Source organism: Actinoplanes sp. NPDC004185 (assembly GCF_053603475.1).
In genome coordinates this window covers 1-54,794 of the sequence record NZ_JBSGFR010000006.1, presented here as the reverse complement: position 1 = coordinate 54,794, position 54,794 = coordinate 1, and the positions used below count along the sequence as shown (strand labels likewise).

56 protein-coding genes, 1 tRNA gene and 2 pseudogenes (1 of these 59 running past the window's edge) are annotated in these 54,794 nt (G+C 71.1%); 36 read left to right on the top strand and 23 right to left on the bottom strand.

All coding sequences use genetic code 11. From position 1 onward, the window contains the following. Both ACWEOZ_RS08120 and ACWEOZ_RS08115 read left to right on the top strand, forming a co-directional pair. Positions 1-364, top strand: the end of a protein-coding gene (locus ACWEOZ_RS08120; RefSeq protein WP_451910015.1) for a chitinase. The gene continues 899 nt to the left of window position 1, outside the view; 364 of the gene's 1,263 nt are visible here — the last part of the coding sequence; its start codon lies beyond the left edge, outside the window; it ends in the stop codon at positions 362-364. Positions 365-399: 35 nt separating this feature from the next. Beyond that, entirely contained in the window at positions 400-1,599 is a 1,200-nt protein-coding gene (locus tag ACWEOZ_RS08115; RefSeq protein ID WP_451910014.1) for a carbohydrate-binding protein, read from the top strand. Positions 1,600-1,638: 39 nt separating this feature from the next. Here the strand turns inward: ACWEOZ_RS08115 and ACWEOZ_RS08110 are convergent, their stop codons facing one another. Continuing rightward, positions 1,639-2,304 (bottom strand): DedA family protein, encoded by a 666-nt coding sequence (locus ACWEOZ_RS08110; protein ID WP_451910013.1) that lies wholly within the window; start codon positions 2,302-2,304, stop codon positions 1,639-1,641. 94 nt (positions 2,305-2,398) lie between these two features. On the opposite strand from ACWEOZ_RS08110, the gene ACWEOZ_RS08105 reads away from it, so the two are divergent. The 9 genes from ACWEOZ_RS08105 to ACWEOZ_RS08065 all read left to right on the top strand — a co-directional run bounded on the left by ACWEOZ_RS08105 (position 2,399) and on the right by ACWEOZ_RS08065 (position 10,655). Further along, positions 2,399-2,743, top strand: coding sequence for a PadR family transcriptional regulator (locus tag ACWEOZ_RS08105; RefSeq protein ID WP_451910012.1), 345 nt, complete (start codon positions 2,399-2,401; stop codon positions 2,741-2,743). Further along, complete coding sequence (locus ACWEOZ_RS08100; RefSeq protein ID WP_451910011.1) at positions 2,740-3,756, top strand: hypothetical protein; 1,017 nt, start codon at positions 2,740-2,742, stop codon at positions 3,754-3,756. The genes ACWEOZ_RS08105 and ACWEOZ_RS08100 overlap by 4 nt, the downstream gene beginning before the upstream one ends. Then, positions 3,753-4,832 carry a hypothetical protein gene (locus ACWEOZ_RS08095; protein WP_451910010.1) on the top strand — a complete coding sequence of 360 codons (1,080 nt, stop codon included), beginning with the start codon at positions 3,753-3,755 and terminating at the stop codon, positions 4,830-4,832. Before ACWEOZ_RS08100 ends, ACWEOZ_RS08095 begins: the two co-directional genes overlap by 4 nt. Before the next feature lie 64 nt (positions 4,833-4,896). Further along, a complete protein-coding gene (locus tag ACWEOZ_RS08090) occupies positions 4,897-5,334 on the top strand; it encodes a hypothetical protein (protein ID WP_451910009.1) in 438 nt (145 codons plus the stop codon). Continuing rightward, a complete protein-coding gene (locus ACWEOZ_RS08085; protein WP_451910008.1) occupies positions 5,331-6,203 on the top strand; it encodes an MFS transporter permease in 873 nt (290 codons plus the stop codon). The genes ACWEOZ_RS08090 and ACWEOZ_RS08085 overlap by 4 nt, the downstream gene beginning before the upstream one ends. Further along, complete coding sequence (locus ACWEOZ_RS08080) at positions 6,184-7,830, top strand: alpha-amylase family protein (protein ID WP_451910007.1); 1,647 nt, start codon at positions 6,184-6,186, stop codon at positions 7,828-7,830. The genes ACWEOZ_RS08085 and ACWEOZ_RS08080 overlap by 20 nt, the downstream gene beginning before the upstream one ends. 109 nt (positions 7,831-7,939) lie before the next feature. Continuing rightward, entirely contained in the window at positions 7,940-8,698 is a 759-nt protein-coding gene (gene fabG, locus ACWEOZ_RS08075) for a 3-oxoacyl-ACP reductase FabG (protein ID WP_451910006.1), read from the top strand. Between the two features lie 85 nt (positions 8,699-8,783). Beyond that, positions 8,784-9,188: a hypothetical protein gene (locus tag ACWEOZ_RS08070; RefSeq protein WP_451910005.1), complete on the top strand. Its 405-nt coding sequence runs from the start codon at positions 8,784-8,786 to the stop codon at positions 9,186-9,188. A gap of 3 nt (positions 9,189-9,191) precedes the next feature. Beyond that, positions 9,192-10,655 carry a glutathionylspermidine synthase family protein gene (locus ACWEOZ_RS08065; RefSeq protein WP_451910004.1) on the top strand — a complete coding sequence of 488 codons (1,464 nt, stop codon included), beginning with the start codon at positions 9,192-9,194 and terminating at the stop codon, positions 10,653-10,655. Between the two features lie 17 nt (positions 10,656-10,672). Here ACWEOZ_RS08065 and ACWEOZ_RS08060 read toward each other — a convergent pair whose 3' ends face one another. Both ACWEOZ_RS08060 and ACWEOZ_RS08055 read right to left on the bottom strand, forming a co-directional pair. Next, entirely contained in the window at positions 10,673-11,104 is a 432-nt protein-coding gene (locus ACWEOZ_RS08060; protein WP_451910003.1) for a hypothetical protein, read from the bottom strand. Continuing rightward, entirely contained in the window at positions 11,097-11,462 is a 366-nt protein-coding gene (locus ACWEOZ_RS08055) for a hypothetical protein (protein WP_451910174.1), read from the bottom strand. The genes ACWEOZ_RS08060 and ACWEOZ_RS08055 overlap by 8 nt, the downstream gene beginning before the upstream one ends. A gap of 79 nt (positions 11,463-11,541) precedes the next feature. Between ACWEOZ_RS08055 and ACWEOZ_RS08050 the strand changes: the two genes are divergently transcribed. Further along, a complete protein-coding gene (locus tag ACWEOZ_RS08050; protein WP_451910002.1) occupies positions 11,542-12,444 on the top strand; it encodes a Gfo/Idh/MocA family protein in 903 nt (300 codons plus the stop codon). Here the strand turns inward: ACWEOZ_RS08050 and ACWEOZ_RS08045 are convergent. Both ACWEOZ_RS08045 and ACWEOZ_RS08040 read right to left on the bottom strand, forming a co-directional pair. Beyond that, on the bottom strand, positions 12,441-13,664 hold the full coding sequence (locus ACWEOZ_RS08045; protein ID WP_451910001.1) for a hypothetical protein: 1,224 nt from the start codon (positions 13,662-13,664) through the stop codon (positions 12,441-12,443). The genes ACWEOZ_RS08050 and ACWEOZ_RS08045 overlap by 4 nt on opposite strands. Further along, positions 13,661-14,173 carry a SigE family RNA polymerase sigma factor gene (locus tag ACWEOZ_RS08040; protein WP_451910000.1) on the bottom strand — a complete coding sequence of 171 codons (513 nt, stop codon included), beginning with the start codon at positions 14,171-14,173 and terminating at the stop codon, positions 13,661-13,663. Before ACWEOZ_RS08040 ends, ACWEOZ_RS08045 begins: the two co-directional genes overlap by 4 nt. Before the next feature lie 152 nt (positions 14,174-14,325). On the opposite strand from ACWEOZ_RS08040, the gene ACWEOZ_RS08035 reads away from it, so the two are divergent. The 5 genes from ACWEOZ_RS08035 (at position 14,326) to ACWEOZ_RS08015 (ending at position 18,464) form a co-directional block, all read left to right on the top strand. Continuing rightward, a complete protein-coding gene (locus ACWEOZ_RS08035; protein WP_451909999.1) occupies positions 14,326-14,946 on the top strand; it encodes a sigma-70 family RNA polymerase sigma factor in 621 nt (206 codons plus the stop codon). Next, on the top strand, positions 14,943-15,710 hold the full coding sequence (locus ACWEOZ_RS08030) for an anti-sigma factor (RefSeq protein ID WP_451909998.1): 768 nt from the start codon (positions 14,943-14,945) through the stop codon (positions 15,708-15,710). Before ACWEOZ_RS08035 ends, ACWEOZ_RS08030 begins: the two co-directional genes overlap by 4 nt. Positions 15,711-15,778: 68 nt before the next feature. Further along, entirely contained in the window at positions 15,779-16,153 is a 375-nt protein-coding gene (locus tag ACWEOZ_RS08025) for a DUF4383 domain-containing protein (protein ID WP_451909997.1), read from the top strand. A 101-nt stretch (positions 16,154-16,254) separates the two neighbouring features. Beyond that, the gene (locus ACWEOZ_RS08020; protein ID WP_451909996.1) at positions 16,255-16,887 is read left to right on the top strand and encodes a fasciclin domain-containing protein; all 633 of its coding nucleotides are present in this window, start codon (positions 16,255-16,257) and stop codon (positions 16,885-16,887) included. A 68-nt stretch (positions 16,888-16,955) separates the two neighbouring features. Next, positions 16,956-18,464, top strand: coding sequence for a molybdopterin-dependent oxidoreductase (locus tag ACWEOZ_RS08015; protein WP_451909995.1), 1,509 nt, complete (start codon positions 16,956-16,958; stop codon positions 18,462-18,464). A gap of 3 nt (positions 18,465-18,467) precedes the next feature. Here ACWEOZ_RS08015 and ACWEOZ_RS08010 read toward each other — a convergent pair whose 3' ends face one another. Further along, positions 18,468-18,758, bottom strand: coding sequence for a hypothetical protein (locus tag ACWEOZ_RS08010; protein ID WP_451909994.1), 291 nt, complete (start codon positions 18,756-18,758; stop codon positions 18,468-18,470). A 317-nt stretch (positions 18,759-19,075) separates the two neighbouring features. Here ACWEOZ_RS08010 and ACWEOZ_RS08005 point away from each other — a divergent pair, with 317 nt between their 5' ends. Both ACWEOZ_RS08005 and ACWEOZ_RS08000 read left to right on the top strand, forming a co-directional pair. After that, positions 19,076-19,414 carry a hypothetical protein gene (locus ACWEOZ_RS08005; protein ID WP_451909993.1) on the top strand — a complete coding sequence of 113 codons (339 nt, stop codon included), beginning with the start codon at positions 19,076-19,078 and terminating at the stop codon, positions 19,412-19,414. A 373-nt stretch (positions 19,415-19,787) separates the two neighbouring features. Next, a complete protein-coding gene (locus ACWEOZ_RS08000) occupies positions 19,788-20,144 on the top strand; it encodes an STAS domain-containing protein (protein ID WP_360813770.1) in 357 nt (118 codons plus the stop codon). 75 nt (positions 20,145-20,219) lie between these two features. On the opposite strand, the gene ACWEOZ_RS07995 is transcribed toward ACWEOZ_RS08000, so the two are convergent. Next, positions 20,220-21,125, bottom strand: a complete 906-nt coding sequence (locus tag ACWEOZ_RS07995) for a LysR family transcriptional regulator (RefSeq protein WP_451909992.1) — start codon at positions 21,123-21,125, stop codon at positions 20,220-20,222. A gap of 72 nt (positions 21,126-21,197) precedes the next feature. Here ACWEOZ_RS07995 and ACWEOZ_RS07990 point away from each other — a divergent pair, with 72 nt between their 5' ends. Both ACWEOZ_RS07990 and ACWEOZ_RS07985 read left to right on the top strand, forming a co-directional pair. Then, the gene (locus ACWEOZ_RS07990; protein ID WP_451909991.1) at positions 21,198-22,049 is read left to right on the top strand and encodes an oxidoreductase; all 852 of its coding nucleotides are present in this window, start codon (positions 21,198-21,200) and stop codon (positions 22,047-22,049) included. A gap of 6 nt (positions 22,050-22,055) precedes the next feature. After that, positions 22,056-22,517: a VanZ family protein gene (locus tag ACWEOZ_RS07985; RefSeq protein WP_451909990.1), complete on the top strand. Its 462-nt coding sequence runs from the start codon at positions 22,056-22,058 to the stop codon at positions 22,515-22,517. Here ACWEOZ_RS07985 and ACWEOZ_RS07980 read toward each other — a convergent pair. Further along, positions 22,432-23,334, bottom strand: a complete 903-nt coding sequence (locus ACWEOZ_RS07980; RefSeq protein WP_451909989.1) for an alpha/beta hydrolase — start codon at positions 23,332-23,334, stop codon at positions 22,432-22,434. The genes ACWEOZ_RS07985 and ACWEOZ_RS07980 overlap by 86 nt on opposite strands. 77 nt (positions 23,335-23,411) lie before the next feature. Here ACWEOZ_RS07980 and ACWEOZ_RS07975 point away from each other — a divergent pair, with 77 nt between their 5' ends. Continuing rightward, complete coding sequence (locus ACWEOZ_RS07975) at positions 23,412-23,783, top strand: winged helix-turn-helix transcriptional regulator (protein ID WP_360813780.1); 372 nt, start codon at positions 23,412-23,414, stop codon at positions 23,781-23,783. Here ACWEOZ_RS07975 and ACWEOZ_RS07970 read toward each other — a convergent pair. The 4 genes and pseudogenes from ACWEOZ_RS07970 to ACWEOZ_RS07955 all read right to left on the bottom strand — a co-directional run. Beyond that, on the bottom strand, positions 23,729-24,355 hold the full coding sequence (locus ACWEOZ_RS07970) for an NADPH-dependent F420 reductase (protein WP_451909988.1): 627 nt from the start codon (positions 24,353-24,355) through the stop codon (positions 23,729-23,731). The genes ACWEOZ_RS07975 and ACWEOZ_RS07970 overlap by 55 nt on opposite strands. 107 nt (positions 24,356-24,462) lie before the next feature. Next, complete coding sequence (locus tag ACWEOZ_RS07965; RefSeq protein WP_451909987.1) at positions 24,463-25,245, bottom strand: VOC family protein; 783 nt, start codon at positions 25,243-25,245, stop codon at positions 24,463-24,465. 585 nt (positions 25,246-25,830) lie between these two features. After that, a complete protein-coding gene (locus tag ACWEOZ_RS07960; protein WP_451909986.1) occupies positions 25,831-26,127 on the bottom strand; it encodes a DUF3817 domain-containing protein in 297 nt (98 codons plus the stop codon). A gap of 2 nt (positions 26,128-26,129) precedes the next feature. Beyond that, positions 26,130-26,321: pseudogene (locus ACWEOZ_RS07955) on the bottom strand (hypothetical protein); the annotation flags it as partial. 650 nt (positions 26,322-26,971) lie between these two features. On the opposite strand from ACWEOZ_RS07955, the gene ACWEOZ_RS07950 reads away from it, so the two are divergent. Continuing rightward, positions 26,972-27,919: a GlxA family transcriptional regulator gene (locus ACWEOZ_RS07950; RefSeq protein WP_451909985.1), complete on the top strand. Its 948-nt coding sequence runs from the start codon at positions 26,972-26,974 to the stop codon at positions 27,917-27,919. Between the two features lie 10 nt (positions 27,920-27,929). Here ACWEOZ_RS07950 and ACWEOZ_RS07945 read toward each other — a convergent pair whose 3' ends face one another. Further along, complete coding sequence (locus tag ACWEOZ_RS07945) at positions 27,930-28,397, bottom strand: hypothetical protein (RefSeq protein WP_451909984.1); 468 nt, start codon at positions 28,395-28,397, stop codon at positions 27,930-27,932. Next, positions 28,394-28,783, bottom strand: coding sequence for a winged helix-turn-helix transcriptional regulator (locus ACWEOZ_RS07940; RefSeq protein ID WP_451909983.1), 390 nt, complete (start codon positions 28,781-28,783; stop codon positions 28,394-28,396). The genes ACWEOZ_RS07945 and ACWEOZ_RS07940 overlap by 4 nt, the downstream gene beginning before the upstream one ends. A gap of 74 nt (positions 28,784-28,857) precedes the next feature. Here ACWEOZ_RS07940 and ACWEOZ_RS07935 point away from each other — a divergent pair, with 74 nt between their 5' ends. From ACWEOZ_RS07935 to ACWEOZ_RS07920, 4 genes are all read left to right on the top strand, one after another. After that, positions 28,858-29,853 (top strand): zinc-binding alcohol dehydrogenase family protein, encoded by a 996-nt coding sequence (locus ACWEOZ_RS07935; protein ID WP_451909982.1) that lies wholly within the window; start codon positions 28,858-28,860, stop codon positions 29,851-29,853. A 33-nt stretch (positions 29,854-29,886) separates the two neighbouring features. Further along, the gene (locus ACWEOZ_RS07930; RefSeq protein WP_451909981.1) at positions 29,887-31,053 is read left to right on the top strand and encodes a serine hydrolase domain-containing protein; all 1,167 of its coding nucleotides are present in this window, start codon (positions 29,887-29,889) and stop codon (positions 31,051-31,053) included. 60 nt (positions 31,054-31,113) lie between these two features. Next, on the top strand, positions 31,114-31,482 hold the full coding sequence (locus tag ACWEOZ_RS07925; protein ID WP_451909980.1) for a nuclear transport factor 2 family protein: 369 nt from the start codon (positions 31,114-31,116) through the stop codon (positions 31,480-31,482). Positions 31,483-31,645: 163 nt separating this feature from the next. Next, a complete protein-coding gene (locus ACWEOZ_RS07920) occupies positions 31,646-33,085 on the top strand; it encodes a serine/threonine-protein kinase (protein WP_451909979.1) in 1,440 nt (479 codons plus the stop codon). A gap of 18 nt (positions 33,086-33,103) precedes the next feature. Here ACWEOZ_RS07920 and ACWEOZ_RS07915 read toward each other — a convergent pair whose 3' ends face one another. Beyond that, positions 33,104-33,886 (bottom strand): helix-turn-helix domain-containing protein, encoded by a 783-nt coding sequence (locus ACWEOZ_RS07915; protein ID WP_451909978.1) that lies wholly within the window; start codon positions 33,884-33,886, stop codon positions 33,104-33,106. Positions 33,887-33,949: 63 nt separating this feature from the next. Between ACWEOZ_RS07915 and ACWEOZ_RS07910 the strand changes: the two genes are divergently transcribed. Together ACWEOZ_RS07910 and ACWEOZ_RS07905 are read left to right on the top strand one after the other, a co-directional pair. Beyond that, positions 33,950-34,756: an SDR family NAD(P)-dependent oxidoreductase gene (locus ACWEOZ_RS07910; RefSeq protein WP_451909977.1), complete on the top strand. Its 807-nt coding sequence runs from the start codon at positions 33,950-33,952 to the stop codon at positions 34,754-34,756. Between the two features lie 203 nt (positions 34,757-34,959). Further along, a complete protein-coding gene (locus ACWEOZ_RS07905; RefSeq protein ID WP_451909976.1) occupies positions 34,960-38,334 on the top strand; it encodes a CARDB domain-containing protein in 3,375 nt (1,124 codons plus the stop codon). 50 nt (positions 38,335-38,384) lie between these two features. On the opposite strand, the gene ACWEOZ_RS07900 is transcribed toward ACWEOZ_RS07905, so the two are convergent. Genes ACWEOZ_RS07900 through ACWEOZ_RS07885 form a run of 4 tightly spaced genes read right to left on the bottom strand, consistent with a single transcriptional unit; the run spans position 38,385 to position 40,940 of the window. Next, complete coding sequence (locus ACWEOZ_RS07900; RefSeq protein WP_451909975.1) at positions 38,385-39,038, bottom strand: nucleotidyltransferase domain-containing protein; 654 nt, start codon at positions 39,036-39,038, stop codon at positions 38,385-38,387. Further along, on the bottom strand, positions 39,039-39,998 hold the full coding sequence (locus ACWEOZ_RS07895) for a hypothetical protein (protein WP_451909974.1): 960 nt from the start codon (positions 39,996-39,998) through the stop codon (positions 39,039-39,041). It lies immediately after the preceding gene. A 31-nt stretch (positions 39,999-40,029) separates the two neighbouring features. After that, positions 40,030-40,623 (bottom strand): TetR/AcrR family transcriptional regulator, encoded by a 594-nt coding sequence (locus ACWEOZ_RS07890; protein ID WP_451909973.1) that lies wholly within the window; start codon positions 40,621-40,623, stop codon positions 40,030-40,032. A 23-nt stretch (positions 40,624-40,646) separates the two neighbouring features. Continuing rightward, positions 40,647-40,940: a putative quinol monooxygenase gene (locus tag ACWEOZ_RS07885; protein ID WP_451909972.1), complete on the bottom strand. Its 294-nt coding sequence runs from the start codon at positions 40,938-40,940 to the stop codon at positions 40,647-40,649. A gap of 93 nt (positions 40,941-41,033) precedes the next feature. Between ACWEOZ_RS07885 and ACWEOZ_RS07880 the strand changes: the two genes are divergently transcribed. Next, positions 41,034-41,645 (top strand): NAD(P)-dependent oxidoreductase, encoded by a 612-nt coding sequence (locus ACWEOZ_RS07880; RefSeq protein WP_451909971.1) that lies wholly within the window; start codon positions 41,034-41,036, stop codon positions 41,643-41,645. A 62-nt stretch (positions 41,646-41,707) separates the two neighbouring features. Here the strand turns inward: ACWEOZ_RS07880 and ACWEOZ_RS07875 are convergent. The 3 genes from ACWEOZ_RS07875 to ACWEOZ_RS07865 all read right to left on the bottom strand — a co-directional run bounded on the left by ACWEOZ_RS07875 (position 41,708) and on the right by ACWEOZ_RS07865 (position 43,308). Beyond that, a tRNA-Arg gene (locus ACWEOZ_RS07875) sits at positions 41,708-41,779 on the bottom strand. 66 nt (positions 41,780-41,845) lie between these two features. Further along, complete coding sequence (locus ACWEOZ_RS07870) at positions 41,846-42,514, bottom strand: DUF305 domain-containing protein (RefSeq protein ID WP_451909970.1); 669 nt, start codon at positions 42,512-42,514, stop codon at positions 41,846-41,848. Next, positions 42,514-43,308, bottom strand: coding sequence for a DUF3105 domain-containing protein (locus ACWEOZ_RS07865; RefSeq protein ID WP_451909969.1), 795 nt, complete (start codon positions 43,306-43,308; stop codon positions 42,514-42,516). Before ACWEOZ_RS07865 ends, ACWEOZ_RS07870 begins: the two co-directional genes overlap by 1 nt. Before the next feature lie 96 nt (positions 43,309-43,404). On the opposite strand from ACWEOZ_RS07865, the gene argS reads away from it, so the two are divergent. From argS to thrC, 4 genes are all read left to right on the top strand, one after another. After that, a complete protein-coding gene (gene argS, locus ACWEOZ_RS07860; RefSeq protein ID WP_451909968.1) occupies positions 43,405-45,075 on the top strand; it encodes an arginine--tRNA ligase in 1,671 nt (556 codons plus the stop codon). Between the two features lie 2 nt (positions 45,076-45,077). Then, positions 45,078-46,463, top strand: a complete 1,386-nt coding sequence (gene lysA / locus ACWEOZ_RS07855; protein WP_360550317.1) for a diaminopimelate decarboxylase — start codon at positions 45,078-45,080, stop codon at positions 46,461-46,463. Continuing rightward, positions 46,460-47,770 carry a homoserine dehydrogenase gene (locus ACWEOZ_RS07850; RefSeq protein WP_451909967.1) on the top strand — a complete coding sequence of 437 codons (1,311 nt, stop codon included), beginning with the start codon at positions 46,460-46,462 and terminating at the stop codon, positions 47,768-47,770. Before lysA ends, ACWEOZ_RS07850 begins: the two co-directional genes overlap by 4 nt. Positions 47,771-47,849: 79 nt before the next feature. Next, on the top strand, positions 47,850-48,899 hold the full coding sequence (thrC, locus tag ACWEOZ_RS07845) for a threonine synthase (RefSeq protein WP_451909966.1): 1,050 nt from the start codon (positions 47,850-47,852) through the stop codon (positions 48,897-48,899). 87 nt (positions 48,900-48,986) lie between these two features. Here the strand turns inward: thrC and ACWEOZ_RS07840 are convergent, their stop codons facing one another. Beyond that, positions 48,987-49,484 (bottom strand): MarR family winged helix-turn-helix transcriptional regulator, encoded by a 498-nt coding sequence (locus tag ACWEOZ_RS07840; RefSeq protein WP_451909965.1) that lies wholly within the window; start codon positions 49,482-49,484, stop codon positions 48,987-48,989. Positions 49,485-49,620: 136 nt separating this feature from the next. On the opposite strand from ACWEOZ_RS07840, the gene ACWEOZ_RS07835 reads away from it, so the two are divergent. After that, on the top strand, positions 49,621-52,962 hold the full coding sequence (locus tag ACWEOZ_RS07835) for an efflux RND transporter permease subunit (protein ID WP_451909964.1): 3,342 nt from the start codon (positions 49,621-49,623) through the stop codon (positions 52,960-52,962). A gap of 73 nt (positions 52,963-53,035) precedes the next feature. Then, positions 53,036-54,265: pseudogene (locus ACWEOZ_RS07830) on the top strand (MFS transporter); the annotation flags it as partial. Positions 54,266-54,794 lie beyond the last annotated feature (529 nt).

Below are 54,794 nucleotides of genomic sequence, written 5' to 3'. Positions count from 1 at the left end.
CCACACCCAGTACTACAACTCCGGCGCGATGCTCGGCTGCGACCAGAACGCCGCGTACGGCCAGGGCACGGTCAACTTCCTGGTCGCGCTGGCCTGCATCCAGCTCGAGTCCGGACTGCGCCCCGACCAGGTGTCGCTCGGCCTGCCCGCGACCACCAGCGCGGCCGGCGGCGGCTACGTCTCGCCGTCCGTGGTCAACCAGGCCCTCGACTGCCTGGCCCGCGGCACCAACTGCGGCTCGTTCCGCCCGCCGCGCACCTATCCCGGCATCCGCGGCGCGATGACCTGGTCGATCAACTGGGACGTCACCGCCGGCAACGGCTGGGCCAACACCATCAAGCCCCACCTGTCCACCCTGCCCTGATCCAGCCTCCCCTTCCCCCACTGGAGAGATCCCCCATGAAATTGCAGAAGAAGTACGCCGTCGCCCTCGCGATGGTGCTGGCCGCGGCCGGAGCCGGCACCACGGTCGTGCTCGCGCCCGGCGCGTCGGCGGCGGTCGCCTGTGCCCCGGCGTGGAGCTCCTCGGCGGTCTACGTCAAGGACAACACCGTCTCGTACCAGTCGAAGAACTACACCGCCAAGTGGTGGACTCAGAACGAGGTTCCGACCGCCAGCGGGCAGTGGGGCGTCTGGGCCGACAAGGGCGCCTGCGGTGGCGTGGTCGACCCCACGACCCCGCCGACCACGCCCCCGACCGGGCCGACCACCCCGCCGGCGACCGGTACCAAGATGGCGTCCGCGCCGTACATCTACCCCGGCTGGGGCAACCCGCCGGCGCCGTCGACGGTCATGAACGCCACCGGTATCAAGGCCTTCACCATCGCCTTCGTGCTGGCCAACGGCTGTAACCCGGTCTGGGACGGCGAGGGCGGCCTGACCGGCGGCTCGCACGAGAGCACCATCAACGCGATCAAGGCGGCCGGCGGCAGCGTCGTCCCGTCGATCGGCGGCTGGAGCGGCAACAAGCTCGGCCCGAACTGCGCCACCCCGGAGGCGCTGGCCGGCGCGTACCAGAAGGTGATCGACACCTTCGGCCTGAAGGCGATCGACATCGACATCGAGAACAGCGACGAGTTCGAGAACACCGCGGTGCAGGACCGCATCCTCGGCGCCCTGAAGATCGTCAAGCAGAAGAACCCCTCGGTGAAGACGATCCTCACCTTCGGCACCTCGCCGACCGGCCCGAACTACTTCGGCACCCGGCTGGTCCAGCAGGCCAAGGCGCTCGGCGCGAACATCGACATCTTCACCCAGATGCCGTTCGACTTCGGCGGCGGCGCGGACATGTACGGCGCCACGGTCGGCGCCTCGGAGGGCCTGAAGAACCTGCTCAAGACCACCTTCGGCTGGAGCGACGCGCAGGCGTACTCGCACATGGGCATCTCCGGCATGAACGGCCTGTCCGACCAGCAGGAGCTGACCAGCACCGACACCTGGACCCGGATCCGCGACTACGCGAAGAACAACAACCTCGCGCGGTTCACTTTCTGGGCGGTCAACCGCGACCGCGGCTGCGCCGGTGGCGGTGTGGTCTCCGACTGCAGTGGCATCGCGCAGTCCGACTGGGCCTTCACCAAGATCAGCGCGGGCTTCTGAGCACCGTTTCTCCCCTTCACCGGCGCGCGGCCGTGGATCTCACCGATCCGCGGTCGCGCGCCGCCGTTTGCGGACCTTCTTGAGCACCCAGCCGGCGATCGCCACCGCGAAGAACGCCATGATCGCGTAGTCGAACCAGCTGCTGTACTTCTCCAGCTGCTGCCACCGAGAGCCCAGGGCGTAGCCACCGCCGATGAACAGGCAGTTCCACAGTCCGCTGCCGAGGGTGGTGAGCAGCGTGAACATGCCGAGCTTCATGTGGTTGGCGCCGGCCGGGATGGACACCAGGCTGCGGACCACCGGAGCCATCCGGCCGAAGAAGACCGCGCCCTTCTCGTGCCGTTCGAACCAGCGGTCGGCCAGGTTGAGGTCGTCGGCGTCGACCAGCGGGATGCGGTCCAGCCAGCGGCGCAGCCGCTCCTCGCCGAGCGCGTAGCCGAGCCAGTAGAGCGCCAGGGCGCCCAGCACCGAGCCCGCGGTGGCGGCGATGCCCACCAGCACCAGATCGACCCGGCCGGAGCTGGCCAGATAGCCGGCCATGGACAGCACGATCTCGCTGGGGATGGGCGGGATCAGGTTTTCCAGGGCCACGAGCAGGCCCACGCCCAGCTCACCGAGCGACTCGATGACCGATGCCACCCAGCCGGTCAGGCCACCCAGCTGACTGGGCTCGGTCTCCGCGGCCAGGTAGTACGGCACGCTCATCCGGCGCTCCTTCGTGTCGGTCCCCGAGGCTTACCCGGCCTCCAGAGTACGAACCGCTTGCCGTATATACTTGTCATCGGTATATGCTGTCGCCATGACCGACACACCCATGCGCGAGCCGACCTTCCTGGTGCTCACCGCGCTGGCCTCCGGCCCCCAGCACGGTTATGCCGTGATCGAGGACGTGGCCCGGATGACCGACGGCCGGGTCCAGCTGCGTGCGGGCACTCTCTACGCCGCGCTCGACCGGCTGCGCACCGACGGCCTCATAGAGGTCGACCGCGAGGAGGTCGTGCAGTCCCGGCTGCGCCGCTACTACCGGCTCACGGGGGTCGGGGAGAAGCGGCTGGCCGCCGAGAGCAGCCGCCTGCGCCAGCAGGCCACTCTGGCCGAGGGCCGGCTGCGCGCCCGGCACGACCTGGGAGGGGCACCCGCGTGACCGCACCGCTCGAGATCCGGTACCGCCGCCTGCTGGCGGTCTATCCGCCGGCACACCGCCACGCCTACGAGGAGGAGATGGTGACAGTGCTGATGGAGGGGGCCGCACCCGGGCAGCGCAGACCCGCCCTGGGCGAGGCCGTCGACCTGCTCCGGGCCGGCCTCCTCGCGCGGCTCGGCCGCGGCGCGCAGGCTCTGCGCACCTCGGCCTGGCGCGATGCCGCCGCGGTGGCCGGCCTGATCGGCGCGGTGCTGCTCACGGCGATCGCCTGCCGCCGGCTGATCGGCGGCCTGCTGTACGCCCGGGAGTCCGGCGACCCGATGCGCGCCTTCGGTGTGGACGGTGGCCTGCTCATCGACGTGGCCGCGCGTTCGGTGGCGTGGCTCGCGGTCGTGGTCGCCGTGCTGCTCGCCGCCCGTCGCACCGCGGTGGCGCTGGCCGGGGTGGCGGTGCTGGTCGAGATCGGCGCCATCGCGGTGTGGCAGGCGAGCCAGGAGTTCCGCGCGGTCCGGATGTCCTGGGCCCTGGTCGCGGCGCTGCTGACGGTGGCGTTGCTGGTGCTGTCCCGCCAGGGCCGCCCGGCCGCCGTGATCCTGGGCCGGCGTGGTGGCGCCACGCTCGCCGCCGGTCTGGTCCTGGCCGCGGCAGGTGCGTTCTCCCTCCCGTGGTGGCCGATGCCGCCGCAGATCCTGGGGCTGGTCACCGTGCCGGACGCCCTGCTCCTCACGGCCGGTGCGATGCTGCTGGCAGGTCTGCACCGGATCCCCGCCGGCATCCGGCGCCGCATCCTGGTGCTGCTCGCGCCCCTGCTCGCGGTACCGGTGGCGCAGCACCAGCTGGAGCAAGCGATCGACATCAGCCTGGCGCGGTCCGTGACGCCCGGCATCGTCGTGGTCGACGTCCTGCTGATGGCCGGCGTCCCGCTGCTGGCCTTCACCCTCGCGGCTGTCGCATTGCACGTGCGGGAAGGCATCACGGTGACGATCACCCGGACCCCGGAGCAGGCCGCATGACGTCCGAGGCGATCTTGGAGCGCCGTTACCGGCAGGTGCTGCGGCTCTATCCGCGGGAGCATCGCCACGAATACGAGGAGGAGATGATCGGGGTCCTGCTCGCCGGAGCCGCACCCGGCCGGCGTGGTCCCGGTCTGCGCGAGGTGCTCGATCTGGCGGTCGCGGCGCTGACCGTGCGGTGGTCGCGCGGCGCGGAGGCCCTTCGGGACGGCAGCTGGCATCGGGCCGCGAGGGCGGTGCAGCTGTTCGGGGCGATCGTGCTGCTGGCCGTGAGTCTGCGCCGGGTGGTCATGGGCGAAGTCGCCGTGTTGCGCTACGGCGACTTCGCGCCGCACCCCACGGTTCAGGAGCTCGTGCGGCCGGGAGCCTGGGCGCTTGTGCTGCTGCTGGTGCTGGCGGGATATCGCGCGGCCGCTGGGCCGGCGGCGCTGAGCGGGTCTCCCGGCGCGGCCGCGCGGGCGGTTCCGGCCGGGTGCCGCTGGGCCGTCGTGCCGGCGGCGCTGGGCGGGTTGGTGGCGGAGGTGCCGCCGGTCGCGGTCTACCGGGAGACTCCCGCCCGCATGCTCGACGTCTACTGGATCCTCGTCGCGGCCGCGGTGGTGACGGCGGCGAGCCTGCTGACCGCCACGGCCGGTCGGGCAGAGCCTGCCGGAGACCGCAGGCTGCCCCGCGGGACGATGGTCGTGGCATCCGGCGGTTCGCTGGTCGTCGCCGGTGGGGCGGGCACCGTCCTCGTCGGCGGCCCTGGCCTGCTGCTGGGCGGGCTCCCGGTGCCCTACCTGGTGCTGGCCCTGTATGCGGCAGCCGGGCTGTTGGTCGCGCTCGGAGTGCTCCGCCTCCCACCGCCGGTCGTCCGCCGGGTCGTGGTGACCGCGGTGCCGGTGGTCGTCACCTGGCCGTTGGTCCGGGTGGGCTTCGGTGACCTCATCGAGAGCAACATGCGCTCCCCGGAGCCGGCTCTGCTGGGGCCGGTGCAGTGGACTGCCCTCGCGGTGGTGCCGCTCGCCGCCGCCTGGGTGGCCGCTCGCCTGAATCGCCGGTTCGAGCAGAGTCCGCCGGGGTCGCCGTCCGTGTGAACCGGGCCGCCGCGTCGCGCCGGGATGGTCCGGGGTGGCGCGGCGGCGGTAGTGTCCCGGCGCGATGGAAACGTTGAGTACGCGCGGGCGGACGACCCGGGTCGCGGTGACCCTGGCCGGGGTGGTGCTGCTGCTCCTGGGCACCTTCTGGGGGCAGGACGACGACTTCCCGTTCGGGCCGTTCCGGATGTATTCCACCGCGCCCGATCCGAACGCCGACGCGCCGGACACCCGGGTCGAGGGCGTCGACACCGCCGGGCGCACGGTGGTGCTGACCGAGGCCAACAGCGGGCTGCGCCGGGCCGAGATCGAGGGCCAGCAGCAGGCCTACATCGACGACCCGGCCCGGCTGCGGCAGCTCGCCACGGCGTACGAGGAGAAGAGTCCCGGCGCCGCGCCGCTGCGCACGGTACGGATCGTCATCCGCTGGGAGGGCATCGAGGATTCCCGGCCCACCGGCACCAGCCGGGACGAGATCATCGCCACCTGGAGCGCCCCGTGAGCAGGCTCACCCGCTGGCTGACCGAGCCGGTCCCGCTGGGCCGGGTCGCCGCGTTCCGCACGCTGATCTACCTCTTCGTCGCGGCCGACCTGGTGATCTTCACGCCCTGGGTCCGCCACCACGCCAGCACCCCCGGCGATCTGTACAAGCCGTTGCTGGTCGGCCGGCTGCTGCACCTGCCCACCCCGACCCCGCTGCTGGTGCACGGCATCTTCTGGGTGCTGCTCGTGGTCTCCCTGGCCGCAGCCTTCGGGCGGGCTCCCCGGCTGCTCGGCTGGACCGTCTTCGCGCTCTACTTCGAGTGGATGGTCGTCGCGATGAGCTACGGCAAGGTCGACCACGACCGGGTCGGTCTGCTGGTCGCGCTGGCCGTGCTGCCGACCGTGGGGCGGGCCCGGCACGGCGATCCCCGCAGCACCGAAGCCGGCGGCTGGGCGTTGCGGGTCACCCAGATCGCGGTGGTGTGCACGTACTTCCTGGCGGCCTGGGCCAAGCTGCGCTTCGGCGGCATCGACTGGGTGACGAGCTCGGTGCTGGCCCGGGCCATCATCCGCCGCGGCACGGAACTGGCCGACCTGATCGCCGGCGTGCCGTACCTGCTGATCCTCGCGCAGTTCGGGATCGTGGCGTTCGAGCTGGGCAGCCCGGCGATCTTCTTCCTCCGGCCGCGGTGGCGCAACTACGCCGTGGCGTCCTTCTACTCGTTCCATCTGGTCACGTTCGCCACCATCACCATCTCGTTCGCCCCGCACCTGGCCGCGATCACCAGCTTCCTGGCGCTGGAGAAGGTCCGGCCCCTGACGTGGGCCCGAAGTTTCCTGAAGCGGAGCCGGGGACAAGTAAGGGGGCATGAGCGACCGGTGGTATGAGAAGGCCGTCATTTACTGCGCCGACATCGACACGTTCGCCGACTCCAACGGCGACGGCGTCGGCGACATCAAGGGCATGATCGGGCGGCTGGACTATCTGGCCCGCCTCGGCATCACCTGTCTGTGGCTCAACCCGGTGCACCCGACGCCGAACCGCGACGACGGCTACGACGTGGCCGACTTCTACAACGTCGACCCCCGCCTGGGCACCCTGGGCGACTTCGCCGAGCTGGTGCACCAGGCCCGGGACCGGGGCATCCGGGTCATCATCGACCTGGTCGTGAACCACACCTCCGACCAGCACCCGTGGTTCCAGTCGGCGCGGTCGTCGCCGGACTCGCCGTACCGGGACTGGTACGTCTGGTCCGAGACCCAGCCCGCGGACCGGCACCAGGGCATGGTGTTCCCCGGTGAGCAGGCCGAGACGTGGACCTACGACCGCACCGCGAAGCTCTGGTACTACCACCGGTTCTACAAGTTCCAGCCCGACCTCAACATCAAGAACCCCGAGGTCCGCGAGGAGATCAAGAAGATCTGCGCGTTCTGGCTGCAGCTGGGCGTCTCCGGGTTCCGGATGGACGCGGTGCCGTTCATCATCGAGGAGACCGAGCCGGGCAACCCGAACTCGCCCAAGGACATGGCGTTCCTCAGCGAGCTGCGCCAGCACGTGCAGTGGCGCCAGGGCGACGCCGTGCTGCTGGCCGAGGCCAATGTCGAGCCCGAGCAGCTCAAGGACTTCTTCGGCGACGGCGGCGGCTCGGCCAACCGGATCCACATGCTGTTCGACTTCATGCTCAACGGCCGGCTGATGCTCTCGCTGGCCCGGCGCAACCCGGAAGCGATCATCGACGCGCTGCGCGACACGCCGCAGCTGCCGGTCGGCGGTCAGTGGGCCACCTTCCTGCGCAACCACGACGAGGTCGACCTGTCAAGGCTGACCGCTGAGCAACGCAGCGAGGTGTTCGCCCAGTTCGGCCCGGACGAGAGCATGCAGCTCTACGGCCGGGGCATCCGCCGCCGGCTGGCCTCGATGCTGGGCGGCGACCGTCGGCGCATCGAACTGGCCTACGCGCTGCAGTTCAGCTTGCGGGGCACGCCGGTGCTGCGGTACGGCGAGGAGCTGGGCATGGGTGACGACCTGTCCCAGAAGGGGCGCGACGCGATCCGTACCCCGATGCAGTGGAACATGGGGGCCAACGGCGGCTTCTCCAGCGCCCCGGCCGGCCGGCTCGTGCGCCCGGTGATCACCGGCGGCGAGTACGGCTACGAGAAGGTCAACGCCACCCTGCAGCGGCACGACCCGAAGTCGCTGCTGTCCTGGTTCGAGCGGATGATCCGGACCCTGCGGGAGGCGCCGGAGGTGGGCAGCGGGAGCTGCACCCACGTGGACGTGCCCGCCCCGGCCGGACTGCTCGTGCACCGTGCGGACGACTCCACCGGCACGATGCTGTTCCTGCACAACCTGGCCGAGGAGGACGGCGTGGTGGACCTCAGCAGCCTCTATCCGGAGGCCGACTTCCCCAACGACGTGCTCGCCGACCAGGAGTATCCGGACCCCGGCAAGTTCGACCAGCTCAAGGTCGCCGGCTACGGCTACCGCTGGATCCGGCTGTGCCGGAAGCCGTGACCACAAATTTGCATTCTTGATGCAGAAAGATGACCCCACCAGGTAACCCGCGGGTAACAGCTGGGTTAGAGTCGGCCGACTGCGTAACAGATCAAGCGGGAGGCCAGCAATGACCCAGCCGAGTCGGGTAGCGATCGTGACCGGGGCCGCACGTGGCATCGGCGAGGCGACCGCGCGTAAGCTCGCCGCCGACGGCATGTCCGTGGCGGTCGTCGACCTCGACGAGGGTGCCTGCGCGAACACGGTGACCGCGATCCACGACGCCGGCGGCACCGCCCTCGCCGTCGGCGCCGACGTCTCGGACGCCGTCCAGGTCGCCGCCGCCGTCGAGCGGGTCACCGCCGAGCTCGGCGCGCCCACGGTGCTGGTCAACAACGCCGGCGTGCTGCGCGACAACCTGCTGTTCAAGATGAGCGACGACGACTGGGAGACCGTGATGGCGGTCCACCTGCGCGGCGCGTTCCTGTTCAGCCGGGCCGTGCAGAAGCACATGGTCGACGCCCAGTGGGGTCGCATCGTCTGCCTGTCCAGCACGTCGGCGCTGGGCAACCGGGGCCAGGTCAACTACGCCGCGGCCAAGGCCGGCCTCCAGGGTTTCACCAAGACGCTCGCCATCGAGCTGGGTCGCTTCGGCGTCACGGCCAACGCGGTCGCGCCCGGTTTCATCGTGACCGATATGACCGCCGCCACCGCGGCCCGGGTCGGCGTCGACTTCGCGGACTTTCAGAAGGCGGCGATCGGTCAGATCCCGGTCGGCCGGGCGGGCCGTCCCGAAGACGTGGCGAACACCGTATCCTTCCTGGTCAGTGAAGGAGCGGGGTTCGTCTCCGGCCAGGTGATCTACGTGGCGGGCGGTCCTCGCGACTAGCCGTCATGGCTTGATTCGGCGAGCTACACATGATGGAGCGGGCCGGACGGGTCGAAGGGTGGAGAAGCCGACAGTGAACCGAAGGATGAGCTCTCGTAGCGTGTCGTTGACCAGCACGTTCCTGTTGCTGGCCGCGGGCGGGGTGGCGGCCTGCGACAACGACGACACGCAGGACGAGGCTTTCTACTGCGCCGACGCCAACGGCACCGTGGTGGACGAGGACAACTGCGACGACGACGACAACAACGGTGGCGGTGTCGGCTTCGTCCCGCTCTTCTTCATCTGGCACTCGTCCAGCTACGGCTCCGGATACCGGCCCGGCTACCGGCTGCCCGCGGGCGGCAGCAAGTTCGCCTACAACGACCGGGCCGCGCGCTCGTCGTTCGGGCTGCCGTCGACCGGCCGGATCAGCAACGGCACGGTCAAGACCAGTGTGGTCGGCAAGGGTGGCAGCGGCACGTCCGGCAAGTCCGGGAAGTCGGGCGGCTGAGCGTTGAAACGAGTTCCCTACGGCCCGGTCCGTGACGGCTGGCGGCTCACCAACTACAGCCTCGGCCTGACCTACAACGACACCGAGCTGCCGGACGGCACGATGATGTCGTACTGGCAGGAAGGGCCGTACTACGACTTCAGCGAAGGCGAGATCGAGGAGCTGGAGGCGGCGACTACCGCGCTCAACAGCATGTGCCTCGAAGCCGGCGACTGGATGGTCCAGCAGTGCCCCCGGCACACCGCGCAGGGCCGCCGCGACGGCTACTTCGCCTCGGTCTGCGGCCCGGAAACCTGCTTCCTGGCCAAGATCGGCATCCCGGAGTACACCCACGAGCAGATCATCCGCACGTGGTTCGACGGCGACGCCGAGACCTGGACGCACCAGGACAAGGACCCGGACGGCCGGATCCCGATGCAGACGCCCGACTATTCGCCGTCGGTCTACGGCCGCTTCGACCTCTGGTACAACGGCGCGGGCAGCGTCCCGCGCCTGCTCGAATACAACGCGCAGACGCCGACGTCGCTGGTCGAGGCCGCGGTCATCCAGTGGCACTGGGTGGACCAGACCGGCGTCACCCAGCACCCCTGGCGGCAGTGGAACTCCATCCACGACCGGCTGGTCGGCTGGGAGGCGGCCGACGGCGAGCCGGCCAACCCCGGCGCCTGGCGGCGCAACATCGGCAAGCTGCGCGAGGCGCGCCCGTGGCTGCCGGAAAAGCCCAAGATCTACTTCGCGTACGAGACGAGCGAGACGTCCGGTGAGGACCGGATGAACGTGGCCTACCTGATGGCGACGGCCGAGGAGGCCGGCTATCCGGTCGAGCTGATCGCGATGAGCCAGATCGGCTGGGACGTGGCCGGCGACCGGGTGCTGTTCGTGCCCGCCCCGGGCCAGGAGCACAAGGCGCAGCCGATCGACGTGATCTTCATGCTGTACCCGTGGGAGTGGTTCTGGAACGAGGAGGGCGGCAAGGCCTTCTTCCGTAACATGGCCGACCCCGCCAAGCGCGGGACGGTGTGGATCGAGCCTCCGTACAAGGCGGCCCTGCTGGGCAACAAGGCGCTGCTGCCGGTGCTGTGGAAGCTTTTCGGCGACGACCCGGAACGCGGCAAATACCTGCTCCCGGCCTACTTCGCGGAGTCGTCCAAGGCGGCGACCCTGACCTCGTACGCGAGAAAGCCGGTCTGGGGTCGCGAGGGCGGCTCGGTCAAGCTGGTCCGGGACGGCGTCACCCTGGTCGACAACCCCACCGAGTACGGCAACGACGGCCGTTTCGTGGTGCAGGAGCTGCTGGAGCTGCCGTCGTTCGACGGCCTCGAGGGCACCGTGCACCCGGTGATCGGCGCCTGGCTGATCGACGGCGAGCCGGCCGGCATGGGCATCCGTGAGGGCCTGGGCACCGACGGGCTGGTCACCCGGGACAACTGCAACTTCCTGCCGCACACCGTCGGCGCGGACTCCTGAGCTGAGGACCGGCCCGGTCAGCGATCACCGGGCCGGTTGCGCCACAGCCACCAGAGGCCGATCAGCGGCAGCACCAGCGGCACGTAGCCATAGCCGCTGCCGAAGCGCGACCAGACGGTGGCGTCCGGGAAGGCCTCCTGGTCGAGCACGCTGAGGGTGCCCACCACCAGGACGCCCACCAGCTCGATCGAGCAGCTGGTCAGGGCGATCAGGCGGCCCCGGGTGCCACCGAGGGCGAGGCCGATGGTGGCCGCGATGTAGACCAGCGCGGCGAACGCCGACAGCAGGAACGCCAGCGGCGCCTCGGAGAACTTCGTGGCGATCTGCACGCCGGCCCGGGCGCCCGCGGAGACCGCGAAGATGCCGTAGACCAGCAGCAGCACCCGGCCGGCGCCGGTGCCCAGGGCCGCGTCCCGTGGCCTGGTGTGGGCGGGTGTGGGCTCAGCCACCGGTGGCCTCCGCGATCTGCTGCAACCGCAGCACGAGAACCGGCAGCACCAGGCAGGCGACGCCGAGGATGAGGGTGCCCCAGCGGGTCGGCTCGAGCCGGGCCAGGTAGAAGCCGACCGGGGCGAACGCGACGGTGGTGATCAGGTAGCCGATGAAGGTGGTCGTCTCGCCCGGCCGGTCGCCGGAGATGAGCCCGACGACAGCCACCACCACGAGCACCACGACCAGGGCGCTGAGACCGAGCATGGCCCACAGATCGGTGTTGCTGGGGGCGCGGTTGAGCGCCGAGCGGATCAGATACCAGATCCCCAGCAGGAGGGCCACGACGATGGTCGCTGTCGACAGCGGGCCGTTCATCACCGGCACAGCGTACTGATCAGCGGCAGCGTGTTAGCTTTCGGCCGGGTGTGATCTCCAGCGGGAAGGCGGCACGAGGATGCGGTTCGGACTTTTCGGTACGGGACCGTGGGCCCACCAGGCGCACGCCCCGGCGCTGGCGGCGCACCCGGACGTCGAGTTCGTCGGGGTCTGGGGCCGGGACCCGGCCAAGGCGGCCGCGCTGGCCGGGGAGCACGGCGCGCAGCCCTACGCGGAGATCGACGCGCTGATCGCCGACGTGGAGGCGATCGCGGTCGCGCTGCCCCCGGACGTGCAGGCGGACATCGCCCTGCGCGCGGCCAAGGCGGGCAAGCACCTGCTGCTGGACAAGCCGATCGCTTTCACCACCGAGGCCGCCGCCGAGATCGTCGCGGCCGCCGCCGAGCAGCAGGTGACCGGGGTCGTCTTCTTCACCCGGCGCTTCATGCCGCAGATCCAGCAGTTCATCGACGAGGTCCGCGAGGCCGGCGGCTGGCTCGAGGGGCGGATCGACCACCTCGGCTCGATCTTCCAGCCCGGCAACCCGTTCGGGGCGTCGGTGTGGCGCAAGGAGAGCGGCGGCCTGTGGGACGTCGGCCCGCACGCGGTCGCGCTGCTCCTGCCCGTGCTGGGCCCGGTCGCGCAGGTCACCGCGCTGGCCGGCGACCGCGACATGACGCACGTGCTGCTGCGGCACACCGGTGGCGCGATCAGCACGCTGACGCTGTCCGTCGACGCCCCGGCCGCCTTGGAACGCGAGGAGGCGGCGTTCTTCGGCGAGTCCGGGGTCGCCGACGTGCCGCAGGTGCCGTGGCTGCCGGTGGAGGCCTTCGGCCGGGCGGTGGACGCCCTGATCGGTGCGGCGAAGGGTGGCCCGGCCTCGGCGCTGGATCTGACCTTCGGCGCCGAGGTGGTGGCCATCCTGGCTGCGGCCGGTGAGTCGATCTCCACCGGCCGCACCGTCACGCTTCAGGCCGGCTAACGGCAGCGCCAGAGCAGCGGGCGGTTCTCGGTGTCCGGCCCGGCCGAGTAGCCGGCCACGACCAGGCCGTCGTCGCTGATGCTCTCGACGATGTACTGCTGCCGGCCCTTGAGCTTCGGGTCCGCCGGGAGTTTCGTGTTGCCGGTGCCGACGGTGATCACCGGCCGGTCGGCCTCGCCCACCACCCAGCCGTTGGCCGCCAACGCGGCCGGCGTGCCGGCGCCGCGCACGAGCCGCTCGTAGCGGTTGCTCGCGATGCGGTAGCGGAAGTAGGCGAACGTGCGTGAGTCCTTGGTGTCGATCACGGCCTGGCCGACCACCACGCCGTCGCGGATCGCGGCCGGCCAGAACATCGTTGCCTTGCGGCCGTCGATCACGGGCATCGGCATACGGCGCGCGGTGCCGTCGGCCAGCCACAGGTAGCCCGTGGCCTCCTTGCCCTCCGGCGTGATGGTGCCGACCACGTTGCCGGCCTCGTCGATGTCGCGGGCGTCGCCTGTCCCGACTCCGGCCGGCAGCGGCAGCCGTTGCGGCTTCGCGGTCACCGACGGCCAGCGCGCCGGGACCCCCTCGTACAGCGGGCCCAGGGAGCCGACCACCACGCCCGCGTCGTTGATGGCCGACGCCGCCCCCTCGCCGCCGGCCAGATTGCGCGCCCTGCCGTCGCCGTACACGTAGGGGCGGATGTCCGGGTCGAAGCCGGAGCCGACCGCTACGCCGCGCGAGTTGACGTCGGTGAGACTGTCGTCGTCCCCGTAGAAGAGGACCTTGTCGGCGATCTTGCCGTCGCGCCACAACACCAGGGCACGCTGCTTGGTGCGGTCCGGCGGATACAGCCGGCCGACCTGCCAGCGGCCGCTCGGGTCGCCGCCGGTGACCAGCGCCTTCTTGAAGCCGTCAGTGGGCAGCTGGGTGACCGTGCAGTCCCGGGGCCCGACCGGCGCCGCCACCATGACCGACGGGGACGGGACGACGCTCGGGCGCGGGGGTGGCGGGGTGGGCCGGCCCAGGGCGGAGAAGGCCAGGGTGCCTCCGGCCGCGGTGGTCGCGGTGACGGCCACGACCGCCATTCCGCTGGTCCACCACCGGGTGCGGCGGCGGCGCCGGCCCTCGGCCATCGCGCCGGCCACATCGATGCGGGACGGGCCGGCCGGATCGCCGGCGAGCGGGCTCAGCAGGGCCACCGCGTCGCGGTCGGCGCTGTCCGGGTGCTGGTTCATCGTGTGCCCCCGAGGGAGTGGATGCGGTCGCCCAGGATCCGGCGCAGGGCCGTGAGTCCGTGGGCTGTCTGACTTTTCACGGTGCCCTCGCTGCAGCTCAGCACCCGGGCGACGTCGGCTATCGACTGATCGCAGAGGAAGCGCAGGACCAGTACGGCCTGCTGCCGCGGTGGCACCTGGGACAGCGCGGCCCGCAGCACGGCGCGTTCCTCGATGCCGTGCCCGCTGTGCGCCGGCGCGGGCCGGTCCGGTGGGGCGCCGAGGCGCACCTTCCACCAGCCCCGGCGCTTCTCGTCGAGGAGGATGCGGACCAGCATCGTGTGCACGTACGCGTCGATGTTCTCCACACCGCTGATCCGCGACCACCGCACATACAGCTTGGTGATGGTCTCCTGGACCAGATCGTCGGCATGGTGCTCGTCGCCGCAGAGCAAATACGCGGTACGCCGCAGACCTGTCGTCCGCCCGTGCACGTACGCCAGGTACTCCGCGTCCGATCCGTTGGTCATCCCTGCTCCCGCCGTCGTCCCTGTAGTAAACGGTGACGTCGGACGATCGGTTGTATGCCGATGCGGCCGCTCTGTGGTGCGATGACCCATCCGCGTAGCCGTCCGCGCCGAATGGCAGTTGATACGGCATGAGCGATGGAGAGGCTGACTTCATGACTGAGCGCGGCGCCGCCCGCCGGCCTGACCATCTGTCGGCCGTGCCCGATGCTCCGGCCGGCCCCACCTCCGACGTCGGCGACCTGGTACGCGCGGTGGCCCGCGGCGACGAGCCGGCGTTCGCCCGCCTCTACGATCTGGTCTCGCCCCGGGTCTACGGCCTGATCAGGCGCGTGTTGCGCGATCCGGCCCAGGCCGAGGAGGTCGCGCAGGAGGTGCTGGTGGAGGTGTGGCGCACGGCGGCCCGGTTCGACGCCGCCCGCGGCACGGCGACGTCCTGGATCTTCACCATCGCGCACCGCCGCGCGGTGGACCGGGTGCGCTCCGAGCAGGCCTCGTCCGACCGCACCATGAAGGTCGGCATCGCCTCGGTGGAGACCCCGTACGACGAGGTCGTCGACGAGGTGGCCGGGCGGCTGGAACGCCAGCAGGTGCGGCACTGCCTGGACGATCTCACCGAGCTGCAGCGCCAGGCGGTGACGCTCGCGTACTACCAGGGCCACTCCTACCGAGAGGTGGCCGAGCTTCTGCAGACCCCGTTGCCCACGATCAAGACCCGGATGCGTGACGGCCTCATCCGCCTGCGCGACTGCCTGGGTGTGGAGGTGACCGCATGACCACGACGGACATTCACGCCCTGGTCGGCGCCTACGCGCTGGACGCGGTGGACGACCTGGAGCGGGCCGCCTTCGAGCGGCACATCCTGGCCTGTGAGGGGTGCCGCAGCGAGGTCGACGAGCTGCGCGAGACCGCGTCGCGGCTGGCCGACAGCACCTGGTCGGTCCCGCCGCCGAAGCTGCGCACCGACGTGCTCGCCGCGATCGGCCGGACCCGGCAGCTGCCGCCGGGCGAGTCGGCCCGGCCCGAGCCGGACGCCCGGGCGGCGGTGTCGCGCTGGCGCCGGTACACGGCGGGCGCGGCCGCGGCGTGCATCCTGGCCACGGGGGCCGGTGCGGCCACGTGGGCGGTGCAGGAGCAGCGGGTACGCGCCAAGAACACCGCCGTCGCCGTCGCCCAGCTGCGGGAGGCCCGTACCCAGGCCATCCTGGCCGCCCCCGACCTGGTGGTCCGCACCGCGCCGATGATCGGCGGCGGCCGGGTCACCGTGGCCTCGTCCGCTCAGCAGGGGGCCAGCGTCGTCTCGATGCGGGCCGATCGGGCACTGTCGGCGGATCGGGCTTTCCAACTCTGGACGATCCGCGATATCGCTGCTCCGGCGCCGGTCAAGGCCGGGCTGCTGCCGCCAGGGGAAGCCTCGGCGGCCCAGATCGTGGAAGGCGTGCCGGGCAACGAAGCTTTCGCCGTCTCGCAGGAGCCCGCGGGTGGTTCGCCCATCGCCACGCCTACCGGTCCGATCGTCGCGCAAGTTCTCCTGACGTAGACCCATCCGGTCCCCATACCGCTCCGAATCGTCTGTAGAGGAAAGAAAACGACGAAACGGAGATACTGATGGTCACCGACATCCGGCGTGCGGCGGTCCAGGGGGTACGCGACAACAGCGGTCCCGTGACCTTCGCCTTCGGGTTGGTGCTGGTGGCCATCGGTATCGCCGAGTTTCTCGCCGTCGGCCGGGGTGAACTCCTCGGGCTGTTCGAGGTCACGATGCCGTTCGGTGTTCTGCATCTCGGGCTGGGCGCCGCTCTGGTGTCCGCCGCGATCCTCGGCCCGCGTCCGGCGCGGGTCACCGCCACCTGGGCCGGTCTCACGTTCCTGGCCCTGGGGGTCGCCGGCCTGGCCGGTGTCACCCGGGTCGCGCCGAACGGTGCCGATATCGCCCTCTGTCTCGTTCTCGGTATGGCGTTGACGGCCGTCGGCCGCCGCTGACCATCAAGCACGGTCCGGTAAAAAGGCGCCTCTGTGCGCATCTGTTCAAGCGGTTCGTCACGAATATCCCGTGACATCCATTTCCGAAAGGGATCCCCATCATGCGCGCCACCAAGATCACTGCCATCGCCGCCGCCCTCGTCTTCTCCGCCTCCCTGGCCGCCTGCGGCGGGGACGACTCGAGCGGCGAGAGCACCGCGGCGGCTCCGGCCCCCACCATGGCGTCGGCCGCTCCCTCCATGGCCGGCACGGACTCCATGGCCACCTTCGGTGCCGGCTGCGCCGCCGTGCCGACCGACGCGTCCGACCCGGGCAGCTTCGACGCCATGGCCAAGGTGCCGGTCGCGACCGCCGCCTCCGGTAACCCGCTGCTGTCCACCCTGGTCACCGCGGTCAAGCAGGCCGGGCTGGTCGACACGCTGAACACCGCCCCCGCGCTGACCGTCTTCGCGCCGACCAACGACGCGTTCGCCAAGATCCCGGCGGCCGACCTCAAGGCCGTGCTGGCCGACAAGAAGACGCTGACCAGCATCCTCACCTACCACGTGGTCGAGGGGAAGCTCACCCCGGCGCAGCTGGCCGGCACCCACAAGACCATCCAGGGTGACGAGATCACGGTCGAGGGCAGCGGCAGCGACTTCAAGGTCAACGAGGCGTCGGTCGTCTGCGGCAACGTGCAGACCGCCAACGCCACCGTCTACATCATCGACTCCGTCCTCATGCCGAAGGGCTGATCTTTCTTCGGGAACGCGCCGGCCGTGGTGGTGACCACGGCCGGCGCCCGGCAGGAAAGGAGATCGTCGTGCGCCGTATCGCCTGGCCCGCCGTCATCGGTGTGCTCTCGGCCGCATTCGGAGTCGCCCTCGCGGAAGTGCTCGCGGCCGCGACCCGGCCTCAGGCCGGACCGCTGGTCGCCGTCGGGGGCGCGGTGATCGACGCGGCGCCGACGCCGCTCAAGGAGTTCGCGGTACGCACGCTCGGCACGAACGACAAGCCCGTCCTGCTCGGCACCATCGCCCTGGCGTTGATCCTGTTCACAGCCCTGGTCGGGGTGCTCAGTGTGCGCCGCCGCTGGGTCGCTGTCGCCGGTGCCGCACTGTTCGGCCTGGCCGGCGCGGTCGCCGCGGCGCTACGTCCCGCTGCTGTCGCCTACGACGTGGTGCCGTCCATTGTGGGCGCTGTGATCGCCGGAGCCACGCTGCTGTTCCTGCTGCACCGCTCGTACCGGACCGATCCGGCCGAGCCCGGCCCGGCCGGTTTCGATCGTCGCGCGTTTCTGCGTACGGCCGCGGTGATCGCCGGTGGTGCCGTCGTCGCGGGTGGTGCGTCCGAAGTCGTCAAGCGGGTCCGCGGCGGAGCCGTCACCCGATCCCGCGAGGCCATCGAGCTGCCGGTGGCCGCGAGCCCGGCGAAGCCGCTGCCCGCCGGCACCGCCCCCGGTTTCGTGACCGCCAACGCGGACTTCTACCGGGTCGACACCGCTCTGACCGTGCCTTCCATCGACGTCAGCACCTGGCGCCTGCGCATCCACGGGATGGTCGAGCGGGAGGTCGAGCTGTCCTTCGACGACCTGCTCAAACGGCCGCTGATCGAGCGGGACGTCACCCTGAACTGCGTGTCCAACGAGGTGGGTGGGCCGTACATCGGCACTGCCCGCTGGCTCGGTGTCCCGCTGGCTCCGCTGCTGCGGGAGCTGGGGGTCAAGCCGGGCGCCGACCAGGTGGTGGCCCGCTCGGTCGAGGGCATGACCATCGGCACGCCGGTCGAGACGGTCTTCGACGGCCGCGACACGATGCTCTGCGTCGGCATGAACGGCGAGCCGCTGCCCCTGGAGCACGGTTTCCCGGTCCGCATGCTGACCCCCGGCCTGTACGGCTACGCCGGCGCCTGCAAGTGGATGACCGAGCTCGAGCTGACCACCTTCGCCGACTTCGACGCCTACTGGGTGCGCCGCAAGTGGGGTGCCCGCGGCCCGGTCAAGACGGCGTCGCGGATCGACAAGCCGGCGCCGTTCGCCAAGCTGGCGGCGGGCAAGCTCACCGTGGCCGGCGTCGCCTGGGCCCAGGGCCGCGGCATCAGAACGGTCGAGGTACGCGTCGACGACCGCCCGTGGGCCAAGGCGGAACTACTGCCGGTCCCGTCCACGGACACCTGGGTCCAGTGGCGTTACGAGTGGCCCGCCACCGCCGGCCTGCACACCCTTTCCGTCCGTGCCGTGGACGGCACCGGTGCCGTGCAGACCGAGCAGCGGATGACCCCGTTCCCGGACGGCGCGACCGGCTGGCACACCGTCACCGCAACGGTGGAGTGACCGTCAGGGAACCGTGCGTTCGATGGCCGCCGCGCCGTCGCGTTCGAGCTCCTGGCGGGCGCGCTCGATGTTCTCCGGCGTCGGGTCCCGGCCCTCGGCCTCGGCCAGGTCGACCGGCTCCCACTCCTGCTCCGCCCCGGTCCGCACCGCCGGCTCCTCGCCGGGCTCGAGAAACTCCGGGTTGTCGGAGTCGGGGCCGCCACCGGTGACGAAGGCGCTCACGGCGACGTCGTCCTCCACGGCGTCCGCGACCTCCTGCGTCTCCTCCAGCGGCTGGCGGTTCTCGTCGGTCATGACTCCTCCAACGTGGATGCCTCGATACGTCGATCTTCTTCCTACTCCGCCTTACCCGGCTTGCCCAGCGCCCATCCATCCGGCTCAGCGGTCGCATAAATGGGACGATCAAGCACTTCGGCCTCCAAGCGAGCGTGATTCGGACAACGGTCGCGCGCATCGGATGGACGGTGTGTAGCGAGACGAATACATTTCTGCGTTGGCACGTGTATGAGTGTTCCGGCGGGGACCGCTCAGTGCGTGGGCCGCCGGCGGCGACTCGCGGCACGTGGCGCGAGGGGAACGTGACAGATGATCGATCGCTGGGATGTCCAGAGGTGAGCAGCCTGCCGGACGCTGAGCGGGACGCGAGCGAGGTCGTCCAGTTGCTGGCAGGGCTGGCCGCTCTGCTGCGCGGCCGGGAACGCGCGCTCGACGAAGACACCCGCGTGATGCTGAACATGGCGCTCGAGGGCAGGCTCTCCGCGGGCCGGGTGCTGGAGTATCTCCACGCTCTGCAGGGCTCCGGTGACGGGGTGGCCGCTGCGGTGCCACCACGGCTCGGCCCCTGGCGGGACTGGGTGCCGCCGAGGGGAAACCTGCTCGGCGAGACCGCCGGCGCACCTCGGATGGACGAGCTGCCCCGCCATCGCCGCCGCCACGACCCCGGCGAATAGCGGCAACCCGCGACCGGCGTCACGCCGAGGCGGAAACCCGGGCGGCGAACCGGACCGGGTCCGACTTGGATCATGCCGTGCGCGGCCCTCACCCCGGCCTCAGCAGGACCGATCCGCGCTCCGGCGCGGGTCCGGTCCGGGCGGGCCGGCTCTCGGCGCGCGGATCGGTCGGTGACCGATCCAGCACATTCTGGCCATATGAACTACTCTGGCGTTCCGCGCCTACCTGGCGTAACTTGCAGACCAGCGGACTGTTGTTGGACGCGGTATCCGGTCGGCGCCTGGGTGAGGCGCCGAGCTGCGCAGCTGGTCAGCGCAGAGACCCCCGCGCGGAGGTGGCGTCGTCCGCACGACGCCCAGGAAGAGGGCAGCTGTGTATCTGCCGATCACCACTCGTCAGTTGGCCGATGGCACCGTCGAGATCGCGCCGAGCGGCGAGATCGATCTCGACAACGCGCACGTGATGCGTGATGCGGTCAACGACGTGCTCACCACCTCCACGCCCGGGAAGATCGATCTCGACCTCCAACGGGTGATGTTGATCGACAGCATCGGCATCGGCATTCTCGTGGCCTGCTTCCACGCGGCCGCCGCCAGCGGCGTCAAGCTCGTGGTGAGCCACCCGAGCCCGACGGTCTACCGCCAGCTCTGGATCTCCGGCCTGGTCGGCCTGCTGGGCTGCGCCGAGCCGCCCTCCCCGCGCACCTCGGTGGGCCTTCGGCCCAGCTGACCCGCGTCACCCGATCGAGGGAATTCGCGCGCCGGCCTCACCGCCTCATCGTTACCGGTCTCATCGGTTCCGGCCTCATCCGGCCCGGGTGAGGTCCGTCGAGGCGGCCAGGCCGGTGGCCACTTCGAGCAGGTGGCTCAGCACCGGCCGGTCGGCCCGCGGATGCCAGGCGACGACGGTCTCGGCCCGGTCCCCGGTCAGCGGCACGAAGACCACTCCGCTGTCCCGCAACGTCCGGGCCGAGCGGGCCAGCCGGGTCACTCCGACGCCGGCCGCGACCAGTCCCAGCAGGCTCGGCACGGTGGCCGACCGCTGCACCACCCGGGGCGTGAAGCCGGCGATCGCGAAGTCCCGGTCGTATTTGGCGTGCCACGGCGGCCACGACTCGCGCGGTGTCAGCACCCACGGGTCGTCGGCCAGCTCGCCCAGCTCCACCGCGGCCCGTCCGGCGAGCCGGTGCCCGGCCGGCAGCACGGCGCAGACCGGCTCGACGATCAGACTGCGGGTGACCAGGTCGTCGACCAGCGGTGGCCGGGTGAAGGCGGCGTCGAACCGGCCGTCGCGCAGGCCGGCGACCAGCTCGGCGATGCCGGTGTCGGCGGTGACCAGCTCGACGTCCGGATACTGCGCCCGGAACGCCCGCACGACCGGCGGCAGCATGTAGTTCGCCACCGACGACAGGAACGCCACACTCAGCCGGCCGATCTCACCCCGGGCCGCCCGGCCGACCGTCGCCACCGCCTCCTCCGCCCGCGCCAGCACAGCGCAGGCCTCGGGCAGGAACAGCCGGCCGACCTCGGTGAGCCGGGTGCCGCGGCTGTCCCGGTCGAACAGCCGCGCCCCGAGAATGCGTTCGAGCACGGTGATCTGGGCCGACAGCGACTGCTGGGCGATGTGCAGGTCGGCCGCCGCGCGGGTGAAGCTCAACCGCTCGGCCACCGCGACGAAGTAGCCCAGCTGCCGCAGCTCGGGAGTGGTCACAGTCTCCGACTGTAGTGACGTCAGGAAGTCGATGTTGGCCGCGCCGGAGGTGCGACGGGCAGGCTGACCACCATGGTCGAGACAGACAAGGTATGGCTGATCACCGGCTGCTCCGCGGGCTTCGGCCGGGAACTCGTGCTGGCGGCCCACGCGGCCGGCGACCGGGTGCTCGCGACCGCCCGCCGCCCGGAACAACTCGCGGACCTGGTCGCCGCCGGTGGTGGCCGGATCGCCGCCACCGCCCTGGACGTGACCGATCCGGCGTCGGTCGCGGCGGCGGTCGGCACCGCCCTGGACACGTTCGGGCGCATCGACGTGGTGGTCAACAACGCCGGGCACGGCTCGGTTGGCGCGGTCGAAGAGCTCGAGCTGGCCGACCTGCGCGCGTTGATAAGGGTCATGTTCTTCGGGGCGGTCGAGGTGACCAAGGCCGTCCTGCCTCACCTGCGGGCCCGCGGCAGCGGCGCGATCGTGCAGATGAGCTCGATGGGCGGGCAGGTCAGCATGCCGGGCTTCGGCGCGTACTGCGCGGCGAAGTTCGCGCTGGAAGGACTGTCCGAGGCCCTGGCCGCCGAGGTGCGGCCGCTGGGCATCACGACTCTCATCGTCGAGCCGGGGGCCTTCCGTACCGAATTCGGCGGGGCCCGGATGCACCGCTCGGCCACGATCGACGCGTACCGGGAGTCGACCGGGCCGACCCGCGCGGCCGTCGATCAGATGGACGGCACTCAGCCCGGCGACCCCGCCAAGGCGGCCCGGGCCGTCGTCACCGTGCTGGGCAGCGACGACCCGCCACTGCGGCTCGCCCTCGGCGCCGACGCGGTCGACCACATCGGCGCGCACCTCGACGCGGTCCGCGCGGATCTCGACAAGTGGGCGGAGCTGAGCCGCTCGACCGCGCTGTCCGGGGTCGCCTACCGTTGACAGATCATGGTGCGGCGGCTGACAGTCACGGTCTTCTTCCTGTACGCCGTGGGCGTCGTCGCCATCACCGTCTTCCCGATCCGGGTGCGGTCCGCCGCCTACTGGACCGGCGAACCATGGTGGACGATGGTCCACTGGATCCCCGGCGACGTGGACGCGCCCAGCTTCGTCCTCAACGTCATCATGTTCATCCCGCTGGGCGTGCTGCTGCCGCTGCTCCGGCCGTCGCTGGATGCCGTACGCCGGCTCGCCGGGTGCGCGGCCGCGGCCAGTTCGGCCATCGAGCTGATCCAGTTCGTGCTCGGGATGACGCTGGGCAGCCGCCGTACGGTCGACGTCAACGACCTGATCGCCAACACCGCCGGCGCGCTGCTCGGCCTGCTCATCCTGCGGCTGGCCGTGCCGTCGCGGCAGCACCGCGCAGCGTACGGCGCAGGAAGTCCGCCGTCGCCGTCACCGCCCGGCTGACGTGCGGCTCCCGGTCGTAGAGGTCGACGTGCTGCTCGGCGTCCAGCCAGACGATCTCCTTGTCCCCGGGCGTCTCCTCGTACATCCGGGCGGCAAGCTCCGGGCTGCAGTAGTCGTCCTTGCGGCCGTGCACGATCAACAGTGGCGTCTCGGCCAGCAAAGCCGCCCGGCCCAGCGCGTCGAAGGTCAGCAACGCGTGCAGGGACCCGCGTGTCACCCTGCTCTCCCAGGTGGCGGCCGCGGAACGGGCAGTGCCGTAATACGACCACGGTTCCGCGCCGGCCATCGCGGCCTCACCGTCATCCGGTGCCACGGCCGGCAGGTAGTCGTCATAGGACTCGATGAAGCTCCGCAGACCGGCACGGTAGGCGGACGGGTCACGGGCGAACCACGCCGGGCTGTTGTAGGCGCCGGCGATTCCGGCCACTGCGCGTACCCGGGGGTCGGTGGCGGCGGCGCTGACCGCGTACCCGCCGCCCAGACAGATGCCCACCAGGCCGATCCGTCCGGGGTCCACCTCGGCGCGCGCCTGCAGCAAGCTCACCGCCGACCGCAGGTCGGCGAGCTTGCCCTGGGTGTCCTCGTGGCCGCGACGCCCTTCGCTGGCCCCGAACCCGCGGTGGTCGAAAGCCAGCGTGACCAGGCCCGCCCGGGCCAGCCGCTCGGCGTAGAGGCCGGTGACCTGCTCCCGGACGCCGGTGAACGGCCCGGTCAGCGCGACCGCGCCGCCGTCGGCGCCGGCGGGGACGCGCAAGGTGCCGCGCAGGGCGAGGCCGTCGCTGGCAAAAGTGACTTCTTCGGTACGGATGTCGTCCACGCCCCGACGCTAGGCTCAGCGCGGGCGGCTGCCCAGAAGGCACTTCACAGTGCCCATCCGGCTCGGGGGTACGGACGATGACGCTGGTGATCCCGGATGTGCTCGAGGAGAGCTGCGCGACGCGGCAGGCACTCGAACGCCTCGCGGCGAAATGGCGGGTGCTGCTGATCTACGCGCTGCTGGCCGGCCCGCAACGCCCGGCCGCCCTGCGCCGGCGGCTGCCGGGGATCACCCAGAAGGTGCTCACCGAGACGCTGCGGGCGATGGCGGCGGACGGCCTGGTGGAGCGGCGGGTCCTTAAGGAGGAACCGCCGCAGCACGTCGAGTACGCCCTCACGCCGCTGGGCCGCACGCTGGAGGAGCCGCTGGCCGCGATCTGCGGGTGGGCGGCGTCTCAGGCCTCGTTGAGCAGTTCGACCAGCTTGGCCGCGTCCACGTCGGGACCGTAGGCCGGGGTGCCGGGCTGGTGCCGCCACGACTCGTCCAGACCGCCGATGTCGACGGCGTCGAAGCCGAGCTCGTCGACGAGGTTGAGCACGACGGTCTTGGCCCGCTGGTCGTCGCCGGCCACCGGCAGCGCCCGCCGCCCCTCGGTGCCCGGTGGGGTGGGCCGGTCCAGCAGTTGCTGGGCGACGATGTTGTTGAAGACCTTCACGACCGGACGACCGAGCTGCTCACTGACCCACCGCGAGGAGACCATCCCGTCGTCGATCGGCCGGATCTGCCCGTCCCGCTGCGGGTAGTAGTTGTTGGTGTCGATCACGACGACACCCGGCGCGGCGCTGTCGAGCAGCCCCTCGGGCAGCTCGGCGACGGCCTTGAGCGGCACCGCGACGATCACGACCTCGGCGTCCCGCGGGGCGTCCAGGACGTCGACCGGCGTGGCGCCGGTCCGGGCGGCTACCTCATCGAGGGTCTGCGGCCCCCGCGAATTGGCGATCACAACCTGATGGCCGTGCCGGACGAGAAGCTGCGCCAGATTCCCACCGATGTGCCCGGCGCCGATGATGCCGATCTTCATGCCGATCCTCCGTCTCTCCGCCCATGACAATGCCCGCTCTCCGCCGATGACAATGCCCGGAGACGCCGCCGTCATCCCGGACGTGTCGCACGCCATGCCCGGCACCGTCAGACCATGAGCTCCGGCTCCACCTGATGAATCTTGATCGGCATCCCGTCCGGCGTCTCGACGTGCAACCGCACCCCGAGATCCCGGTCGACGGCAACCTCGACGACGGTGACACCCTGCGCCCGGAGCAGCTGCTCGAGCCGGTCGAGCGGCATCGTGGCGGTGAAGTTGAGCTCAACGGTGGACTCGCCGCGCGAGGCATCCGGCGGGCGGGTGACCAGGCCGATCTGGGAGGTGCCGACCTGCATGAGAACCCACTCGCCGTCCCGGTCGCCGTGGTTGATCTCGCCGCCGAGCTTCTCGTAGAAGGCGACCGCGGAGGGCATGTCGTCGACGTGGACCATCGGCTGGAGGTGAAGCCCGGGGAGCAGCGGCCGGACCTTGGCGACGCCGACGGTCTCGGTCCGGCGGCCGGTGGGCGGGGCGAAGGACCGCTGGTTGGCGGCGACGGGAAGCGGATGGGGTCGGCCGGCCGCCGGCGACGAGTTCTGCGGATCGGGTCGCCGCGGGTCGACGGACGCCTGGGTGAACTCGGTGCCGCGGGAACCGGTGGGTGAGTCGTCCGTCTCAAGCCCGCGTTGGTCGGTGGGCGTGCCGTCCGTCCCAGGCCGGCGTTGGTCGGTGGGCGTGCCGTGCGTGCCAGGCCCGTGCGGGTCGGTGGGCGTGTCGTTCATCTCGGGCCAGCGCTGGTCGGCGGGCGCGCCGGGTGTGTGCTGCTGTGCGACCTGGGCTGCGGCCGGGGTGGAGTTCTCTGGCGGCGGGGTGCGGCGAGGGCTTGGCATCGGGCGGCCGGACGTCCGCACATACCGGGTGCCGCTGCTCGACGTCGGTTGACTGCTGGCCGTTCCGTCTGCCGCGCCTGCGCCCACGGGTCCGCCTGCTGCCGGCGCTCCGGCTGCGCCGACGGGTCCGCCCGCTCCCGCCGCTCCGGTTGCGCTGACGGGTCCGCCGGGCGTTCCGGGCGCTCCCGCCGTGCCGGCCGCTCCGACCGTGCCGGCGGCTCCGGGTGCTGGTTGTGGGTGAGCGCTTCCGGGCTGGCCCGCAGCCTGGTGCCCGGTTCCGGCAGCGGGCTGGCCGGTCTCCGCGTAGCCGGCTGCGGGAGCATGGTCCCGGTAATCGCCCGGGACATCAGGCGCCGGGTGCTGCATGAACGGCGCGGCGATCGGCCGTGGGTCGGACGGGTCGCCCGCGGGTGGCCGCCGGGGGCCGGGTGGCGTGGGGACGGTCGGTGGGCGTGGCGGGGTGGCCTGGTGATCCCGGGGATTCGCCGGCTTCCTGCCGCCGGGCGGGACCGGTCGTTGCTTGGCCATGGCGGGCTCCTGTCGCGCGGGCTCTCGGCGCCGGCGAGGTACCGGCCGCCGAGAGGTTCAACGACCCGTCGCGCTCATCGATACATCTCCACTCCCGCCGCCCGCTCCGGGACCGCGCCGCAGCCGGCGGATCACGAGCAGTCCGCCGATGCCCGGCACGGCCGCCAGGAGACGGGTACGCAGGGCCCCGGTCACCTGAACGGTCGCCCCGATCACGAACAGATAGGCGCAGCCGTGCACCGGCCCGAGCAGCGACGCGACGGGCGCCCAGTGCACGGTCGCGAGGTTGGTCAGCAGCAGGATCAGGCTGGCCAGCTCGACCAGAGCCGCGATCCGCAACAGTCGGTACGCCACGGTCAGACTCCCGTCGTGGAGCCGGGCCGGACGATCATGAGCACGACGACCACCGCCCACAGCAGGTTGAAGATCCCGGTGACCATGCCGAGCCGGGCGGCGAGGCGCCGGCCGTTCGTCTCGCCGGCCCATTGCGGGGCCGGCCCCCCTGTGTCTCCCGGCGGCGAGGCCGGCGCGATGGCCGCCGGGGAGGCGGGTGCGGTGGCCGGTGCGGTGGCCGCCGGAGAGGTGGGTGCGAAGGCGGCTGCGGTGGCTGCTGGAGAGGCACGCGCAGTGACCGGCGGCGAGGCAGGCGCGGAAACAGGTGCGGCGCCTGATTGCGAGACAGGTTCAGTGACCGGCGGCGAGGCAGGCGCGGAAACAGGTGCGGCGCCTGATTGCGAGACAGGTTCAGTGACCGGCGGGGAGGCCGGGATCGACCGCAGCACGGCAGCCTGACCAGGCAGGACAAAGAAGATCAACATTGCCGCCGCGGCCGCGGTCAGGATGATCGAGATGATCAGCCAGGCGTCACCCAGGACTCCCAGGCTGCTCGCCGTGGCCAGGCCGAACACCGGGACCAGTACGCCCAGCGTCGCGTAGACCCGGCAGATCCGGTGCAGGTTGTGCAGGACCGCCACGCCGCGCGGGTCCGTCGGCTCTGCCGAAGCGCGCCGGGTCGCCGCCGGGTACATGCTGGCCGCCACGGTCACCGGTCCGATGGCGATGATCGCGACCAGGACGTGGATTGAGAGAAGCAGTTTTGTCACGGTCGCTCACGCTATGCAGGCCGTCGAAAGGCTGACAGTGGCCGGAATGCCACATGCCAACGGATTCTCGCCACGGCTGGGTTACGCTCCCCGCCATGCACATCGTGGCCGTGCTCGCGCTCGACGGCGTCGTCGCCTTTGACCTGTCCACACCCCTGGAGGTTTTCTCCCGCACCCGTCTTGCCGGGGGAGAGCCCGCGTACGACGTACAGGTCTGTGCCCCCACGCCCGAGGTGGACGCCGGCGCCTTCGTGTTGCGGGCGCCCTGGGGGCTGGAGGCGCTGGACATCGCCGACACGATCATCCTGCCCGGGCTCGTCGAGCTGGCTGCCGACGTACCGGAAGAGGTGTTGGCGCGGCTGCGTGCGGCCGCGGGGCGCGGCGCCCGGCTTGCGTCCATCTGTGCCGGCGCTTTTGTCCTGGCCGCGACCGGACTGCTCGACGGGCGGCGTGCGACCACCCACTGGCTGGCCGCCGCGCAGCTAGCCGAACGCTTTCCGGCGGTCGAGGTCGACCCGGACGTGCTCTACGTCGACGAGGGGCTGCTGCTGACCTCGGCGGGGGCGGCTGCCGGGCTCGATCTCTGCCTGCACCTGATCCGGCGGGACCACGGCTCGGCCGTCGCTGCCGACGCGGCCCGGCTCTCCGTCATGCCGCTGGAACGGGACGGCGGGCAGGCACAGTTCATCGTGCCGGAGCGGCCGCCGACACCGCGGGGCTCCACCATGGAACCGCTGCTGCGCTGGCTGGACGAGCACGCCGGCCGGGAGCTGACCATGGCCGAGATCGCCGCGCACGCCGGCATGAGCACGCGCACGCTCAATCGCCGTTTCCGCGAGCAGACCGGAACGACGCCGTTGCGGTGGCTGCACCGGGCCCGGGTGCGTCAGGCGCAGCACCTGCTGGAGACCACCGCTGAGGGGGTGGACCGGATCGGTGCGCGGGTCGGTTTCGGCTCACCCACCGCCTTCCGGGAACGCTTCAAGCGCATCGTCGGCACCAGCCCGCACGCCTACCGCCACGCCTTCCGTTCGGCCGCCTGAATGGCCTGTCCTAGTCGTTGAGCTGGGCCCTTTCGATCTCGCCCAGGGCCAGCGTGATCACCTCGGCCAGCGGCCGCGGCCCCAGCAGATGGGCGATGAGCAGCGTGGAATGCCGGGCCAGCGCGTCGGCTTTCGGGGCGGGCTCCTCGTCGTCGTGCACGCCCAGCGCGCCCGCCAGCAGGACCAGCGTCACGTGCGGGTCCACCTCGGGCTGCCAGATCGCCGCCGCCCGGACGCTCTGCTCCAGGACGGCGCGGATGTCGTCGCCGTCGAGGCCGTCCGGGTGGGTCAGCTCCAGCAGCAGGCGCACCGTCGTGCCCAGGATCAGGCCGGTCTGGGCCTGGTCGAGCGCGGCCAGCTCGTTGACTGCCGAGGTCAGCGCCTCGGCGTCGTGGTCTCGGGCGGCCACGACCGCGGCGTCGGCGGCCGCGGCGATCGGCCGTGCGGGTGCGGGCAGATGCCGCCACTGGTTGGTCACGATCCGACGCTAGCGGTCGGGTCCGACAGAACCGCGCTGCCGGGGAAGCGGTCGATGTTGTCGACCACCCAGCGGCGCAGCAGCGCCAGCGGCTCACAAGCGTCCCGGCCCAGCGGGGTCAGTGAGTATTCGACATGCAGCGGCACCGCGGGATACACCGTACGGTTGACCAGGCCGTGCTCCTCGAGCCGGCGCAGTGTGGCGGTGAGCACTTTCGGGCTCACGCCTTCCAGCTTCGCGCGGATGGCGCCGAAGCGGCGCGGACCGTCCTCCAGGGCGCCCAGAGCCAGGGCGCTCCACTTGTTGGCCAGCAGATCCAGCATGTCCCGGCACGGGCACGCCGCCGCGTAGACATCATGCGGCTTGCCGCAGGAGGTGGTCGCCATCGGGCCATCGTAGTTCCCTTTGGATACCAGTGACCGTTGACGGTAACCAGGACCCCCGGCATAGCTTCGCGGGCATGGCTGAACTCATGCGCGCGGTGGGCTACCGCAAGAATCTCCCGATCTCCGACCCGGCCAGCCTGCTGGATCTCGAGCTGCCGGTGCCGGTCCCCGGCGAGCACGACCTGCTGGTCCGGGTCGAGGCCGTCTCGGTCAACCCCGTCGACGTCAAGGTCCGGACGAGCACCGACCCGGGCGGAAAGTCCAAGATCCTGGGGTACGACGCGAGCGGCGTCGTGGTCGCGGTGGGCAGCGCGGTCACGCTCTTCCAGCCCGGCGATGAGGTCTGGTACGCCGGTTCGATCGCCCGCCCCGGCACGGACGCGCAGTTCCACCTGGTCGACGAGCGGATCACCGGCCCCAAGCCGTCATCGCTGAACTTCGCCGAGGCCGCCGCCCTCCCGCTGACCACCCTGACCGCCTGGGAGGCCCTCTTCGACCGGCTCCGCCTCACCGCCGGCAGCACGGGCACCCTGCTGGTCCTGGGCGCGGCCGGCGGCGTCGGCTCGATCCTGGTCCAGCTCGCCCGCCGGCTGACCGATCTGGAGATCATCGGCACGGCGTCGCGACCGGAGTCGCGGCAGTACGCCCTCGACCGCGGCGCGCACCGGGTGGTCAACCACCACGACGACCTCGCGGCCGCCCTGCCCGATGGTGTCGACTACGTCTTCTCGCCGCACTCCAAGGGCATGATCGACACGTTCGCGCAGATCGTGCGGCCGTACGGGGCGGTGGTGGCCATCGACGAGCCGGCCGGGCTGGATCTGCGGCCGCTGAAGTCCAAGAGCATCGCCTGGCACTGGGAGCTGATGTTCACCCGGGCGCTCCACGATCCGGAGAGCACCGCGCAGCACGACATCCTCCGGCAGGCCGCCGAGCTGGTCGACAAGGGTGTGCTGCACACCACCCTGACCGAGCGGATCGACGGCATCACCGCCGAGCACCTGCGGCGGGCCCACGAGATCGTCGAACGCGGCTCCGCGATCGGCAAGACGGTCCTCGCCGGGTTCTGATTTTTGTCGGTGCCGGATGGCAGGGTGGTCGTCATGCAGACCTCCACGATGCGGCAGGCGATGGCGGCACGCGTCGAGCGTGGCGAGTTCCCCGGGATCGTCACGCTCGTCGCGCGCGGTGACGACGTCCGGGTCGAGACGATCGGCTCCACGGCGTTCGACGGTGGCGTGCCGATGCGCCGCGACACCGTGTTCCGGATCGCCTCGATGACCAAGCCGGTGCTCGCCGCCGCCACGATGATCCTGGTCGAGGACGACGTCATCGACCTCGAGGAGCCGGTCCACAAGCTGCTGCCCGAGCTGTCCGGCCAGCGGGTGCTGGCCCGGATCGACGGCCCGCTGGAGGAGACCGTCCCGGCCCACCGCCCGGTGACGGTGGAGGATCTGCTGGCCTTCCGCAACGGCTTCGGCACCCTGATCGAGCCCACCTTCGACCCGCCGTTCCCGATCGTCCGGGCCGCGGCCGAGCTGGAGCTCGAGCTCGGCCCACCGACTCCGCGGACCCCGCACGACCCCGACGAGTGGATCCGGCGCTTCGCCACGCTCCCGCTGATGTATCAGCCCGGCGAACGCTGGCAATACAACGTCGGCACCCTGGTCCTCGGTGTGCTGCTCGCCCGGGCCGCCCGGCAGCCGCTCGGTGACCTGCTGCGCGAGCGCCTGTTCGAGCCGCTGGGCATGACCGGGACCGGCTTCTGGCTGCCGGCCGAGCGGGCCGCCGGGCTCCCGGCCCACTACATGACCGATCCCGCGACCGACAAGCTCACCGAGCAGCTGACCAGCCCACCCGAGTTGTGGAGCAGCCCACCGGTCTTCCCGTCCGGCTCCGGCGGTCTCGTGTCCACCGTGGACGAATATCTCTCGTTCGCCCGCATGCTGCGGCACCGCGGCGTGCACGGTGGCACCCGGCTGCTGTCCGAGCAGTCCGTCGAGCTCATGACCACCAACCGATTGACGCCGGAGCAGATCACCACCGGCGGCATGCTCCTGTCCGGCAGCGGCTGGGGTCTCGGCATGGCTGTGCTCGTGACGCCGAAGGAGCCGGCCACCGCCCCGGGGCAGTACGGCTGGTCCGGCGGCTACGGCACGACCTGGTTCAACGACCCGCACGAGGACCTGACCGCCATCGCCATGACCCAGGTCAGTGACTTCCTGTGGAGTGGGGCCCTCGACGACTTCCGGCAGGCGGCATATTCATGAGCGCCACCGGCCGGCCGGCTCGGTAGGCTGACCTGCGGCGTTCCCACGAAAGGGGAGACGATGACCAGCCTCGACGCGGTCACGGCCTGGGTGCGTAACTACCGGCGGGCCTGGGAGTCCAACGATCCCGGGGACATCGGCGGGCTGTTCGCCGACGACGCGGCGTATTTCACGGAGCCGTACGCGAAGCCCTGGCTCGGCCGCGACGAGATCGTGGCGCAGTGGCTGCGGGCCCGCGACGAGCCCGGCACCACCACCTTCGAGTGGCACCCGCTCATCGTCACCGAGGACCTGGCGATCATCGAGGCCACCACGGTCTACCGGGAGCCCGCCCGGACGTACAGCAACATGTGGGTGCTGCGGCTGGACAATCAGGGTCAGGCCCGGCAGTTCACCGAGTGGTGGATGAAGCACCCGCAGCCCGAGTGACGCTCAACCACCGACGGGTTTTCTCCTCATCTGCAAGATCTCCCCGTGATGAGCCGCTCACTTTCCGATTTGGGTGCTCTGGTCGCCGTCACGGGTGACGGTGAGCCGCCCTCACCGGCGGCGTACGGTGCGTATCCGCGTCATTGCAGGCAGACTGCCTCGGATGGAGGTGCAGCAGAAGATTCTCGGTGGCCGCTACACGCTGCTGCACGAGCTCGGCCGGGGCGGCATGGCGGTCGTCTGGCGTGGCCGCGACGAGGTGCTCGGCCGCTCGGTGGCGGTCAAGGTGCTCGCCGCCCGGTACGCCGGGAACCCGCAGCTGCGGGCGCGGATCCGTGACGAGGCCCGGGCCGCCGCGACGCTGTCGCACCCCCACATCGCCCAGGTGTACGACTTCGGCGAGTGCGACGAGCAAGGTGTGCCGGTCCCGTACGTGGTCATGGAGTTGATTCACGGCAGCACGCTGCACCAGCGGATGAAGGGCGGGCCGATCCCGCCCGGGCAGATCTTCCGGATCTGCGGCCAGGTGGCGGCGGCGCTCGCCGCCGCCCACGCCGACGGTCTGGTGCACCGCGACATCAAGCCGGGCAATGTCATGGTGACCGGGGAGGGTGCCAAGGTCGTCGATTTCGGCCTGGCCGCGACGGCCGGACCGGCCGATCCGGACGACGAGGTGTTCGGCACGCCCGCCTACCTGGCGCCGGAGCGGCTGACCGGCGGCCCGGTGGAGCCGGCCTCGGACGTGTACGCCCTGGGCGTGCTCATGTACAGGTTGCTGGCCGGCGAGCCCCCGTGGACCGTCGAGAGCACGACGCAGATGCTGACCGCGCACGTCTACGTCGAGCCGACGCCGCTGCCGCCGTTGCCCGCGGTGCCGCCGGAGGTCACCGAGCTGGTGAACCGGTGCCTGCGCAAGGAACCGGCACAGCGGCCGAGCGCGGCGCAGGTGTCCACGGTCCTGAGCCGGGCCGCTGTCCTGACGCCGCTGCCTGCGCCTGCCCCGGCAGCGCCTGTTGTCGGGCGCCCCCACAAGCGACTGATCTTCGGCGGTGTCGCGGCTGCTGTGGCGGTGGCCGGCCTGTTGTGGCTGGTCCTGCCCGATGGGACCGAGGGGGACGCCGAGGTCGCGGCGTCCCCGCTGCCGTCGGTCTCCGGCCGGTTCGGCACTGGCGCTGCCCCCGGCGGACCCGGTACGACGGCGCCCCGGCCGGGAACGGTGGCAACGCCCGGCGGCCAGCCCCGCCCCACCCCGTCCGTCACGGCGTCGGCTGCCGTCGTCGTGCCGCCCGCCGAGACGGGTGAGCCGTCCGCGCCCGTCACGTCGTCGAGTCCGGCGGCCGAACCGACCACGGCGCAGCCGATCGCCGACGTGCGGACGTTCGAGTCCCGCGGCGGCACGATCGAGGCGCGCTGTGACTCCCAAGGCCGGGCTGAGCTGACGTCCTGGACGCCGAAAGATCCCTACGAGGTGCAGCGAGTCAACGAAGGACCGGCCCTCACCGCGGTGATCGTCTTCCGGGAGGGCAAGAATGGAAAGAGCCGGATCCGCATGACGGTGACGTGTGTGGGGGCCACGCCTACCGTCGTCAGCCTCCCGCTGTAAGCGCCGGCCCGGCCGCCGCTATGCCAGCCGGGCGAGTGCCGCCGCCGACAAGCTGCCCGGCTCGGCCTGGTAGGCGATGATCACCTGGTCCTCCGCCCCGGCGACGACCAGAGCCTGCCGCCGCAACGTGAGCGGACCGACCACCGGATGGTGGAAATGCTTGGTCTCGTCCCGCGCCGGCCGCACGTCGTGCCGGGCCCACCACCGCCGGAAATCGGGATCCCGGTCCAGCTCCGCGACCAGCGCCGCCAGCTCCGGATCCCCAGGCTCAGCGCCGGCCCGCAACGCCGCGACGGTCTGCGCCGCGATGACCTCCCACTCCGGGAAGATCTTGCGCACACTCGGCTCCAGGAACATGTCCCGCGCGAGGTTGCGCCCGGCCGAATACATCGGCGACAGCGCCGCGGCCAGCCGATTGCCGGCCAGCACGTCCAGTCGCGGACCGCGGACGTAAGCCGGCGTGCCGGCCCAGTCGTCGAGCAGCCGTTGCACCGCGGGGTCGAGCGGGCGCCGCTCCGCACGGACGGGCGGCTGCGCCAGCGCGTGCAAGTGGGCGGTCGTGTCCGCGTCCAGTCGCAGGGCCCGGGCCAGCGCCTCCAGGACCTGCGGCGACGGGTGGCGGTCGCGGCCCTGTTCGAGGCGCATCAGGTAGTGGGTGCTCACTCCGGCGAGCCGCGCGAGCTCGTCGCGCCGCAGCCCGGCGACGCGTCTGCGGCCGTACGGGATGAGCCCGACGTCCTGCGGCAGCAGCAGCGCCCGCCGCGCTTTCAGGAACTCCCCGAGCGGGTTGCCGACCACCATCGCTGCAGGGTAGCCCGGCCACGGTACTGGCTACCGCCGCCCGGCGGAGCGAGCGTGGAGGTCATGAAGACATGGTTCATCACCGGCGCGGCCCGCGGCCTCGGCAACGTCTGGGCGACCGCGGCCCTCGGCCGCGGCGACCGGGTCGCGGCCACGGCCCGGCACCCCCAAGATCTCAAACCCCTGATCGACGCGTACGGCGACAGCGTCCTCCCGCTAGCCCTCGACGTCACCGACCGCCCAGCGGCGTTCGCGGCCGTCCAGCGGGCGGCCGGGCACTTCGGTCGTCTCGACGTCGTGGTCAACAACGCCGGCTACGGACTGTTCGGCATGGTGGAGGAGACCACCGAGGAGCAGGCCCGCGCGCAGCTGGAGACCAATCTGTTCGGGGCGCTGTGGGCGACCCAGGCGGTGCTGCCGATCATGCGCGCCCAGGCGGCCGGCCACATCCTGCAGGTCTCGAGCATCGGCGGCGTCGCGGCGTTCCCGACGCTGGGGCTCTACCACGCGTCGAAGTGGGCGCTGGAGGGACTGAGCGAGTCGCTGGCCCAGGAGGTCGCACCGCTGGGCGTCAAGGTCACGATCGTGGAGCCGGGCCCGTACGGCACCGACTGGTCCGGTGCTTCGGCGGTGCACACCGAGCCGATCGCCGCCTACGAACCGATCCGGGAGGCCCGTCGGGCGGGGGCGGCGAACCGGGCGCCGAACGATCCCGCTTCCACCGCCCAGGCGATCCTGACGCTGGTCGACGCGCCGGAGCCGCCGTTGCGCTTGTTTCTGGGCTCGTTCCCGTACGCGGTGGCTGAGCGCACGTACCGGGATCGGCTCGCCACCTGGGAGGCCTGGCGGGCCGTGGCGGAGACCGCCTGATCCCCTCGCTGTCCTGATCGGCCCGTCCGGCTCTGCCGGGCGGGCCGATGTCGTAGGTGTTTCCGGGCGTTGACGAACCAGTGACGCATCTGCAACATTGAATGCCCCGCCCCGCAAGAACTCGACAGTAGCCCCGTAATTTCCGTGGCTCTGATCGAAAGATTCGCGTCATCCCCCTGTTGTTCTCACAGAACAAGGACGCCATGAAACCCAGGCAGCTCAGAAGACGGCTGGTCAGCAGCCTCTTCGCGGCCGGTCTCGTCGCCGCCGCCGCGCTCGTCCCCACCCCCGCCCTCGCCGCCGGCGGCCCCAACCTCGCCGCCGGGAAATCAGCCTCCGCCAGCGGCGCCAACGGCCCGTACGGCGCGGCCAATGTCGTCGACGGCAACGCGCAGACCTACTGGGAGAGCCCGTCCAACGCGTTCCCGCAGTGGGTGCAGATCGACCTCGGCAGCGCCGTCGCCATCGATCAGGCCGTCCTCAAGCTGCCGCCCGCGACCGCGTGGAACGCCCGTACCCAGACGCTCAGCCTGCAGGGCAGCACCACCGGCAGCAGCTTCAGCGTGCTGTCCGGCTCGGCCGGGCGGGTCTTCGACCCGGCCTCGGGCAACACCGTGACGATCAACATCACCGCGGCGACCGTCCGGTACGTGCGGGTGGTCATCACCGGCAACACCGGCTGGCCCGCCGCGCAACTGTCCGAACTGGAGGTCTACGGCGTCGCCGGCACCGACCCGGATCCCGATCCCGATCCGGACCCGCCGGCCGGGACGAACCTGGCGAGCGGCAAGCCGATCGAGGCATCGTCGTCGATCTTCGATTTCGTCGCCGGTAACGCCAACGACAGCAGCCCGACCAGCTACTGGGAGTCCAACGGTTTCCCGGCCACGCTGACCGTCAAGCTCGGTGCCGACGCGGACGTCACGGGCGTGGTGGTCAAGCTCAACCCCGATCCGGTCTGGGGTACGCGTACCCAGAGCATCCAGGTCCTCGGCCGCGCGCAGACCGCCACCGGCTTCACCTCCCTGAAGGCCCGGGCCGACTACACGTTCAACCCGGCGACGAACCAGAACGCGGTCACCATCCCGGTCACCGGCCGCGTCGCGGATGTGCAGCTGCAGGTCTTCAGCAACACCGGCGCGCCCGGCGGGCAGGTCGCCGACCTGCAGGTGCTCGGCACCGCGGCGCCGAACCCGGACCTGGTCGTCACCGCGACGACCTGGACCCCGGCGTCACCGAGCGAGGCCGCGCCGATCACGTTGTCCGCCACCGTGAAGAACCAGGGCAATGCGGCCGCCGCGGCGACCAGGGTGGACTTCAAGCTGGGCGGCACGGTCGTGGGGAGTGCGCCGGTGGGCGCGCTCGCGGCCGGCGCCTCGGCCACGGTCTCGGCGAACGTCGGGGCGCAGCCGATGGGCAGCTACAGCGTCGTGGCGGTGGCCGACCCGGCCAACACGGTCGCCGAGCAGAACAACGACAACAACACCTTCACCGCGGCGACGCAGCTGGTGGTCGGCCAGGCCCCGGGCCCGGACCTGCAGGTCACCGGCATCACCTCCAACCCGGCGAGCCCGGCCGCCGGTGCCGCGGTCTCGTTCACCGTCGCGGTCAACAACCGGGGCACCTCCGCGGCCGGCGCGTCCAGCACCCGCCTGGTCGTCGGCGGCACCACGCTGACCGGCGCCACCCCAGCCATCGCAGCCGGGGCGACAGCCAACGTGGCGATCGGCGGCACGTGGACCGCCACCAACGGCGGGGCCACCCTCACCGCCACGGCCGACGTGGGCAACGCGGTCGCGGAGACGAACGAGAACAACAACACGCTGGCCCGGTCGATCGTCGTCGGCCGTGGCGCCGCGGTGCCGTACACCGAGTACGAGGCGGAGGCGGCCCGCTACCAGGGCACGTTGCTGGAGACGGATCCGCTGCGCACGTTCGGGCACACCAACTTCGCCACCGAGTCCTCGGGCCGCAAGTCGGTACGGCTCAACAGCACCGGCCAGTTCGTCGAGTTCACGTCGGCCAGCCAGGCCAACTCCATCGTGGTGCGCAACAGCATCCCGGACGCGCCGGGCGGTGGCGGCCAGGCCGCGACCCTGAGCCTGTACGCGAACGACACCTTCGTGCAGAAGCTGACGCTCTCGTCCCGCAACAGCTGGCTCTACGGCATCACCGACGACACCGAGTCGCTGTCGAACTCGCCGTCGGCCGACGCGCGCCGGCTCTTCGACGAGTCGCACGCGCTGCTGGCCCAGTCCTACCCGGCCGGCACCAGGTTCAAGTTGCAGCGGGACTCGGGCGACAACGCCGCCTTCTACGTCGTCGACCTGATCGACCTCGAGCAGGTCGCCCCGGCCGCGGACAAGCCGGCCGACTGCACGTCGATCACCACCTACGGCGCGGTGCCCAACGACGGGATCGACGACTCCGCCGCGATTCAGCGGGCGGTCACCGACGACCAGAACGGCGTGATCAGCTGCGTGTGGATCCCGGCCGGGCAGTGGCGCCAGGAGCAGAAGATCCTCTCGCCGGACCCGGCCCGCGGCCAGTACAACCAGCGGGGCATCCGCAACGCCGTGATCCGCGGCGCGGGCATGTGGCACTCGCAGCTCTACACGACCACCGAGCCGCAGAACGTGACCGGCAACATCAACCATCCGCACGAGGGCAACGTCGGCTTCGACATCGACGACAACACCCAGATCTCCGACCTGGCCATCTTCGGGATGACGACGAACCGGGCCAACCGCGGGCACGGCCTCAACGGCCGGTTCGGCAAGAACACGAAGATCAGCAACGTGTGGATCGAGCACGTCAACGTCGGCGCCTGGGTCGGCCGCGACTACTCCGACACCCCGGCCTACTGGAACCCGGGCGACGGCCTGGAATTCTCCGGCATGCGGATCCGCAACACCTTCGCGGACGGGATCAACTTCTCCAACGGTACGCGTAACTCGAAGGTCTTCAACTCGTCGTTCCGCTACACCGGCGACGACTCGCTGGCGGTGTGGGCCAACCCGTACGTGAAGGACCAGGCCGTCGACATCGCGTCGAACAACCACTTCCTCAACAACACGGTCCAGCTGCCGTGGCGGGCCAACGGCATCGCCATCTACGGCGGTTCGAACAACTCGATCGAGAACAACCTGGTCTCCGACACGATGAACTACCCGGGCATCATGCTGGCCACCGACCACAGCCCGCTGCCGTTCGGCGGGACGACGGTGATCGCCAACAACGGCCTGTACCGCACGGGTGGCGCGTTCTGGAACGAGGACCAGGAGTTCGGGGCCATCACCCTCTTCCCGTCCACGAAGGACATCACGGGGGTGACGATCCGCGACACGGACATCATCGACTCGACCTACGACGGCATCCAGTTCAAGAACGGCGGCGGCAACATGCCGAACGTCGCCATCACCAACGTCCGGATCGACAAGTCGAACAACGGCGCCGGCATCCTGGCGATGAGCGGCGCCCGCGGCAACGCGACTCTGTCGAACGTGACCATCACGAACTCGGCCGACGGCAACGTCGTGATCCAGCCGGGCTCGCAGTTCACCATCGCCGGCAGCTAGCCGGTTCTGCCAAAGGCGGGCCCCCGGCCGATCCGGCCGGGGGCCTTCTCTCAAGCCCGATAGCCCTCGAACAGAGGACCGCCGGCTTTCGCAAGAACCTCCGCGGCGAGAGCAGCCGGTTCATCGCGGGCGGCCAGCCACCGGGCGGCGAAATCGGGGTCGAGTGCCCGCAACTCGCGCAGCAACCACTTGCCGGTGCTGAGCCACCGCCCGGCGAACGCCAGCGCCACGCGCGCCGACTCCGTCCATACCGCGGCGGCGATCACCGCACGTTCGCCGTCGTCCCCGGCGTGCTTGTGGTCATCGAGCAGATCCGTCAGGCCGTACCGCAGCCGGTCGCCTTCGGCCGCGGTCAGCGGCGGCGGCCCGTCGGCCAGGACCCGCGCGCACCGCCCCGCCAGATCTCCCGGATCACCGAGCAGCGGCACGCCCAGCGCGATCATCCGATGGGTGCTCGGCTTGCGCTGGGCCAGCTCTCTCTCGAGGGTGCCGGCCAGCCGGTCCGGCGTATGCACGAACAACTCCACCGGCCACCCGCGGAAATAGAGACTCTCGCGAAAGCCGGGCTCCTCCCGCAGCACCACGATGTCCAGATCGGAGCCGGCCGTCCGGTCCGGACCGAGCACACTGCCGGTGAGGATCGCCCAGGTGGCATCCGAGAATCGCTCGGCCACCAGATCCCGGGCGTCGGTCAACGCGTCCATCTACTCGTCCTGACGTGGCGTGATCAGATACGTCACCCGGTGGCGGAGCCGGGACAGCGTGCCGGTCGCGTCGAGCAGCGTGAGCCCTCCGACGGTCAGGGCCAACCCCACGGTGCCCAGCAGCGGCACCGCGATGAGCCCCCGGCCGTCGCCGGTCAGACCGATCAGAGCACCCACCGCGGTGAGCGAGATGCCGGCGAGGGCGAGCAGCACCCCGACGAACGGGCCATGGCGTTCCGGCAGCCACAGCACAACCTCGACGCCGGCCAGGCAGAGCGCGGAGAACAGCACCAGAACAGTGCCCGCTATGTGCTCCCCACTGGTCAGTGCAATGACGCAGAGCAGCACGACAACGCCGCCGAACGTGATGAGCAGGCCGTTCCCCGGGCCCCCGCCGACGAACTCCCGAAGGCGCCGCAGGCTCGCCACCGTCATGCCGGCCGGCCCGACCACCCTTTCCGGACGGCTCAGCACGGCCAGCCCGGCCAGCGCGATCACGACGCCGACGAAGGCGAAGACAGCCACCAGCAGACCGGGAGCGGTCGGTGCCGGGGTGAGGAACACCAGGCTGACGCCGTACGTGAAGACGCTGATCCCGATCAGGGACGCCAGCACGGTGCCCCGCTGCGGAGTGAGCAGCACGAGCAGGACGATCAGCAGGATCAGCGACCCGATGGCCGGCCGGGACCAGGACGCCGGCAGCAACAGAGCCGCCACGATCCCGGCCGTGATCACCCGCAGCAGCATCTTCGGCAGACCGCGGACCAGCGGCGCCGTGGCGTCCAGTCGGCTGAGCCCGTACAGGATCGCGACCAGCGAGAGCGCCCCGGCCACGACCGCATAGGGCACGACGTCGGCCAGCTGGTTGAGCGCCACCCCGCACACGGCGGGACCCAGCCACCGCACAAGCGTCCGCTGCCACCGGGGCACCGCCGGCGTCAGCGGCGTGTCTTCGGCCATGAGACCAGTCTGTGGCCTACTCGCTACCCCGTCAGCCCCGGCGAGGCCGAAGTCCGTCGCAGGCGATCTCGATCATGCGCTGTTGTGCGGCGCCGTCGTCGTCGCGGGCGATGCAGCCGGCGATGAGGGCCTTGATGTCCGCGGTGTCGACGTCGGCGCGGACCGTTCCGGCCTCCTGCGCCCGGCTGAGCAGGCCCGCCATGGCCGTGTCGAAGTCGTTGATGGCTGTGGACGCTGCGGTCTGGAGGTCGAAGCCGGCACCGGTGAGGGCGTCACCGACGGCGTGATCGGCTGCGCCCTGCCGCACCAGGAACGCGAAGAAGGTGAAGAACGCTGTTGCCGGGGCCTCCCGGGCGGCGATGTCCTCGGCACTGCGGACCAGGTGCTCGATCCGGTGCAGCGCAACCGCCCGGAAGAGCGCCTCCTTGGTGGGGAAGTGCCGGGTGACGGTGCCGGTGCTCACGCCGGCCCGGCGGGCGATCTCGCGGATCGGAACCGCGGCCCCGTGGGTGGCGAAAGCGGCGAAGGCCTCTTCCAGAACCCGCGCCTGATTGCGTCGGCCGTCGGCGCGCTGGGGCCGGCCCGCCTTCGCGCCGGCGTCGTGGGTTCCGTCCGGTGGTGGCATCGCTGCGATGGTAAGCCGCTTGCTCAGCCCGGGAGCGGGCCGGACCCGCTGATCTCGTACCGGACGAGCTCCACACTGCGCACACCCGGCATCGGCGGCGCGGTCGCCGCGACGCCGGCCAGGTGTGCGTGGAGATGGGCCTCGGACTCCCACCGCTCGAAGATGGTGACCCGGTCGGGCTCGATCGGGTCGGCGGCGACCACGTAGTCCAGGCATCCCGCGGCGGTCCGATTCCGACGGAGAGCCGGGGTGAGGCTCTCCAGCAGGGCATCGCGGTGGTCGGGGTCGACATAGCCGGCTCCGGCGACGATCAGCATGACGGGCCTCCAGGGTTGACGTCCGATGCTGCCGACGGCACTGTAGCAACTAAACGGGACATACGTGCCGGATAATCACTCGAGGAGTATCAATTGCGCTTGGCCATCTTCGGCGGGACCGGCCGCGCCGGCCGCGTCGTCGTCGAGCACGCCCTGCGGGACGGCCACGAGGTCACCGCGCTCACCCGCGATCCGGCCCGGATCAACCCGCACGCCCAGCTCCGCGTCATCGGCGGCGACGTCCGCGACCCCGCGGCGGTGGCTAAGACCCTCCAGGGCGCCGACGCGATCATCAGCACCCTGGGCAGGCGACGACGAGGCCCAGACGTATGTACCGAAGGCATCCGTACGGTGCTGTCGGTGGCAGCCGACAAGGGCCCCCGTCGACTGATCATCCTGAGCAACTACGGCGTCGCCGAAAGCCGCGACCGCACTGCTTATGTCGCTGCATCGTGGTTGCTGGAGCGGGCCGTGCTCCGGGACAAGGAGCAGATGGAGGCGCTCGTCCGGGACAGTGACACGGAGTGGACCGTGATCCGCGCACCGATCCTGACTGACGCACCTCGGACGGGCAGCTATCGGACCGGAACCGACCTGCGGCTTTCCTTCGCGGCCAAGGTGTCCCGCGCCGACCTGGCGGACTTCATGCTCACCGAGGTTCGTGAGAACAACTACCCGCGCCGAGCCGTAGTCATCACCTCGTGAAGGGGCCCGGACGCAAAAATGCCCCGGCCGCTCGGCCGAGGCATCATCGATGGTCTGTCAGGTGCCCCCGGCAGGATTCGAACCTGCGCTTTCGCCTCCGGAGGGCGACGCTCTATCCCCTGAGCTACGGGGGCTCAGCGGAACTGAGCCTAGCAGGCGCCGCGGAGGCCTCGCCAATCGGTTCCGCGGCGCGCCGTCGGTCAGCTCGTCTGGAGCTTCTTCAGCATCGAGTCGATCAGGTTGATCTCGCCCTGCTGGCCGCGGACCTGGGAGTCCGCGAGCCAGGTGACGTCGGCGTTGTCCGATTCCTCGAGGATCTCCTGGGCCATGTGGATGCCGCCCAGGTGGTGCTGGCGCATGAGGGTCAGGTACTGCACGTCGAGGGCCTTGCCGGTCGCCTTGCGCAGGTCGGCCAGCTGGGCCGGGGTGGCCATGCCCGGCATCAGGCCGTTCTGCACCGCGTCCGCCGAGTCCTTCATCCAGGTCATCGGGGGCGTCGAGGCCGTCGGGCTCAGGTGCCAGTCGCGCAGCCAGGCCTGCATGTAGCCGATCTGGCCGTGCTGGGTCAGGGCGATGTCCGCGCTGAGGGTCACGACGCCGGGGTCGGTGGAGTTCGCGTGGGCGATCATCGACATCTCCACCGCCTGGGCGTGGTGGGTGCTCATGTCGCGCAGGAAGCCGGCCTCGACCGAGTCGTCGCCGGGGGTGGTCAGGCGCGGGCCGAGCAGGCCGATGGCCAGCCCGACGAGCAGGCCGAACACCAGTACGGCGGCGAGCCACCCCGCCCCGAACCGGTGGTGGCCGGCCGGGGTGGTGTCGTCGCTCGCACCGGCCTCGGCCGGTGCGTCGGACTCGGTCGAGACGGTCATCAGTTGCCCGCGGGGGCCGCGGCCTGGACCGGGCCGGTTGTCGTGTTGCCGCTCGAGCAGGCCGCGTTCGGCTCCTGGGTCGCGTTCACGCGCAGGGCCTTGATGAACTCGTCGATCCGCTTGTCGTCGGCGTTGTCGACCTTGAGCTGGTAGCCCCACGCCTGCAGCGAGATGTTCTTGTCGAGGTTGGCGACCGGGCTCATGAGCATGTAGTCCCGGCCCTGGACCTTCTCCTGGAGCTTGGCGACCTGGTCGGCCGCCAGGCCCTGCTTGTACGTCACCCAGACGGCGCCGTGCTCGAGGCTGTGCACAGCGTGCTCGTTGGCGATCGGCTGGGCGTAGACGTCGCCCATGCAGTTCTGCCACTGGGCGTTGTGCGCGCCACCCACCGGCGGGTTCGTCACGTAGGTGAGCGGGCCGTCCTTGTGGTCACGCGCGTTGATCGCCGGGTTGTTCTGGGCGCGGTAGTTGACGATGCCCTCGATCCCGGCCGCCTTGTCCTGCCACTTCTCGGTGCCCTTGATCGACGCGTACGCGCCGTACCCGATGATGACGACCGCGATCAGCACGACCACACCGGCCACCGCGATCGGGCCCCAGTTGCGGCTGCCCTTGACCGTGACCGGCGCGGTGGGCTTGCGGCCCTTGCCGCCCTTGCCCTGCGGGCGGGCGCCCGGGCGCGTCGCGGACTTGGCCCCGGCGGACTTGGCCGCGGGCGGCTTGCCCTGGCCCGACGTCTTGTCGACCTTCACGGTGGACGGGACCCGCTCGGGTCCCGGGGTGCTCATGCTCATCGTTCCTCGTCAATCCGATGGAAAGGTCGGGCCGGGCCCGCGAGCAGGCCCCGGTACGCCGCCGGGCGGCAAAGTCTACCCGGATAGCATGGCTCAGTGACTCCCGCTGACCTCGCTTCCACCGTTCTCACAGCTGCGCGTGCCGTATTCGTCACCCGCGGCCTGGATGTCTCCCTGCTGCCGGAGACCACGACGGTGGAGCGACCCCGAAACCCCGAGCACGGCGACTACGCGTCGACCATGGCCATGCAGCTCGCCAAGAAGGCCGGTGTCGCGCCGCGTGAGCTGGCCGCGGCGCTCGCCGACGAGCTCAGCAGCCGTCCCGGCATCAAGTCGGTGGAGATCGCGGGGCCCGGCTTCCTCAACATCCGCCTGGACGCGGCCGCCGCCGGGGTGCTGGCGCGCGACGTGGTGCTGGCGGGTCAGGAGTACGGCCGCACCGACCGCCTGGCCGGCCAGCGGATCAACCTGGAGTTCGTCTCGGCCAATCCCACCGGCCCCGTGCACATCGGCGGGGTCCGCTGGGCGGCTGTCGGTGACGCCCTGTCCCGGCTGCTGCGGGCCGCGGGCGCCGACGTCGGCACGGAGTACTACTTCAACGACGCCGGTTCGCAGATCGACCGGTTCGCCCGCTCGCTGTACGCGGCGGCCAAGGGTGAACCGGCCCCCGAGGACGGCTACGGCGGCGCGTACATCGCGGAGATCGCCACCGCGGTGCTGGCCGAGGCGCCGGACGCGCTCAAGCTCGGCGAGGACGAGGCGCTGGAGGTGTTCCGGGTCGAGGGCGTCAAGCTAATGTTCGCCGAGATCCGGCAGTCGCTGGACGAGTTCGGCGTGCACTTCGACACGTACTTCAACGAGAAGGACCTGCACGACCGGGGTGAGCTGCAGGAGGCTCTGGACCGGCTGCGCGAGCAGGGCCACATCTTCGAGGCCGACGGCGCGACCTGGCTGCGGACCACCGACTTCGGTGACGACAAGGACCGGGTGCTGCGCAAGTCCGACGGCGACTGGACGTACTTCGCCGCGGACTGCGCCTACTACCTGGACAAGCGCAAGCGTGGCTTCGACCGGGTCGTGATCATGCTGGGTGCTGACCACCACGGTTACATCGGCCGGATGAAGGCCATGGCCGCGTGTTTCGGCGACGACCCGGACAGCAACCTCGAGATCCTCATCGGCCAGCTGGTCAACCTGGTCCGCGACGGCGAGCCGCTGCGGATGAGCAAGCGGGCCGGCACGGTCATCACGCTGGAGGACTTCGTCGACGCCCTCGGCGTCGACGCCACCCGGTATGCCCTCGCGCGGTACTCCTCGGACTCGCCGATCGACATCGACATCGCCCTGTGGACCCGGGCCTCCAGGGACAATCCGGTGTACTACGTCCAGTATGTCGCCGCCCGCACGGCCAGCGCCGCGCGGCAGGCCGCGGCAGTGGGGCTGACCCGCGGCGAGGCCGCCGACTTCCGGCCCGAGTTGCTCACCAACGAGAAGGAGAACGACCTTCTCAAGGCGCTGGGCGAATATCCGGCCGTGGTGGCGAGCGCGGCCGAGCTGCGTGAGCCGCACCGCGTCGCCCGCTACCTGGAGGAGGTCGCGGGGGCATACCACCGGTTCTACGACGAGCCGGCCTGCCGGATCCTCCCGAAGGGCGACGAACCGATCGGCGAGGCCAACAAGGCCCGCCTGTGGCTGAATGACGCCACCCGAACGGTGATCGCGAACGGTTTGGCACTGCTGGGCGTCTCCGCCCCCGAGAGGATGTAGTCATGCGGGCACATGAGGCCGGGGCGCTGCACGGCGACATCGGCAATCGGGGACCGGCTTGGCTGCGTACCCCGCAGAACGTGAACGCGCTCGTGCCGCAGCTCTGGCCGCGGACCGTGCGCCGCGCCGAGGCCGGGGCCCTGGAGATCGGCGGCGTGAGCGTGCTCGATCTGGCCGCCGAGCACGGCACTCCGGCGTACTTCCTGGACGAGGACGACCTGCGCTCGCGCTGCCGCGATTTCGCGGCCGCCTTCGCCGGCGCGGACGTCTACTACGCGGGCAAGTCCTTCCTCTGCAAGGCCGTGGTCAAGGTCATCGACGAGGAGGGACTCTTCCTCGACGTCTGCTCCGGCGGCGAGCTGGCCGTCGCGCTGGCGGCCGGTTTCCCGGCCGAGCGGATGGGCTTCCACGGCAACAACAAGTCGATCTCCGAGCTGACCCGGGCGCTGGACGCGGGCGTCGGCCGGATCATCCTGGACTCGTTCCAGGAGATCGACCGGCTGACCGCGCTGGCCCGGGAGAGCGGCAAGCGGCCCAAGGTGCTGATCCGGGTCACCGTCGGCGTCGAGGCGCACACCCACGAGTTCATCGCCACCGCGCACGAGGATCAGAAGTTCGGCTTCTCGCTGGCCGGTGGGGCCGCGTTCGAGGCGGCGATCCGGGTGCTCGACGAGGGCGTGCTGGATCTGCACGGGCTGCACTCGCACATCGGCTCGCAGATCTTCGACACGTCCGGCTTCGAGGTCGCCACCCGGCGGGTGCTGGAGCTGCAGGCGCAGATCCGCGACGCGCGCGGCGTCGAGCTCGAGGAGCTCGACCTCGGCGGCGGTTTCGGCATCGCCTACACGACCCAGGACGACCCGTCGCCGGCCGGCGACCTGGCCAAGCGGATCAACAAGATCGTCGACGCCGAGTGCGCGGCGGAGAATCTGCGGCGGCCCAAGCTCTCGATCGAGCCCGGCCGGGCCATCGTCGGACCGGCTGTGTTCACCCTGTACGAGGTGGGCACGGTCAAGGACGTCGACGGCATCCGGACGTACGTGAGCGTGGACGGCGGGATGAGCGACAACATCCGTACCGCCCTCTACGACGCCTCGTACTCGGCCACGCTGGCCGGTCGCGAGTCCGACGCACCCCCGTTGCTCGCCCGCGTCGTGGGAAAGCATTGTGAATCCGGGGACATTGTCGTGAAGGATGAATTCCTGCCCGCCGACGTGCAGCCCGGAGATCTTCTCGCCGTGCCCGGTACGGGCGCGTACTGCCGGAGCATGGCCAGCAATTACAACCACGTGCCCCGGCCGCCGGTGGTCGCCGTGCGCGACGGCGCGTCTCGCGTGATCGTCCGCCGGGAGACCGAAGATGATCTGCTCGCATTGGATGTGGGATGAGTTCTGAGAAGCCCGCGGTTCGCCTGGCCCTGCTCGGCTGCGGCACGGTCGGCAGCGAGGTCGTGCGCCTGCTGCACGAGCAGTCCGAGGATCTGACCGCCCGGATCGGCGCCCCGCTGGAGCTCGTCGGCATCGCGGTGCGCCGGCCGGGCCGGCAGCGGGGCAGTGACATCGACCCGGCGCTGTTCACCACCGACGCGCTCGGCCTGGTCAAGCGGGACGACGTGGACGTGGTCATCGAGGTGGTCGGCGGCATCGAGCCCGCGCGGTCCTGGCTCACCGAGGCGCTCAAGGCCGGCAAGAGCGTGGTCACGGCCAACAAGGCGCTGCTGGCCGAGGACGGCGCGACCCTGCACGACGCCGCCGCCGAGGGCGGCGCCGACCTCTACTACGAGGCCGCCGTCGCCGGTGCGATCCCGCTGCTGCGTCCGCTGCGTGAGTCGCTGCACGGCGACCGCGTCACCCGGGTCACCGGCATCGTGAACGGCACGACCAACTTCATCCTGTCGTCGATGGACGCCACCGGCGCCGGCTTCGGCGAGGCCCTGGACGAGGCCACCGAGCTGGGGTACGCGGAGGCCGACCCGACCGCCGACGTCGAGGGTTTCGACGCCGCCGCCAAGGCCGCCATCCTCGCCTCCCTGGCTTTCCACACCCGGGTCACCGCCGCGGACGTGTTCCGCGAGGGGATGACCGGCGTGACGGCCGCCGACATGGCCAGTGCCAAGGAGATGGGCTGCACGATCAAGCTGCTGTGCATCGCCCAGCGCGGCCCGGACTCCGCGGGCACCGACTCGGTCAGCGTCCGGGTGCACCCGGCGATGATCCCGCGCAGCCACCCGCTGGCCGGCGTCGGCGACGCCTTCAACGCGGTCTTCGTCGAGGCCGAGGCCGCGGGGCAGCTGATGTTCTACGGCCGGGGAGCCGGGGGTACGCCCACCGCCAGCGCCGTGCTCGGCGACATCGTGGCGGCGGCCCGCAACCGGCTCTCGGGCACCCGCGCGCCGAGCGAGAGCTCGTACGCCCACCTGCCGATCCGCCCGATCGGCGAGTCCGTGACGCGCTACCACATCAGTCTCGACGTGGCCGACCGTCAGGGTGTGCTGGCCACCGTGGCGGGCATCTTCGCCAAGCACGAGGTGTCCATCGCCACCGTGCGGCAGTCCGGCCGGGACGAGGACGCCACGCTGGTGATCGTGACCCACGGCGCGCCGGACGCGAACCTGGCGGCCACCGTCGAGGATCTCCGGTCGCTCGACATCGTCCGCTCGATCGCCAGCGTGCTGCGCGTCGAGGGCGGCGCCTGATCCCGGTCCGTGGACGATAAGTCTCGACATTCGGGTAAGTACGGCATGCTTGCAAGGTTGACGACGAAGGGGCAGTGCCATGTGGCGGGGCTTGATCGAGGCGTACCGGGACCGGCTGCCGGTGTCGGCGACCACCCCGGTGGTCACGCTGCATGAGGGCAACACGCCGCTCGTGCCCGCGCCGGTGCTGTCCCGGCGCACCGGCGCTGACGTGTACCTCAAGGTCGAAGGGGCCAACCCGACCGGCTCCTTCAAGGACCGCGGCATGACGATGGCCGTGTCCAAGGCCGTCGAGGAGGGGTCGAAGGCGATCATCTGCGCCTCGACCGGCAACACCAGCGCCTCCGCGGCCGCGTACGCGGCGCGGGCCGGGCTGACCTGCGCGGTGCTGGTGCCGCAGGGCAAGATCGCGCTCGGCAAGCTGGCCCAGGCGCTGGTCCACGGGGCCAAGCTGCTCCAGGTCAACGGCAACTTCGACGACTGCCTCGCGCTGGCTTCGAAACTGTCCCAGGACTTCCCGGTCTCGCTGGTCAACTCGGTCAACATCTTCCGCCTGCACGGCCAGAAGACGGCCGCCTTCGAGATCGTCGAGGCGCTCGGCACCGCGCCCGACATCCACTGCCTGCCGGTCGGCAACGCGGGCAACATCTCCGCGTACTGGATGGGCTACCAGGAGGACCACGAGGCGGGCAACAGCAAGGTCGTGCCCAAGATGTACGGCTTCCAGGCCTCGGGCGCGGCCCCGATCGTCAACGGCCAGGTGGTGCCGGAGCCGTCCACGATCGCCACCGCCATCCGGATCGGCAACCCGGCGAGCTGGACCAAGGCCCTCGACGCCCGGGACAACTCGGGTGGGCTGATCTCGGCGGTGACCGACCGGGAGATCCTCTCGGCCTACCGGCTGCTGGCCCGCGAGGTGGGTGTCTTCGTCGAGCTGGGCAGCGCGGCGAGTGTGGCCGGGCTGTTGCAGCAGGCCGAGGCGGGGATGATCCCGGCCGGCAGCACGGTGGTCTGCACGGTCACCGGGCACGGCCTCAAGGACCCGGAGTGGGCGATCAGCACCGCGCCCTCGCCGACCACGATCAGGAACGACGTGATGGCGGCCGCTCAGGCCCTCGACCTGGCCTGACGCGGCTGCCCCGGCCGGGTCGCGCGTCGCGCGCCCGGCCCTCACGGGCGGGCCGGCGCGCGTGGCGTCTCGCCGTGAGCGGGTGGGTCAGGCCTTGGTCGCGTTGACGGCCGGCTGCTCCTGGGGAACGCCGCACGCCGCTGATTCGGCTTCCTCGGAGGCCGCGCGGACCATCGCCGTCATCGCTTCCGCGACCGTGCGCAGCTCGGCGTCCGTAAGGCGCTTGAGCACCCGGGTCTGCTTCTCCGTCCCGGCCGTGATGATGTCAGCGATCATCCTCGCGCCGGTGCTGCTCAGCGTGATCCGGCGGACCCGGCGGTCGTGCGGGTCCTCCGCCCGCGTCACCAGATCGTGCGCCACCAGCCGGTCGACCATGCCGCTCATCGTGGCCAGGCTCACTCCCAGCAGCCCGGCCAGCTCCCGCCCTGAGGTGTCGCCCAGCCGGTGCAGCAGCAGCAGGATCTTGAGCTGCGGCATGGTGAGCTGAGAGGCGAACAGCGGGTCCGAGCGGTCATAGGCGAACAGGTGCTGGAGCCGTTGCTGCGCGCCCATAATGTCCGCGATGAGTCGTTCTTTCTCGGCCACCGCACCTCCTGTGTTGCGCACCGGTGGCCGGAGCGCGTCCTTCTTGTGACGGGACGCTATCAGCGGACCCCGGCGAAAACCATTTGTTCGCGTCGGGCAAACTATATGCCTTGGCCGAACTTTCACGGGGGAGCACATGTCATTTCTGACCAGGCTCAGTCTCGCCAATCGGGGGCTCGTCGCCCTCATCGCGGTGGTGATCACCGGTTTCGGCATCTACACGGTGCCGTCGCTCAAGCAGCAGCTGCTGCCTTCGCTCGAGTTCCCGGGCGCGTTCATCGGGGTGGTCCTGCCCGGTGCCAGCCCGGAGATCATGGAAGCGCAGGTGACCAAGCCGATCGAGGACGCCGTCAAGGGCGCCGACGGCCTGGACACCATCACGTCCACCACCCGTGAGGGCTCGGCCACCATCCAGGTCCTCTTCGAGTTCGGCACCGACCTCGACAACGCGGTCAACCAGCTGACCACCTCGGTCAACCGGATCCAGCCGACGCTGCCCGACGACGTCGAGCCGACCATCTTCGCCGGCAGCACCGACGACATCCCGGCGATCATCCTGGCCGCGTCCGACGGCGGCAAGGACCAGGCGGCGCTGGCCAACCGGCTCCAGCAGAGCGTCATTCCCGAGCTCAACGCCATCGAGGGTGTCCGCGAGGTCGCCGTCACGGGCACCCGTGACCAGCAGATCGTGATCACGCCCGACCGGGCCAAGCTGGGTGCCGCGGGCGTCGACCCGCGCGCGATCGCCACCCTGCTGCAGAACAACGGCGTCTCGATCCCGGCCGGCGCGGTCACCGACGGCAGCCGCTCGCTGAGTGTGCAGGTCGGTCAGCCGATCCGGACCCTCGACGAGCTCAAGGGCCTCTACCTGAGCGGCAGCAAGGGCCCGGTCACCCTGGGGTCCGTCGCCTCGGTCAACCAGCAGCTGGCCACGGCCACGTCGTTCACGCGTACGGACGGGGTCGAGAGCCTCGGCATCGCCGTCACCGCGTCACCGGACGGCAACCCGGTCAACATCTCCCACGAGGTCCGCGACAAGATCGCCGACCTCGAGAAGTCCTCGAACGCCAAGCTCACGGTCATCACCGACCAGGCGCCGTTCGTGGAGAAGTCGATCGAGAGCCTGACCACCGAGGGCCTGCTCGGCCTGATCATGGCCGTGATCGTCATCCTGGTGTTCCTGCTGTCGGTGCGTTCGACGCTGGTCACCGCGGTGTCCATCCCGCTGTCCGTGGTGATCGCGCTCATCGCTCTCAAGCTCGGCGACTATTCGCTCAACCTGCTCACCCTGGGGGCGCTGACCATCGCGGTCGGCCGGGTGGTCGACGACTCGATCGTCGTGCTGGAGAACATCAAACGGCATCTGGGGTACGGCGAGACGAAGGTCCACGCGATCACGTCCGGCGTCAAGGAGGTGGCCGGCGCGGTCACCGCCTCCACGCTCACCACGGTCGCCGTGTTCGCCCCGATCGCCCTGGTCGGCGGCTTCGTCGGTCAGCTCTTCGCGCCGTTCGCCATCACGGTCACGGTGGCTCTGGTCGCCTCGCTCTTCGTGTCGCTGACCGTGGTGCCGGTGCTCGCGTACTGGTTCCTGCGGCCCGCCGCCGGCGGCTCCGAGTCCGAGGAGGTCCGCCGGGCCGCCGAGGAGAAGGAGCTCCGCAGCCCGCTGCAGCGCGCGTACCTGCCGATCATCCGCTGGGTGACCCGCAGCCGGATCACCCGCTGGAGCACCATCGCGATCGGCCTGGTCATCCTGATCGGCACGCTCGGTCTGGCCAGCCGGCTCGAGACGAACTTCCTCGACGAGTCCGGCCAGGACACCATCGCGCTCACCCAGGACCTGCCGGTGGGCACCGACCTGGCGACCACCGACGCGGCGGCCAAGAAGGTCGAAGGCGTGCTGGCCGCCCGCGACGACATCAAGAACTACCAGGTCACCGTGGGCAACGGCGAGTTCAACCCGTTCGTCGGCTCCGGCGGGGCCAGTGGCGCCAGCTTCAACGTGGCGCTCAAGGAGGACGTCGACGCGGCCAAGGTCTCCGACGAGCTGCGCGAGCAGTTCAAGGGGATGAAGGACGTCGGCGAGGTCACCGTCGGCAACGACAGCGGCACCGGCTTCGACGGCAGCGCCCTGGCCGTCGTGGTGCAGGCGGGCGATCAGCAGGCGCTGACGGCCGCCACCAAGCAGGTGCAGGACGCCATGGCCGGCACGCCGGAGGTCACCGACGTGAGCAGCACGCTCGCGGCGAGCGTTCCGCGCCTCGACGTCAAGGTCGACCGGGCCGCCGCGGCGGCCCGCGGGCTCACCGAGGCCGCGATCGGTCAGTCGGTGGCCGGGGCGTTCCGTTCGGCCCCGGCCGGGCAGATCACCGTCGACGGGGTCGGCCAGGACGTCGTCGTCGCGCTGGGCGCACCGCCGGCCAACGCCGACGCGCTGCGCAAGCTGCCGCTGACCACGCCCGGCGGCCAGCTCGTCTCCCTCGACTCGGTGGCCGACATCGCCGAGGTCGGCGGTCCGGAGGAGGTCACCCGGATCGACGGCAACCGCAGCGTCACGGTCAAGGGCACGGCGACCGGCTCGAACGTCGGCAAGACCACGACGGAGCTGACCAAGCGGCTCGACGCGCTGCAGCTGCCGGCCGGTGCGAGCTACGAGATCGGCGGCGTCAGCCAGGACCAGGCAGACGCGTTCGCCGACCTCGGCCTGGCCGTGCTGGCCGCGATCGCGATCGTCTTCGTGATCATGGTGGCCACCTTCCGCAGCCTGCTGCAGCCGCTGATCCTGCTCATCTCCATCCCGTTCGCGGCGACCGGGGCGATCGCGCTGCTGCTGGCGACGGGCACCCCGCTCGGCGTCCCGGCCCTGATCGGTGTGCTGATGCTGGTCGGCATCGTGGTCACCAACGCGATCGTGCTGCTCGACCTGATCAACCACTACCGCCAGGCGGGTCTGGGCGTGCAGGAAGCCGTCGTCGAGGGTGGCCGGCACCGGCTGCGGCCGATCCTGATGACGGCCATCGCGACGATCTTCGCGTTGCTGCCGATGGCCCTCGGGCTCACCGGCGAGGGCGGCTTCATCTCGCAGCCGCTGGCCATCGTGGTCATCGGCGGCCTGGTGAGCTCGACCCTGCTGACCCTGGTCCTGGTGCCCGCGCTCTACACGATGGTGGAGAACACCAAGCTGAAGGGCCGCACCCGGCGCGAACGGCGCCGGGCCCGCAAGGCGATGAAGCGCAGCGGTGCGATCGAGCCGGCGGAGACGCCGAAGCACGCGGCCGACGAGCCCGGCGGTGCGGTCCCGGCCGACGACCAGGTCCCGGATTCGAGCGGCGGCGCGCACGAGGCGCCGGAGGGTTCACCGGCCGGACAGCCGGCGCGGGCCGAGGCGCAGCCGCAGAGCGGGGCCCTGCGCGGCTACACGGACCAGTTCGAGGTCCTGAAGATGCCGCGCCGCCCGGCGACACCACCGCCGGCCTGACAACGACGCGGCGGCCGGCCCTGCGGGGTCGGCCGCCGCGCCGCAGCACGACCCGACCGGTAGATTCCGGTACGTGGCGACTCCCTTTTCGGTCCTTACCCGTAACCGTGACTTCCGGCGGCTGTTCGGGGCCGAGCTGGTCGTGTTCGGCTCCGACTGGTTCGTCATGGTGCCGCTGCTGGTGCTGCTGCCCGAGCTGACCGGCAGCGGCGTGTGGGGCGCGCTGGTGCTGGCCGCCGACACCGGGATCAATGCGCTGCTGCTGCCGTACACGGGAACCGTCGCCGACCGGCTGGCCCGCCGCACGATCCTCATCGCGGCCAATGTGGCCGCGCTCGTGGCCATCCTGCTGTTGTTCTTCGTCCGGTCGGCGGCCACCGCACCGCTGGCCCTGGTGGCCATCGGCGCCGTCGCGATCGCCAAGGCCTTCTACTCCCCGGCGGCATCCGCGGCGCTGCCGAACGTGGTCGACCCGGCCGACCTGGCCGCGGCCAACGCGGTGGCCGGCTCGGCCTGGGGCACCATGACCATCGTCGGCGCCTCGCTGGGCGGCATCGTCAGCAGCGCCTTCGGCCCGTACGTCAGTTTCGCGGTCGCCTCGGTCAGCCTGCTGGTGGCGGCGGTGCTGACCGCGATGATCCGCCGGCCGCTCCAGGCGCCACGAGACCCGAACCATGTGCCACCGCGCGCCTGGCACGCTCTGATCGAAGCGCTGCGCTACATCGGGGCCCGGCCGAGGCTGCGCGCTCTGGTCACCGTGAAGTCGGCGGTGGGCCTCGGCAACGGCGTACTGACAGTCTTCCCGTTGCTGGCCGGCCTTTACGGCGTCGGCGCACTGGGGGCGGGTCTGCTCTTCGCCGTACGCGGAGCCGGCGCTCTGGTCGGACCACTGGTGATGCGGCCGGTCCTGAACCACCGCACCTGGCTGCTGCCCGGCCTGGCCCTGTCGATGGGCCTGTACGGCCTCGGCTACATCGGCGTGGCCTTCGCGCCGTGGTTCCCCCTGGTGCTGGCGCTGGTCTTCGTGGCCCACTTCGCGGGCGGGACGAACTGGGTGCTGTCCAACTACGCCCTGCAGGGTGAGGTGCCGGACCGGCTCCGCGGCCGGGTGTTCGCCACCGACATGATGCTGGCGACGCTGGCCATCTCGGTGAGCCAGCTCGGCGCGGCGGCCTTCGTGGACCGCGTGGACGAACGCGTCATCCTGATCGCCTGCGGCCTGATCACCCTGCTGTACGCGATCGGCTGGCGTTTCGCTACGCGTCATTTGTCGCTCGCGGAGCCGACTCCTGCTGACGACGGCGAGCAGCCGCCCAGCCCGGCAGCGTCCCATCCCGATGGCGTGGCCCCGGCCAATGGGGTGGCCTCGGCGGACAGTGCGGTATTGGTCGAAGGTGCGGCCTCGGCTGGTGGTGCGGGCTCAGGTCATGGGGCGGTTCCGGCTGGTGGTCCGGTCTCCGGCAACGGCGTAGCTCCGCGCGGCGGTGCGGTCTCCGGCAACGGCGCGGCTGGCGGCGTGGTTCCGGCCGACGGTGTGGCCCCGCCAGATGCGGTCTCGGCCGACGGTGTGGTTTCGGATGAAGGGCCGCCCACGGGCGGTGCCCGACCGACCTACGAGGGCCCAGCCGCGGAAGGCCTCCCCGGCGACCTAGACGCAGATCCCGCCTCCTCCCCGAAGCACTAGCTGTAGCGGCCGGGGCATGGTGAAGTAGCTGGCCTCGCCCGGCCCGCTGGCCCACGCCTGCCGGCCCACGCCCGCCGGCCTGCGACCGCCGGCCCCGGAGCGTTGCCGATGATGATCTCCATGGAGGAGCTGACGGACCTGATCGTGG

Bases quoted from the DNA above. Each gene is read 5' to 3' on its own strand.
- ACWEOZ_RS08115 (WP_451910014.1), top strand. From the start codon at position 400: ATGAAATTGCAGAAGAAGTACGCCGTCGCCCTCGCGATGGTGCTGGCC.
- ACWEOZ_RS08110 (WP_451910013.1), bottom strand. From the start codon at position 2,304: ATGAGCGTGCCGTACTACCTGGCCGCGGAGACCGAGCCCAGTCAGCTG.
- ACWEOZ_RS08105 (WP_451910012.1), top strand. From the start codon at position 2,399: ATGACCGACACACCCATGCGCGAGCCGACCTTCCTGGTGCTCACCGCG.
- ACWEOZ_RS08095 (WP_451910010.1), top strand. From the start codon at position 3,753: ATGACGTCCGAGGCGATCTTGGAGCGCCGTTACCGGCAGGTGCTGCGG.
- ACWEOZ_RS08090 (WP_451910009.1), top strand. From the start codon at position 4,897: ATGGAAACGTTGAGTACGCGCGGGCGGACGACCCGGGTCGCGGTGACC.
- ACWEOZ_RS08080 (WP_451910007.1), top strand. From the start codon at position 6,184: ATGAGCGACCGGTGGTATGAGAAGGCCGTCATTTACTGCGCCGACATC.
- fabG (WP_451910006.1), top strand. From the start codon at position 7,940: ATGACCCAGCCGAGTCGGGTAGCGATCGTGACCGGGGCCGCACGTGGC.
- ACWEOZ_RS08070 (WP_451910005.1), top strand. From the start codon at position 8,784: ATGAGCTCTCGTAGCGTGTCGTTGACCAGCACGTTCCTGTTGCTGGCC.
- ACWEOZ_RS08055 (WP_451910174.1), bottom strand. From the start codon at position 11,462: ATGAACGGCCCGCTGTCGACAGCGACCATCGTCGTGGCCCTCCTGCTG.
- ACWEOZ_RS08050 (WP_451910002.1), top strand. From the start codon at position 11,542: ATGCGGTTCGGACTTTTCGGTACGGGACCGTGGGCCCACCAGGCGCAC.
- ACWEOZ_RS08045 (WP_451910001.1), bottom strand. From the start codon at position 13,664: ATGAACCAGCACCCGGACAGCGCCGACCGCGACGCGGTGGCCCTGCTG.
- ACWEOZ_RS08040 (WP_451910000.1), bottom strand. From the start codon at position 14,173: ATGACCAACGGATCGGACGCGGAGTACCTGGCGTACGTGCACGGGCGG.
- ACWEOZ_RS08035 (WP_451909999.1), top strand. From the start codon at position 14,326: ATGACTGAGCGCGGCGCCGCCCGCCGGCCTGACCATCTGTCGGCCGTG.
- ACWEOZ_RS08030 (WP_451909998.1), top strand. From the start codon at position 14,943: ATGACCACGACGGACATTCACGCCCTGGTCGGCGCCTACGCGCTGGAC.
- ACWEOZ_RS08025 (WP_451909997.1), top strand. From the start codon at position 15,779: ATGGTCACCGACATCCGGCGTGCGGCGGTCCAGGGGGTACGCGACAAC.
- ACWEOZ_RS08020 (WP_451909996.1), top strand. From the start codon at position 16,255: ATGCGCGCCACCAAGATCACTGCCATCGCCGCCGCCCTCGTCTTCTCC.
- ACWEOZ_RS08010 (WP_451909994.1), bottom strand. From the start codon at position 18,758: ATGACCGACGAGAACCGCCAGCCGCTGGAGGAGACGCAGGAGGTCGCG.
- ACWEOZ_RS07990 (WP_451909991.1), top strand. From the start codon at position 21,198: ATGGTCGAGACAGACAAGGTATGGCTGATCACCGGCTGCTCCGCGGGC.
- ACWEOZ_RS07985 (WP_451909990.1), top strand. From the start codon at position 22,056: ATGGTGCGGCGGCTGACAGTCACGGTCTTCTTCCTGTACGCCGTGGGC.
- ACWEOZ_RS07975 (WP_360813780.1), top strand. From the start codon at position 23,412: ATGACGCTGGTGATCCCGGATGTGCTCGAGGAGAGCTGCGCGACGCGG.
- ACWEOZ_RS07970 (WP_451909988.1), bottom strand. From the start codon at position 24,355: ATGAAGATCGGCATCATCGGCGCCGGGCACATCGGTGGGAATCTGGCG.
- ACWEOZ_RS07965 (WP_451909987.1), bottom strand. From the start codon at position 25,245: ATGCCAAGCCCTCGCCGCACCCCGCCGCCAGAGAACTCCACCCCGGCC.
- ACWEOZ_RS07950 (WP_451909985.1), top strand. From the start codon at position 26,972: ATGCACATCGTGGCCGTGCTCGCGCTCGACGGCGTCGTCGCCTTTGAC.
- ACWEOZ_RS07940 (WP_451909983.1), bottom strand. From the start codon at position 28,783: ATGGCGACCACCTCCTGCGGCAAGCCGCATGATGTCTACGCGGCGGCG.
- ACWEOZ_RS07935 (WP_451909982.1), top strand. From the start codon at position 28,858: ATGGCTGAACTCATGCGCGCGGTGGGCTACCGCAAGAATCTCCCGATC.
- ACWEOZ_RS07930 (WP_451909981.1), top strand. From the start codon at position 29,887: ATGCAGACCTCCACGATGCGGCAGGCGATGGCGGCACGCGTCGAGCGT.
- ACWEOZ_RS07925 (WP_451909980.1), top strand. From the start codon at position 31,114: ATGACCAGCCTCGACGCGGTCACGGCCTGGGTGCGTAACTACCGGCGG.
- ACWEOZ_RS07920 (WP_451909979.1), top strand. From the start codon at position 31,646: ATGGAGGTGCAGCAGAAGATTCTCGGTGGCCGCTACACGCTGCTGCAC.
- ACWEOZ_RS07915 (WP_451909978.1), bottom strand. From the start codon at position 33,886: ATGGTGGTCGGCAACCCGCTCGGGGAGTTCCTGAAAGCGCGGCGGGCG.
- ACWEOZ_RS07910 (WP_451909977.1), top strand. From the start codon at position 33,950: ATGAAGACATGGTTCATCACCGGCGCGGCCCGCGGCCTCGGCAACGTC.
- ACWEOZ_RS07905 (WP_451909976.1), top strand. From the start codon at position 34,960: ATGAAACCCAGGCAGCTCAGAAGACGGCTGGTCAGCAGCCTCTTCGCG.
- ACWEOZ_RS07900 (WP_451909975.1), bottom strand. From the start codon at position 39,038: ATGGACGCGTTGACCGACGCCCGGGATCTGGTGGCCGAGCGATTCTCG.
- ACWEOZ_RS07895 (WP_451909974.1), bottom strand. From the start codon at position 39,998: ATGGCCGAAGACACGCCGCTGACGCCGGCGGTGCCCCGGTGGCAGCGG.
- ACWEOZ_RS07890 (WP_451909973.1), bottom strand. From the start codon at position 40,623: ATGCCACCACCGGACGGAACCCACGACGCCGGCGCGAAGGCGGGCCGG.
- ACWEOZ_RS07885 (WP_451909972.1), bottom strand. From the start codon at position 40,940: ATGCTGATCGTCGCCGGAGCCGGCTATGTCGACCCCGACCACCGCGAT.
- ACWEOZ_RS07870 (WP_451909970.1), bottom strand. From the start codon at position 42,514: ATGACCGTCTCGACCGAGTCCGACGCACCGGCCGAGGCCGGTGCGAGC.
- ACWEOZ_RS07865 (WP_451909969.1), bottom strand. From the start codon at position 43,308: ATGAGCATGAGCACCCCGGGACCCGAGCGGGTCCCGTCCACCGTGAAG.
- lysA (WP_360550317.1), top strand. From the start codon at position 45,078: ATGCGGGCACATGAGGCCGGGGCGCTGCACGGCGACATCGGCAATCGG.
- ACWEOZ_RS07850 (WP_451909967.1), top strand. From the start codon at position 46,460: ATGAGTTCTGAGAAGCCCGCGGTTCGCCTGGCCCTGCTCGGCTGCGGC.
- thrC (WP_451909966.1), top strand. From the start codon at position 47,850: ATGTGGCGGGGCTTGATCGAGGCGTACCGGGACCGGCTGCCGGTGTCG.
- ACWEOZ_RS07835 (WP_451909964.1), top strand. From the start codon at position 49,621: ATGTCATTTCTGACCAGGCTCAGTCTCGCCAATCGGGGGCTCGTCGCC.